Genomic DNA, 57,671 nt, shown 5'->3' on the forward strand with positions numbered 1-57,671 from the left:
GCGTTCAAGCAATCCTGGCTGCACGAAGAACTGTACAAGGCGCGCAACTTCAAGCAGTGGATGAGCAAGGGCCTGTATCTGGGCACGCTGATGGTTGGCTTTGAGCAGAAAGTGCTCGGTGGCAAGGTGCCCTGGACGCTGCATCACCAGCATCGCGATCACGAGATGCTCAAGCCCGCCTCGCAATGCAAGCCGATCGTGTATCCCAAACCTGATGGCAAGCTCACATTCGACCGGCTTTCTTCGGTGTTCATTTCGAACACGAATCACGAAGAAAACCAGCCCGCGCATTTGACGCTCAAGGATGCGAACGTGCCGGTCGGCATCAACCTGACGACCTACGCGGGACCGGAGGCACGCTTCTGCCCCGCAGGCGTCTATGAATTCGTGAAAGACGATTCCAATGCAGACAGGTTGCAGATCAACGCGCAGAACTGCGTGCACTGCAAGACCTGCGATATCAAGGACCCGACGCAGAACATCGTCTGGGTCACGCCGGAAGGCGGCGGCGGTCCCAACTATCCGAACATGTAATGCCTGCCGCGCGAGTGCGTGGCCCATCGAACTAGGAGTGCAAAATGAGTAAGGAAGTCGTAGTCGTCGGCGGTGTACGGACTGCAATCGGCAAGTTCGGCGGCAGCCTGAAGGACGTGCCGCCCACCGAACTGGGCGCGCTCGTATTGCGCGAACTGCTCGCGCGCAGCGAGGTCAAGCCCGAGGACGTGGGCCATGTGGTGTTCGGCAATGTGATCGCCACGGAGCCGAAGGATCTGTATCTCTCGCGCGTCGCGGCCATCAACGCGGGCATTCCTGATTCGACGCCCGCTTTCAACGTCAACCGTCTGTGCGGCTCGGGCCTGCAGGCGATCGTCTCGGCGGCGCAGACCATTTTGCTGGGCGACGCCGATGTGGCGATCGGCGCAGGCGCGGAAAACATGAGCCGCGCGCCGTATATCACGCCCGACGCGCGTTTCGGCGCGCGCATGGGCGACGTGCGCCTCGTTGACATGATGCTCGGTGCGCTCAACGATCCGTTCCATACGGTGCCGATGGGCGTGACCGCCGAAAACGTCGCGCGCAAGTTCGACATCTCGCGCGAGCGCCAGGACGCGCTGGCGCTCGAATCGCATCGCCGCGCGGCACACGCGATTGCCGAAGGCCGCTTCGCGAGCCAGATCGTGCCGGTCACGCGCAAGGTGAAGGGCCGCGAAGTCGTTTTCGATACCGACGAGCATCTGCGCACCGATGCGACGCTGGAAGACTTCTCGAAGCTCAAGCCGGTGTTCGCGAAGGAAAACGGCACGGTTACGGCGGGCAATGCCTCCGGTATCAACGACGCCGCAGCCGCCGTGCTGCTGATGTCGCGCGAAGCCGCCGAACAGCGCGGTCTCGCGCCGATGGCGCGTCTCGTGGCCTACGCGCACGCGGGCGTCGATCCGCTGCACATGGGCATCGGCCCGGTGCCCGCCACGCGCCTCGCGCTGCAACGCGCGGGTCTGCGTGTCGAAGACCTCGACGTGATCGAATCGAATGAAGCCTTCGCGGCGCAGGCTTGCGCGGTGACGCAGGAGCTGGGCCTCGATCCGGCCAAGGTGAACCCGAATGGCTCGGGCATTTCGCTGGGCCATCCGATCGGCGCGACGGGCGCGCTCATCACGGTGAAGGCGCTGCACGAACTGCAACGCGTGGGCGGCCGCTATGCGCTGGTGACGATGTGCATCGGCGGCGGTCAAGGTATTGCAGCGATTTTCGAGAATCTGCGCTAAGTCCCCTTGGCGCGCGGCAAGCGACTGGAGAAATACATGTACCACGAGGCGAATCAAGCAACCGACGCGAGCGATGTCAATGAGGACGCGGCGTCGGCCTATGCCTATCCTCTCCTGATCAAGCGTCTTCTGCGCACGCCGATGGCGCATGCGCGCGAGCAGGAGATTGTCTATCGCGGCAAGGTCCGCATCCGCTATGCGCAGTTGCAGGAGCGTATTGCGCGGCTCGCGAACGGCCTGCAAGGTCTGGGTGTGAAGCACGGCACCACGGTCGCGGTGATGGACTGGGACAGCCATCGCTATCTGGAATGTTATTTCGCCATCCCGATGATGGGCGCGGTGCTGCAAACCGTGAACATCCGTCTTTCGCAGGCCGAAATCGCCTATACGATCGATCATGCGCGCGCGGAAGTCGTGCTCGTCCACGCGGATTTCCTGCCGGTGCTGGAGGCGATCCGCGAGAAGCTGCCGCGCGTGCATACGTTCGTGCTGATCGACGATGAAGGCAATGCGACGCTGCCGCCGGGTATCGAATTCGCCAACGAATACGAGCGTTTGCTCGCATCCAGCGGTACGCAGTTCGATTTCCCTGATTTCGACGAAAACACGCGCGCCACGACGTTCTATACGACCGGTACGACCGGTTTGCCGAAGGGCGTGTATTTTTCGCATCGGCAACTCGTGCTGCACACCATCACGGTGATGGCCGCGCTGACGAGTCCGGAGACCGGTCAGCGTGTGCATCGCGGCGATGTCTACATGCCGCTCACGCCGATGTTCCATGTGCACGCGTGGGGCATGCCGTACATCGCGACGCTGATGGGCCTGAAGCAGGTGTATCCGGGCCGCTACGTGCCGGATCGCATCGTCGAGTTGATTCGCGACGAAGGCGTGACTTACTCGCATTGTGTGGGCACGATCCTGCACATGATGCTGAGCTGCCCGCAGGCGAAGACGGCCGACTTCAGCAAGTGGAAGGTGGTGATCGGCGGCGGCGCGCTGCCGCATGGTCTCGCGCGCGCGGCGCTCGAACGCGGCATCGATATCTTCACGGGTTACGGCATGTCCGAGACCTGCCCGGTGCTCACGCTTGCGCAATTGATGCCGTCGCGCGAGCCGCGCACACTGGACGAGGAAGTGAGCCTGCGTTGCCGCACGGGCCTGCCGATTCCGCTCGTCGATCTGCGTATCGTCGATGCCGAGATGCGCGACGTGCCGCATGACGGCGTCGCGAGCGGCGAAGTCGTCGTGCGTGCGCCCTGGCTCACGCAAGGCTATCTGCACAATCCCGAGGCTTCGAAAGTGCTGTGGGAAGGCGGTTATCTGCACACGCAGGACGTGGCGCGCATCGGTCCGGACGGCTATCTGCAGATCACGGACCGCATCAAGGACGTGATCAAATCGGGCGGCGAATGGGTCTCCTCGCTGGATATCGAAAGCCTGATCTCGCAGCATCCCGCCGTGGCCGAAGTGGCGGTCATCGGCATCAAGAGCGATAAGTGGGGCGAGCGGCCGGCAGCCGTCGTCGTGCTGCACGCCGAGCGCGACGCGCCCGTGAGCGCAGAAGACATTCGCGCGCATGTGATGCAATTTGTCGAGACCGGTAAGATCTCGAAGTACGCGGTGCCGGAAGTCGTCAAGTTCGTCGACGCGATCGAGAAAACCAGCGTGGGCAAGCTGAATAAAAAATGGCTGCGAGAGAATTTCGATTGACGCAGTAGCGCAATTCTTGTGCCGCAGTGGTAGGGCCACGACACGGCGGCGCGGGAAGCAGCAGCGATCATTCAGGCGCGGTTCGGCGCGCTTTTTTTACGTGATCTAGTGTCTGCCGCCGGCACAAATTTCCATCGACACCTCTTGTCTATCGGTCGATTTGACGTTATATTTTTTATAACAATAGAACCTGAGAGAGTGCCGAAGCGACGCGGCGCGCCTGTGAATCACAAAGGCGCGCCGCGGTCGCCGGATTGTCGCATGGCTTCGTCCGACACCTGGCTGGTCCGATACCCCCTGTTTCGCGAGGCGCTATTCCACGGCGCCATGCCCCTCGGCGCGCTGCCGCCCCAGGCGCACGCGGTCGTGGCGAAGCGCGTGTTTGCGGGAGGCGGCGCAAGAGACATCGCGGGCAATGTGGCGCTGCACGCCGTCAGCGACGTGTGCGTAGCGTTCGTGGAATTGCCGATGTCGCTCGTCGATCAGGCGGTGCGCAGTCATTGCGTACTGGATGGCGGTGACGATGCTTCCTTGAACGCGGCAATCGGCGAAGCCCGCCTGCATTATCCGCGCGTCGCTCGGCCGCCGTGTCTGCTGATGCCGGGGCAGGGTGTGTTTCTCGATAGCTGGATGCGTTTTCTCGTCTATCGCGCGCGAGGGGATATCACCGTGCCCGTGCTGGCTGTCGACTGGTTTACGCTCTATGAGCGCATAGCCCGGATGCTCGAAGGCGAGAATGGCGCGAATCCGTATCTGCACGCATTGGATGACCGTTGGCCGTCGCGCGCGCCCGGCCTGATCGAATAAAAAATTAGAAGAAAGCCTCCGGGATCGTGGTGCTACATCCCGCCGTGCAAAAGCCGCTGTGCGTTTATCGGCGCGGTAGAATCCCTCGCGTTCCCATGCGCGTGATGTGTGTGGGCAAGACTGGCAGTCGACGATATGCGAAGCCCTTACCATGACGCGCCCTGCTGATATCTACTTCCGTTTTCTGCAACTGGCGGACGCGCTGCGCGGTCTGCCCGCGCTGCCTGCACTCGATCCGCTCGAACAGCGCATCCTCGAATTGGTGGCGCGCGTCGGCCAGGCGCAGGAGCGTTTGTCCGTGCGCGACATCATGGGCAAGAGCGAACTGGGTTCGCCGGCCACGCTGCATGCGCGGCTGACGTCGATGCGCGAGAAGGGCTGGGTCCGCCTCGGCGACACCGAGGACGCACGGCGCAAGCAGGTCGAACTTACCCCGGCCGCGCTGCGCCACTTCGACAAACTCTCCGAGGCTTTGCTGCGCGCCGCCAAGGATCAGTGACGGTTTCTTTCACGCGCCGCGTTTCGGGCTTCTTCTTCGATTGCCATGATTCACAAGGTTCTGGTCAGTGCGTGTCTGCCTGGCAGCCCCGCGCGGTACAGGTGCGCCCTGGGTAAAACAAAGATGAATCGCCCCGCGAATCGTGGCGGCTGGCTTTCGGCGGGCGGGGCATCGCCGAGGGATTCTATCAACCGATGATGATTGAACCAGGCCACCCGCTCCAGCGTTGCCGGTTCAACGCATGTCGCAAGCCGTGGCGAGGCGGCCTTCCTCGATGCTGACGATGCGGTCGGCCGCGTCGAAATAGCGGTCGTCGTGCGACACCACGATCAGCGTTTTGCCTTGACGTTTGAGATCGGGGAGCATTTCGCGGTAGAAAATGCGCCGGAACGTAGGATCCTGATCGGCTGCCCATTCGTCGAGCACGATGATCGGCCGCGCCTCCAGCCATGCGTGCACGAGCGCGAGCCGCTTGCGTTGCCCCGTCGAAAGATCGGTCGTCGTGAAAGCGCCGTCGCGCACCGCAACCTTATGGGCGATCTGCAGACGCTCCAGATACTTGCGCGCCTGGTCGCCGGGCATGGCCGCGCCCGGCATCAGGGTATCGAAGAGGTGGTAATCGGAGAACACCACGGAATACAACTGGCGGTAGGCGTCGAGCTGCGCATCGCTTACGGCCGCGCCGTCCATGCGCAGTTTGCCGTGATCGGGACGGTACAGGCCCAGCAGAAGCTTGATGAGCGTGGTTTTTCCGCTGCCGTTCTCGCCGACGATAAAAACCGTTTCGCCACGCTGGATCGTAAGGCTTAGTGGACCGAGTTCGAAGCCGTGCTGCGCGCCGGTATCCGCATCGTGTTCGTCGAGCGGCGTGGCGAAACGATAGCGGACATCGTCTAGCTCGATGGTGTTGAAATCCGCGAAAGGCGAAGCGTCGCCGGTGCTTCGCGCGGCTTCGACGAGCGACGGCTCAGGCGTCGAAAAGCGCGCCGAAAGCGCCGCGATGCGCTGCAACGCGACTTGCGCGCGCCCGATCGACGGCAACGCATTCACCAGTTCCTGAATCGGTCCTTTCATGTAGAGCAGCACGAGCACGAAGCCGGTGACGACAGGGCGCTGCGCCTCCGGTGCGTGGGTCTGCACGGCCAGTATCGTGCCGATCACGAGGAAATACAGGAGCGAGCCAAAGGCATTCGCGCTGACGAACACATTGGCGGCGCGCACGCGCAGGCGCGTGATCGTGTCGATGGTGCGGCCCAGTTCGTGCCGGTACACATGGTCGCGACGCGCCGCGTTCAGGCGCAATTCCTTGGCGCCTTCCGTGATCGCGCGGTAGTGCTTTTGCAGGCGGTCTTCGGCATCGCGCGCCGCGCCGAAGCGGCGGATACCCGCCCGCCGCGCGAACGTCTGGGCCGCAGTGCCCAGCGCGATGGCGACCAGCGCGATCAGCAGCAACTTCGGCGAAAGAACGAAGAGGTAGACGAGCGAGCCGGCAATCGTCGCGCAAGCGATGGCGAGGCTCGAAAACAGGAACGAGAAGGCGCTCAATGTATCGATGTCCTGATTCAGCGTCGCAATCAGCCGATGCGGGCGGAACTGTTCGATCTGATTGATCGGTGCGGCGATGATCTTTTCGCTCAACTCGCGTCGCAGCGTCGCGATCACCCGTTGGCCGACGATGTTGTTGCCGATATCCGAAATCACTTCGCCTGCCAGTGCCACGGCGCACAGTGCCGCGAAAGCGAGAGTCAGCGCGGGGAATGCGTCGGCGCCGTCGCGCAGTGCGCGGTTGGTCAGGGCGAGCAGGGCGGCGGTGGCGATGCCGCTGGCGGCGCCCAGCGCCGTCGCGAGCGCTGTGATGGGCCAGAGGCGCCTGAGCAGTCTGAGCAGTTCCGCGAACATGGACTTTCCTGGGAGTTCGAATGAATGATGGGGAGGAGGAGGCGAGGCGCGTTCTAGCGGCGGCGCGCGAGCAGCCACATGAGGTAGGGCGCGGCGATCAGCGTCGCGACGAGACCCGCGGGCAGTTCGCGCGGCATCGGCGCGGCGCGGCCCAGCCAGTCGGCGACGATCATCGTGAGAGCACCCAATGGCGTCGCGATCGACAGTTGCTGCGTGGGCGTGCGCGCGCCAAGGAGACGCGCGAAATGCGGCGCGGTCAGGCCCACGAAGCTCAATGGGCCAACCAGCAAGGTTGCGCACGCCGTGAGCGCGGCAATCAGCATGAGCAATGCGGCGCGCGCGCGTGCCGTATTCAGGCCGAGCGCGCGCGCCGGCGCATCGCCAAGCGGCAGAATGCGCATCCAGCGCGTACAGAGCGGGGTCAGCGCGCCGAGCAGCAGGCAGGCCGCGAGCGCGAGCGCTGCGTCAACGGGCGTCACGGTGTAGGTGGAACCCGCGAGCCATTGCAGCAGTGTCGCCGCGCGTTCGTTGCCGCCCGCGATCGCGACAGCCAGCACCGACTGAAAGAGTGCGCCAATCGCGATACCCGCGAGCAGCACGCGATCCGGCGCGAAACGGGAGCGGCGCGCAAAACCCATGATGGCGATGAGCGCGGCGAGCGCGCCAGCGCTGCTTGCGGCGAAGCGCGCGCCGTGGCCCGCGTCGGCGTGCAGGACGACGAGCGCGATCAGGCCGAGCGCCGCGCCGCCACTCACGCCGAGCACTTCGGGACTGGCCAGCGGATTGCCGGTGAGCCGCTGCATCAGCACGCCGGCAGGCGCGAGCAGTGCGCCTGCCGCGAGTGCGGCGAGCGTGCGCGGCGCACGCCAGATCGCCATGTGCGAGAACTGCGTCCACGTTGCGAAGTACCAGCCGTGCGGGCCGCGCCCGAAGTCGAGCGCCAGCGCCAGCGCCGCGATCGTCAGCGCGCCCAGCAGTACGCCGCGCCGGCGCAGCGTTCGGGCGGATACGGCGTGCAGCGGAGCGCTTGCGCCGGTAGGCGCGGGCAGGTGTGTCGTGCGATGCAGGCGCGCGAGCAGCACCAGCATGAGCGGTGCGCCGAACAGCGCCGTGGCCGCACCAGTGGGCAGCAGGTCGCCCATGAGGCCGGAGAAGCGCTGAACGGTTTGATCCGTGAGCCAGAGCAGTAGCGCTCCGCATAGCGGCGCCGCCACGAGGCGCTCTGTGAGCCTGCGCGCGCCTGCCAGCCGTGCGAGCGCAGGCGCCGCAAGACCCACGAAGCCGATCACGCCGACCGCGCCCGCGACCGTCGCGCTCAAGACCACGGCGAGCGCGAGCGACGCGAGCCGCGCGCCGCGCAGCGAGAGGCCGAGGCTGCGGGCGTTGGCATCGTCGAGGCTGAACAGCGCCATGGGGCGCAGCAGCAGCCAGGCCAGCACGCCGCCGATCAGCAGACGCGGCGTGAGCATCGCCACGTTGTTCCAGTCCTGCTGCACCAGCGAGCCGCCGCCCCAGATGAACAGCGCCCGCAGATACGGCGAATAGAACAACTGCAAGGCCACGCCGATCGAGCCGCAATAGAGCGTGACGATCAGACCGGCGACGGCGACCGTGGCGGGCGCGAGCGCGCTGCGCCACGCGAGTCCGAAAACGGCTACGGCGGCCAGCGCCGCGCCGGCCAGCGCGATCCATTGCGGCGCGGCGGCGCTCGCTGCGGGCAGCGCAGGCGCAGCCAGGGTGGCGATCGTGAGGGCGAGCTGCGCGCCGGCGGAAACGCCGAGCGTCATCGGCTCGGCGAGCGGATTGCGCAGAACCTGCTGGAAGATCGTGCCCGCGAGTCCCAGCAGCGCGCCGCACAACAGGCTCACGACGAGACGCGACAACCAGCTGTCGCGCAGGATGATGAATTGCAGGTCACGTGTGCCGTCGAGCGCGAGCGCGCTGCGCCATTGCGCGGCCGGCACGATGGCGTGCGCGTTGACGGCGCTGAGCGCGAGCGCGGCGAGCACCATGACGGCGAGCGCGACGGCGACGAGCGCGGTCTGCCACGATGCGTTCGTGCGCAACGTCGGCGTAAGAGAACGGGTGAAATTCATGAACTCAAAGGCGAAGAACTGCCGGGTTGCGCTGAAGTTAAAACAGTCGTGAGCGCGGTCGTCAGCACATCGGCAAAGCGGGCCGCCGATGGCAACATGCCGAAGCCCCAGAACGGCGGCAGTGGCGCGACACGGCGCGCGGCGACGGCCGGCAGCGCGTGCCACAGGCGGTTATCGGCGAGAGTGCGCGCCACGCCGGGCGGCAACGGTTCGAAGTAGAGCATCCGGGCGTCGGGTGCGGCGAGCGCCTCCAGACCAGCCACGCCGATGCCCCAGTAATCGGTATTGCCCCGCCACGCGTTGCGCACGCCGAGCGCGTCCATCACGTCCTGGAACAGGCTGCGCGCGCCGTACACGCCGACGTGCCGCGCGTCGAAAAAGCGTGTCACGTAGAGCGGCTGGGCGCGCGCGTCCGGGTGGGCCGCCAGTCGCTCGCGGCTGCCCGCGAGTGTGCGGGCCACTGCGGCGATCAGCGTCTCGGCGGCCTGCGCACAGCCGCATAGCCGCGCGAGGGCGCGCGTCACGTCCACCGAATGCTGGTACGGCGCGCCAGCGTCGGTATAGACCGCGAACGCGCGCACGGGCGCGATGCGTTCGAGCATGTCGCGCTGCGATTCCTGGCTCGAATTGATGAGGATGAGATCGGGCGCGAGCGCCTGGATGAGTTCGAGGCTTGGCGCGAGACGCAGGCCGACATCGGCGACGGCGGGAGGCGCGAGCGGATGCACGACGCTCGCGTTGTAATCAGCCACTTCGGCCGCGCCCACGGGCGTTACGCCGATTGCGAGCAGCGTTTCGGCCAGTCCCCAGTCGAGTACCACAAGGCGCGGCGCGGCGGCTCGCGCGTGCGCCCGCATCGGTATGCCGGCCCAGGCGAGCGGTGCGCTGGCCGCGCCGCGCAGAAAGTCCCGGCGCCGCATCAATGCGCCACGCCGAGCCAGCCGCCGCGCGGATGCGCGACGACGTCCATCGGAATGCCATAGATCGATTCGAGCGTGTCGGGCCGCATGAGCGCCTGCGGCGTGCCGCGCGCGAGCAGGCGGCCGCTGTGCAGGGCGATCAGTTCGTCGCTGAAGCGCGCGGCGAGATTGATGTCGTGCAGCACGATCACGACCGTCAGCCCGCGCGTGTCGGTGAGCGTGCGCAACAGCCGCAGCACGTCGATCTGGTGCGCGATGTCCAGCGCGGAAGTCGGCTCGTCGAGCAGCAGGCAATCCGCGCCTTGCGCAACCAGCATCGCGAGCCAGACGCGTTGACGCTCGCCGCCCGAGAGCCGGTCGGCGAGTTGCGAGGCGAAGCGCGCGGTATCGGTGAGTTCTAGCGCTTCGTCGATCTTCTCGCGGTCGGCCGCGCCCAGCCGCCCGAGCGCGCCGTGCCACGGATAGCGTCCGAGCGCCACCAGTTCGCGCACCGTCATGTCGGTGGCGGCGGGCGGCTGCTGCGGCAAATATGCGATCCGCCGCGCGAACTCGCGCGCGGGCCACGCCGCGAGTTCCTTGCCGAACAGCCGGACGCTGCCGCGCGACGGCGCCTGCTGGCGCGCGAGCAGTTTCACGAGCGTGCTCTTGCCGGAGCCGTTGTGGCCGATCAGCGCGCTCATGCGCTTCGGCTGGAGCGTGAGCGTCAACGGCGCGAGCAGCGTGCGGCCATCTTCGGCGTCGAAGGCGGCGCCTTCGAGCGTGTAGAGAGCGTCTGACGCAGCGGCGTCAGACCGGGCAAGGCGGTCGCGCTGCGGATCGGACAAGGCATTCAATGCGTGGGTCTCCTTCTCTGGCGGCGGTTTTTATGGCGGTTGGCGCGGCGCTTACCAGCGATAGCGCGCGGTCGCGAGCACCTCGGCGCCATCGGCGTAGGTGCAGGTCACGGCGCTGAAGCAGGAGGCGATATAGGTGCGGTTGAACAGGTTCTTCGCGTTCAGCGAGAACAGCCAGTGCAGCCCGGTGTCGTAATGCACGGCGGCATCGATCAGCGTGGCGGACGGCACGCGAATCGAGTTCGACTCGTCGTAGCTTGCGCCGATATAGCGCACGCCGCCGCCGAAGCCCAGACCGCGCAACGGCCCGCCGTGCAGCGTGTAATCGAGCCAGGCCGACGCCACATTGCGCGGAATCCCCCAGACGGTCTTGCCTTGCAGCGAGGTGGTCTGCCCGGAGAGGGTCGTCGCGGTGTCGTTCGACTCGGTGGTGACGTCGTTCAGGTAGGTGTACGAGACGGCCAGATTCAGGTTGTTCGTGAGGCTCGCGTGGCCTTCGAGTTCGACGCCGCGCGCACGCACTTCGCCCGCCTGGGTGGAGAAGCCGCTATGTTCCAGATCCGAGGTCAGCACGTTGCGCTCGGTGAGGTTGAACAGCGACGCCGTGATAAAGCTGTTGTAGCCCGGCGGCTGATACTTCACCCCCACCTCATATTGCTGCGCCGTGGTGGGCCTGGCCATGCCGCCGCCGTAGAGCGTGCCGACCACCGGATCGAACGATTTCGAGAAGCTCGCATAGGGCGCGAAACCGTTGTCGAACAGATAGACAAGGCCGGTGCGCCACGTGAACGCGCGGGCCGACTGCGATTCATGGCTCGCGGTGACGGGGTTGTTGTCGTCGGCGTCGGCCCAGTCCTCGCGCGCGCCAATCAGGAAGCGCCATTTGCCCCACGCCATCTGATCCTGCGCGTACACGCCCAGCTGCTTCTGGCGGATATGGTCGTAGGACGTTTCGGACGGCATCGTGTTGTTGTCGTACACGGGCGCGAACACGTCGAGCGACGGCGCGTCGAAGCCCGAGCCTACATCCTCGCCGTAAATAACGCGCTGGAAGTCGAAGCCGAACAGGATCGTGTGCGCGATAGGCCCGGTGTTCACCTTCGCCTGCGCCTGATTGTCGATCGTGAAGAACTTCGCGCTTTCGCGGTTGTAGAACGTGTAGCGGTTGAGCGTGGTGTTCGACCCCGGCGCGTAAGCATACGGGAACACATTGGTCAAATCGTCCTTTACGTAGGTGTAGCGCGTGTTCTGGCGCACGGTCCAGGTCGAGTCGAAGCGATGCTCGAACTGGTAGCCCACGCTGAACTGGGTGCGCGAATGGCTATCGAACTCGGGGTCGCCCATATTCGTGTGCGACGAGATCTGCCCGGCCGGATTGCCCAGCACGGTGCCGACGGCGGGCACGAAGTTGTAGTAGCCCACATCGGGATCGCGCTGGTATTTCGCCATCACGGTGAGCGTGGTGTTCTCGTCCGGCTTCCAGGTGACGGCGGGCGCGACATACACGCGCTTCTGACGCGTGCCTTCGACTTGCGTGCCGGTGTCGAGGCCCGTGGCCGTGAAGCGATAGGCGAGCTTGCCGTCGGAAGTGATTGCGCCGCCCAGATCGACGCCTGCCTGCATACGATCGTGGCTGCCGGTCGTGAGGAACACTTCGTGGATCGGCTCGGTGGTGGGCTGCTTGCTGACGAGATTGGCTACGCCGCCGGGATTGGCCTGGCCGTAGAGCACGGAAGCCGGGCCGTGCAGGACGTCGATGCGCTCCAGACCATACGGGTCGAAGCTCGGCACCGCGTAACCGAAGCTCGAATCGCTCGGCAGGCGCGCACCATCGAGAAACTGCTCGAGCGTGAAGCCGCGGCTGAGCAGATATGGCGCGCCCTCGGATGAGGCGCCCCGCAATTCGGGCAACACACTCGCGGTGTAGCGCAACGCCTCGGCGACGGTCTGCGCGCCCTGGTCCGTCATCTGGTCACGCGTGACCACGGAAATCGACTGCGGCGTCTCGATCAGCGGCGTGTCCGTCTTGGTGGCCGTGACGGCGCTCACCGGCACGTAGCCGTCGGCGGTGCCGGTCGCGGTGGACTCGCGCTTGCCGCTGACCTTGACCGTGGGCAACTCTTTCGACGATCCCGCGGTCGCGCCGCTATCGGTCGAGGAGGTCTGCGCGTGCGCGGCCAGTGCGCCGCTCAGGAGACAGAACAGAAGCGTGTTGGTCAGCGCGGTCGATGCGCGCACCCCGGTTTTCATGAGTAGTTCCCTTTTGTGATATGAATAATAATGCGAATGATTCGTTTTCAAATATAAGGTGCTGATATTGCTTCTAATCAGGCACTGCGCAGGCTGCTTCTGGCGGCAGCGAAACGCGTTCAGGCCGGGTGGGGAACGGCTGCGGATTAACCGGGCGCGCGGCAAAGCATGACTTTAATCTGATACGCTGTCTCTAGTCAGGCCAATTTTTGCGTTAATCCGGTCGAAATTGTCCTGATAGAAGCGTGAAAGAATATAAAATGAACAGAACAAGACATGCCCGCACCGAAATTACAGACCTTCGGCCCCGCGATGGCCGCCCGCAAGGTGATCCCGCAGTCGCTGGACTACGCGCACGGAGCGCGTGAAATTGCCCATATTCACCACCGCGCGCAACTGGTCTACGCCACGCGGGGCATTGTCCGGATCATGACGCCCGATGGCCTCTGGATTATCACGCCGGCCCATGCGCTGCTGATCGGCTCGCAGGTCGAGCACGAACTTCACATGCTCGGCGAGGTTTCGATGCGCACGCTCTACATCGACCCCACCGCGCTGGCCGCGCCAGAGCCCCGCTGCCGTCCGGTGGCGTGCGGCGAACTGCTGCGCGCGGCGCTTCTCGATCTGTGCGCCGCCGGTACGGACGCGGCAGGTTGCCGCCGCGCCGCTCTGCTGGAGCCGCTGATGCTCGATGTGCTCGACACCGCCGCGCGCGCGGACGATGTCGCGTGCTTGCCGCTACCCGCCGATGCGCGGCTGCGCCACATCTGCACGAGCCTGATCGCCCAGGCGGCGAACAACGAAACGCTGGAGGAGTGGGCCGCGAATGTGGGGGCGAGCGCCCGCACGATCGCGCGGCATTTTCGCGTGGAGACCGGCTTGAGCTTTGGCGAGTGGCGCGAGCAGTTGCGGATATCGGAAGCAAAGTCGCGGCTGGCCATCGGTCACGCGCCGGTGGATATCGCGCGCGAACTCGGTTATGCGGATTCACGCACCTTCGCCGTAATGTTCCGGCGCGCGAGCGGCGTGACGCCGCAGCAGTTTCTGGAGCGCGCGCCCGCTGGCGCTGAATGAGCGCGGCCACGGCCTGGTGGCCCGTGGAGTCTATGCCGGCCGCGTGCTGATAGACGCCGACGGCTTAGAGGTCCGTGCGCTTCGACAGCGCATAGGTCGCGCCGACATCGACGATGTGCTCGGAACCCGCCGAGGCTGTATGGCCGCGGCGGTGAACTTCGGGCTCAGGGCGCCGAACTTCGGCATTCAGGAGCTGATGCCGCATAACGCGCTGACGAACGAGATGTTCCCGCATCAATACCGCTTCGAAAAATGAGGTGTTGTCCGAGGCACTGCAAAAGCGCGGCGTGGAAGGCGGCCCGACGCTGATCTTCGACGCGGTCGGCCATCCATCGATTCTCGAGGAAGCGGTGCGGCTCGCCGCGCCGGCAGGGCGCATTGGTCTGCCTGGCTTTTCGTCAACGCGGTCGGCCATCCCGCAGCAGAAGCTGACCAGGAAGGAACTGACGCTCTGCGCGTCGCGCCTGAATTGCGCGATGTTCCCGACCGTGATCGACAGGCTTGAACGCGGTCTCGTGACGCCCGACTCGATCGTGACGCACAAGGTGGATTTCCGTGAGGTCGGCCGCGCTTTCGATCTGGCCGAGCACAGCCCCAAGGACACCTGCAAGGTGTTGCTGGATTTCGGCGCGGACAACTGACATGGCGGCGTGCTACGGCATCGTCGCGATCGGCGAGACGATGGTTGTGTTTAGCCAGGCGCGCCTTCATTCCTCGCTCGGTCTCGGAAAGGACGACTCGCGAACGTGCGGACGGATGCCACCAGGTGGTCCAGAGCCGACGATCGATTGGCCGAGCGATAGACCATAAGCAAATCGATCAGCGGGGACGCACCGTCCAGGGGGCGGCAGCAGACCAGATCGCTGGTCATGGCTGATACGTAAGCGGGAAGTAATGAGTATCCGAGCCCCATTGCAACGAGGTTCAGGTTAAGCAGAACATTTGAGGCTAACTGCACGACATTGCGACGAACACCATGCGCGGCAAAGTAAGTTTCTACGAGGTCATGGAGTTTCCCGGAAAACCGCGGATCACTCCCGACGAAGTGCTGGTCATTGAGTTTGTCCGGCGCAATTCGGGGTAGTTTTGCCAATGGATGGGCCGAGGGTAAAAGTACCACCAGCGGCTCCGTCAATACTATTTCGCTTGTCAGTTCGGCGGAGTGCACAGGCTCGCGCATGAACGCCACATCTATCTCCTCGGCAAGCAAAGCTGCCTCCTGCTGCAACGTGGGCAGGCTGTGCAGCTGGACGTCCAGCTGTGGGGCGGAGACTTTCAGTTCGGGAAGCAGGAGGGGAAACATCCGGACTTCGGCTGCCGGCACAAAGCCGATAGAAACGATCCATTCCTTTCGTGCAGCAACATTGCGCGTTCTGCTTATGGCTCTACCCGTTTGCGCCAGAATGACTCTGGCTTCGGCCAGAAATACAGCGCCCGCTTCAGTCAATTCGACCGTGCGATTGGATCGGTTCAGGAGCCTTACGCCTAGTTCGTCTTCGAGACTTTTGATTTGCTGGCTGAGAGAAGGCTGCGCCGTGTGAAGCAGGGCGGCTGCTCGCGAAAAGCTCAACTCGTCTGCAACCGTTACGAAGTAGCGCAGATGTCGGAGTTCCATGACAGATATCGATTGTTTATACGTCTTACGCGAGACATTTTAAGTATTGTACAAAGCCGGGAATTAGTCAGAGCATATCGAAAACTAACAATAATAGTCTACCTTGGCGCGCCGGCTTTGTGAAATTTCTGTTGCTCTTTATATTTATTTTTTTCTTCCTGGCGGGGACGCGCACTTACAGGTTTTCCGTTTTTTCGCCTGCGTTTTTGTGGGTTAAGTTGTCTGTACAACAATTGGGTATCGACATGGAGTGGAACTGGTCAACCGGAAATTTTCGGATACCCGAAAATATAACGTGCATGTCCACGAGCAGGCACTTTCGAATGTGATGAATATTAATGAAATAACGGGTGAAATATATGAATTGAATGCGGCGTATATGTTGCTCGCGCGACGTTTGCTTTGCGAAAACAAGTCTGCCGCAATATCAGATATCGGCGTATCAGAACAAGTCGCCGATGTGTTGCTCAATTTGTCACCGCACCAGGCGCTGCGTCTGGCGAGATCCGGACAGTTGTTGTGCTGCCTTCGATTCGATGATTACTCGATTCTCGATATGTTAGACGAAAAGATCAGGGCTGTTTCGATTTGCGACGGACCGGCAACGTAACATCGAAACTTCTGGATTACGGGGGGCGTCATTGGCGGGTTTCAGCCGATAGGACGGGAAAAGCCGTAAAGATTCGTTGTATTGCTAGCGCCAGGGCGAGTACTTTTCTCGAGGCCTGGTCGTTTCACTGCAATACCGCATATCTGTTGATACTGTCTTAGATTATTAAAAATTCGAACCATGACCTACCGCCCTTCAGCAACTTATCCTCGCGAAAGCGCTCGGCACGATGCACTGCACCTCTATGGCGAAGCTTCGCAAGAGAGACTGATTGAACTGGAGGAAGAACTGCAACGTTGCGGCCCCGACATCGTGGACAGGTTCTACCGGGGCCTTTCGACACTGCCGCGTTCGGCTCAATTCCTCGATTCGCTGTCTCCGCGCGAACTTGACAGGCTCAAGGCACAACAGCTGCGCAACCTGCTGATGCTCGCGGCTCCCGGGCTGACATCTGAGCACCATCGTGCAACGGCGTTGGCGGTCGGAAGGGTTCACTCGATTGTCGGGCTCCCTGCTGATGAGGTGATTCTCGCGCAGGAGATCCTGCATATCACCGTCCGCGAGTATGTCAATGGCGTTGCTCACGTCGAAGCGCTCGCGCTGCTGAGTCAGAGGTTGATTCGTGATCTTGCCTGGCAGATCGAATCATATTTGCGGCTCAAGGCATTGCGTTATATGACGCTCCAGAAAATCACGCAACTCGCGTGGGGGGCGAACAGTTATACCGACTTGATCTTCGAGGTAGCGCAGACGCTGAGCGCACATGAAGAAATCGCCGGCTGCTCATTTGGCCGGCCCGACCCGCAGGGAGAGTTTCGCTTCGAGTCCATCTCCGGGGTGACGACAGAAGCTTACTTCTCGGCATTGGAGCGTTCCACGGGTAGTACGATCAACGCGATGGACATCGGCCCTGCCGGTCGCGCGTGGCGCACCGCACAGATCGAACGGTGCGTGAACTTCGCAACCGATCCCCGCATGATCTCGTGGCGTCCCGCCGCACTGGACGCCGGATTCCGAAGCTGCGTTGCGATCCCTCTGGCGAAGCCCGGTGGCCGGCCGGTATCGGTACTGCTATTGCACAGTGCGCTTCCGGGTGGCTTCACTTCGGACGATCAGATAAATTTCATTGAGCAATTGCAGACGCTGTTGGTGTTCGCGACTGCTCGCATGGAGGGCCAGGACCGCATAACGAGCACCGTCCAATACGAAACCCGCCGGCGCTGGTCCGAGCTACTGCGCTCGGACGCTCTGGAAATGCACTATCAACCCGTCGTAGATCTACGAACGGGTTACGTGGCGAAGGTCGAGGCGCTCGCGCGGCTTCGCGATGGTGAGCGGCTGCTGGCGCCCGGGGTATTCTTTCCGGCGCTCTCTTCGGACGACTTCCTGGAGTTGTACGCGTGCGGACTGCGGCAAGCTCTTGCGCACCGCAACAGCTGGCTGAATGCAGGCTTTGATCTTGGTGTGTCGGTGAACCTGCCTTCGAGCGCGTTCGACGATAGCCGCTATTTCGATATCACGCAGCGGACGTTGAGCGACTACGATTGTCCCCCGCCTATGCTGACCCTTGAGGTGCTCGAGACCGACGAGATTGCGCCGGGAGCAGGTTTGTTCAATGCGCTTGGACGCTTCAAGGCGCTTGGCATCCACCTGGCCGAAGACGATCTCGGCTCTGGCCATAGCAGTCTGACGCGTTTGCGGGAATTGCCATTCGACATCGTCAAGATCGACCGCAGCATCGTAAGTCTGGCTGATGACAACGCCTCGGATGTTTTGCGCTTCGTCTATCAACTCACGCGGCTCGGGCATTCGCTCAGCAAACAGGTGATCGTCGAAGGGGTCGAGAGCGAGGATCTGCTTGAGGCGATCTGTATGCTTGGCGTGGATGCGGTACAGGGCTATGTCTTCGCGCGGCCGATGCCGGCGAGAGACCTCGAACGGTGGATTGAGCAGTACCGGCCGTTTAGCTTTGATGGGTCTCGAGATTCACGCAGCCCGCTCGTCGTACTTGCACAGCTATTGTTATGGGAGGAACGTCTTTATCTACATCTCGGTGAGAAATCGACGCGTAGCCGTGCACAGAAAGAAGCAACCGTGCTTCGGCCTTTCATGGACCCGATCGAAATGATGCCGCCAGGATTGCCCTCGTGGTCGGCCGAAGCTGTTGCCCAGAAGACGCTCGTAGATGCTGCACTCGAACACGGAATGATCAGCGCCGAATATGGTCTGGTACGTCAGGATCTGGTCAGGATGCTGACTGGCCACTAGTATCCCGTCCGGAAATAATTCTGCCGGCCGTGTCGACAACGTGAAGCTTCGACGTTGCAATCCATTACGCCCGCATTCAAATGAAGGATTCCAGATTAATGGCTGCTCGTCAAAAGTTTGCACTTCCTGCCATCCTTGTTTCCTGGCGTGGCACGGGTGTGGCCTGATCGCGTCGATGCTGAACTGCCTTGTCGGCGCTGCAACAGGTGCATACCTATTGCCATGTAGAGCGCCTGACATGCTTTAGCCTGCCTCCCGAGCGGTTACTGGTCTGCTTCGTCTGGACTGTTTCATGAGATACATTGCGCGGTCGGCGTCCTCAAGCATGTGCCCTACCGTCGGGTGACGAGACGCATCGTAGGTAACCGTTCCCGTGCTGAAATCGATCGGATAAGGATTCCTGTTCCGCGCACGATTCTGGGCAAGCGTCTCGCGTATCCGCTGCCATATTGCGGCAATCCATATATCGTCGGTGTCGACAAAGATTGCCGCAAACTCGTCACCGCCGAGACGGCCGATCACGTCAGTATTGCGGACGGCTCCGCGCAGCGTAGTCACGAATTCGACCAACGCGCGGTCGCCCTCGGCATGCCCGAAGCTGTCGTTGATGGCTTTGAAGTTGTCGAGATCGAAGTACGTCAGGACTGCCGGTTTGTGGGATCGTTTGCAGATATTCAACGCGTGTTGTGCGATGCGTTCGAACGCGCGTCGGTTCGGGATTCTCGTCAGTTCGTCTGTTGTGGCAAGTTCAAACGCGACCAGTTCCCGGATGACGATCTGCCCGATGTCGCGCAAACTACGCTGGTCCTCTTCGCTGAATGTCCGAGGTCGCGTATCCATCAGACATATCGAACCGAGGGTGATGCCTCCAGGCATCGTTAGCGGGCATCCGGCGTAAAAGCGAATTCGCGGCCCGTCCGTCACGAGCGGATTGTCATGAAAGCGTGCGTCGACGGTCGTGTCGGGGACGATGAACAGATTCTCTTCAAGAATCGTGTGACCACAGAACGATACGTCGCGTGTCGTCTGCGTGAAGCTTAGCCCGTCCACCGACTTGAACCATTGGCGGTCCGTATCGACAAGGCTGACAAGTGCGACCGGTACGTTGAATAAGCGTCTTGCTAGACGGGTAAGCCGATCGAAGCGTTCTTCAGGGGGCGTATCGAGAATTTCCAGCGTCTGCAGTGCAGCAATTCGTTCCGCTTCGTTCAGTGGGATTCTCGGGGCGGTCACGCAGGCTCTCCACAGTCGCGCATCCGACGCTCGCTCCCTTGAAAGGTGATTCGTTCCATATTTGTCAGGTCCTTCAGGGCATGTATTGACGGATAAGCAGTTGCAACGCTCGATGAGTGGGGTTTATTGAACTCGAGCTTCGTATTTTCTTCAGACAGCAGCTCAGATTCAGACCGGCCCCGGCTGGAAATATGGGCATGTTCATCGTGGGCGTCGGATATTGCAATGACATATCCCGGCCGCTTGCGCAACCTTAGCCTTCACGACTCGAGATCCTTCCTGGATGAGTCGGTCCGGTTCAGCAGGCTGAGCATGTCATACATCGCCTGGCGCAATTGGCGGGACGCCATTACCAGACAGGCCGGAAGTAGCGTCAACCGGCAGCGAGGGAATTGCCGCGTGCGTTGGCTCGACGGAACAGATTCATCGGCGCATTCCTTGGGAGGCGGGGAATCCGCCCGGACGACGGGAGCGACGATAGACAACACGGAAAACCACTGAGGTGCCTGCAGTGACTCAAACCGACCGGCCTCTATGACTTCCATTACGACTCGTCTATGTCAAAACTGTTGCGTCCGCAGTGAACGACGGCAGCGAATATCGCGTCATGTTCGGGGTAGTTCGCGGCTTTTTACAATACTTAAAACGTCTAGAACAATATGTACGAACAATAGATACATTCCATAGGGAACCTGCGCAAATTTGTCAGGATGGAAAAATAGTCACATTCCTGACTCACAATGCTCCCGCTTCAGGAATCACCGTGCGAACCTCATGCTCGAGGTCAGGAAGGTAGATGTAAACACGGGTTCCGATCCTCAAGAATTCGCCCCGACTGCCGATAGCACACATGCTAAGGCGACGACATCAGTTTTCCATGAAGTTGTGTGAGCAACTAATTAAGTTGTGTACGCAACTAGTATGAATGCGAGCTTTCACCGGGAGAGCAGGGTTGCGGGATTGACTCGTGCCGGTTTTTTAGATGATTTGTTTTTGCTTTGCGATATTCCAGATCTTGCGATCCTTGGTGTCGGATGCGTGGAAGACAGATGTAAGCATCGATGCCTGTTCCCAGGAACTCACGCTGATCGGTGGCAGCAATTAGGTGGTGCTTATGGGTGTCGCTCGGCAGTTGAAGATTGCATTAGTCGAGAGGCTGGCCGTCTCCCGCCTATGGTGCGAACGAGATTGACTTTTACGATTAAACAGCAAGTTGGATCATTCAGCGACCATTCGCACAAACGGGATTTTTATGACGATCAGAGTAAAGCTTCAGATCTTGATGTTGGTGACCTTAATGGCGATCGGTGGCGGGATAGCCGCAACGATCGTGGGTTTCAATGCGGTGAGTGATGCCAACGCAGAAAAGGACCGGCGTGCGACCGAAATCCGTGGGTTGACGGAAATCAAGGGCAGCATGTTGTCGACTGTCGAACTCGATCCGACCAGCGACGATACGAAAAAGCTCTTCGCGGACGCCGAGCAGAATATCGGCAAATGGGATGGCATCACCTCGCCCTTGTTCAAGGACGAACCTCAGGCGCAGGAAATTGCTCCACTCAAGAATCAGTGGCTGGCCTACGACCAAAAATCGCACGACATATTGGATCTGGCCAGGCACGACCCGAAATCCGCAAATGATCAGGTAGCGGCGGTTTACCACGCCAACTTTGTGCCTTTGCTGGCAGGCATGGAGTCTGCCACCGATGATATAGCCAAGGCAGAGGAGGAAAGTGCGAAGCATGCTGCGAATGTCACTCACATCTCCATAACCGTGGTGGCGGTTGTCCTCATTTTGGTAATGGTGCTTGTGGTCGGCTGGATCTTCATCCTGTCTCGTTCGATCGTGCGAGCGCTCGGCGGTATTCAGGGCACGTTGCAGGCAGCGAGCGAGACGCTTGACCTGGGGCTGCGCGTGCGTCTCCAGAGCAAGGACGAGATAGGCCAGACGGGTGCGGCATTCAATCATCTGATGGATCGGGTTTCCAGTGTGATGACGACGGTACACGACGCGGTGGCGTCGGTGGACCTTGCGTCACGGGAAATCGCCACGGGCAATATCGACCTTTCCTCTCGAACCGAGGAGCAGGCGGCGTCACTGGAAGAAACCGCAGCCAGTATGGAGGAATTGACGGGTACCGTAAGGCAGAACGCTGAGAACGCGAATCAGGCGACGTCGCTGGCATCGAATGCCTCGGATACCGCGCGACGCGGCAATGACGTGGTGACGCAAGTAGTGGACACGATGCACAAGATCAGCGGGAGCTCGGCGAAGATCGCTGACATTACCGGCATGATCGAAGGGATCGCGTTTCAGACCAACATCCTTGCGCTGAATGCGGCGGTCGAGGCCGCGCGGGCGGGAGAGCAGGGGCGCGGTTTCGCGGTGGTTGCGGGCGAGGTGCGATCGCTGGCGCAGCGTGCGTCGGCGGCGGCAAAGGAGATCAAGGAATTGATCGAGGAATCGGTTACGACCTCTGCGCAGGGCAGCGAACTGGTGGCGCGCGCGGGGAGCACAATGGGAGAGGTCATCAAGGCCGTAACGCGCGTGACCGACATCATGGCGGAGATCGCCGCGGCATCGGGGGAACAGAGCAAGGGTATCGATCAGGTAGGTCAGGCGGTGTCGCAGATGGACCAGATGACGCAGCAGAATGCGGCGCTGGTAGAGCAGGCCGCGGCGGCCGCGCAGTCGATGCAGGATCAGGCCAGCAGGCTCAGGGCGGCGGTCGATGAATTCAAGCTGCCGGGCAGCCGGCATGGGGCCGCGCGTCCGACCGTTGTAGCGCCTGCTGCCGTTGCGGCGGGCGCCCCGGTGAGCGCAGTGGCCCTCCAGCCGAAAAAGCCCGTGATCATGCCCAAGGCTGCATCCAATGCCGCACGGGCCTTGAAGCGGCCGACCCGGCAACCAGCCGTGGAGAACACGGAGCTGGCGGCAGCGACACCCAGCGACGAGTGGACGACCTTCTGAGCCCGGCTGGTTCCCCGCAAAGAGCCTGTTGAGACAGACCGCCGACTGAGCGCTCCCCATGCCGTGTCGCGCCGCCAGCACAGCCTTGCCCTGTAAACGCCAGTGAGCAGGAACGTCTGATCTTCACGCCCGGCACAAAGGACTACGGCGTCGACATCCCTGCATAACGGCGGCCCGCTTGATGGCGAAAAGCCGAGGGAATCCCACTTTCACTCTGCGGCAGCCTGCTCGCGCATGCGACGGGCTTCGTCGCGCAGGAACTGCTGATAATCGTCCAGATCGCCGTCGAAGGGCTCGACGCCGCCCTTGGTGACGAGCCAGAACTCGTCACATACGGCGCGCAGCAGGGCCCGATCGTGACTGACCAGCATCACAGTGCCTTCGAATTCGTTGAGCGCCATGGCTAGCGCCTCGCGGGTGGCCAGGTCGAGGTGATTGGTCGGCTCGTCGAGCAGCAGCAGGTTGGGGCGCTGCCATACGATCATGCACAACACGAGCCGCGCCTTTTCACCGCCGCTCATCGTGCTAACGGCCTGATGGACTGTATCGCCACTGAAGTTGAACGTACCGAGGAAGGTGCGAAGCGATTGTTCGGTGCCGCTCTGACCGGGGGCGCGCATGTGCGCCGGCGTGTCCCTGGCCAGACGGATCATGTGTTCCATCGGCGTGTCCAGCGGGCGCAGCACGTCGAGTTCCTGCTGGGCGAAGTAGCCGATATTCAGGCCTTTGCCCTCGCTGATTTCGCCGGCAATCGGCGCCAGCGCGTGCGCCACCGTCTTCACCAGCGTGGATTTGCCCTGGCCGTTGGCACCGAGAATGCCGATGCGCTGCCCGGCCAGTACCGAACGGTTGATGCCGCGCACGATGACCGTGGGCGGTGTGCCCGGCGGTGCGCCGGTGGGCGTGGGATAGCCGAAGCTCGCGTCCAGCATCGACAACAGCGGGTTCGGGACGTTGAGGGGCTCTTTGAACTCGAAGTTGAACTCCGCATCCGCAAGCACCGGCGCGATCTTCTCCATGCGTTCGAGTGCCTTGACCCGGCTTTGCGCCTGCTTCGCCTTCGAGGCCTTGGCCTTGAAACGGTCGATGAACTTCTGCAGGTGAGCGATCTTGTCCGCTTGCCTCGCCATCGCGGCCTGCTGCAACAAAAGCTGCTCGGCGCGCATGTCTTCGAACTTGCTGTAGTTGCCGCCGTAGCGCACGAGTTTGGCGTTGTCGACGTGCACCGTCACCTGCGTCACCGCGTCGAGGAATTCGCGGTCATGGCTGATCACGACCAGCGTGCCTTGATAGCGCTTGAGCCACGCTTCCAGCCAGACCAGCGCGTCCAGGTCCAGGTGATTGGTCGGCTCGTCGAGCAGCAGCAGGTCGGACGGGCACATCAGCGCGCGCGCCAGTTGCAGTCGCATGCGCCAGCCGCCGGAGAAACTGTTGACGGGCTGATCCAGTTGCGCGGCCGTAAAGCCGAGTCCCAGGATCAGCGCCTGGGCACGTGCGGGAGCATCGTGCGCGCCGGCGTCGTGCAGGGCCATATAGGCGTGCGCCATGCGCATGCCGTCGTCGCTGGCTTCGGCGGCGGCGACTTCGGCCTGCGCGGCGAGCAGCACGGTGTCGCCCTCGACTACGAAATCGGTCGCGCCCTGCCCGGTCTCCGGCATGTCCTGCGCGACCTGGCCCATTTTCCATCCAGGGGGAATCGAGAACTCGCCGCTATCTTCGTGCAGCTTGCCGTTAAGAAGGCCGAAGAAGGACGACTTGCCGGCGCCGTTGCGGCCGACCAGACCAATCTTTTCGCCGGGGGCGAAGGTGACGGACGCGCGATCGAGCACGACATTGACGCCGCGGCGCAGGGTGACATTACGGACGGAAATCATAAGGAGGTACTTCGGAGAGGACAGGCATGATAGCCGACGGGACGGGCGGCGCGGTCTCTTTTCTGAGCTGCGTGCGCTGCGTGCGTTCAGCCGGGGCCACCGGTCACTACGCAAGGGGCTGTTTGAATTCCGGAATCCCGGTGGAGACAGGGAACGGATCGCTATCCGCGCGGAGCGGGAATCGTCGCGATCATTTTGAAGCCAGATACCGTTGAGGTGATTCGCCGGTAATTTGTCTGAACATGGCGATAAATGCGCTTGCTGTGCTGTAGCCGAAATCCCGTGCGATTCGTTGCACCGGTTCGCCGAGCGCAAGCCGTGTTATCGACTCTGCCACTCGCATCTGTTGCCGCCACACGCCAAACGACAGGCCGGTTTCCGATTTGAATTTTCGTTCGAGTGTGCGGCCGCTCGCTCCAAAGTGTTCTCCCCAGAACGCCAGCGTCAGTGTGCTCCCCGGATCGTTCATCATGTGCTCGCATATCTGGGCGAGACGTTCGTCACCGGGTAGCGGTACGCCAGCCTCGGGGAGCGCCGGCAGCCCGGCAAGCACATTGAGCAGGAGCGGCGCGGCGAGGGCCGCGCGACTGTCAGGTGCGTATGTTTCGCCTCCTTCGCTGAGCGTTAGCGCCAGTTCTCGCACGAGCGGCGTGGCGGCGATGACTGCCGGCGCGGTCCATTGCCAGGGAACAGCCTCGGGTTCGACCCAGACACTGCACAGTTCGGATTCGCCGACGGAATGCAGTTCGTGATCGACATTGGATGGCAGCCACGCTGCGCGTGAGGGCGGCAACGTCCATGTGCGGGAGGGGGTGAGCACACGCACGACCCCACGCGCTGCAAAGACGAGTTGCCCGTGTTGATGCTGGTGCCAGGCTTCACGTTCGCCATGACGATATTCGATAGCGATCCCAATCGCCGTGCGGGCGAGCGGCTGACGCTGCCGTGGGTAATGCTGGAATAGGGAGCCTTTCATCCTGTTGCTCGAAACAAGCCAGTCATCAAAACTGCAATGCAGTCCATATATCGCTTTTTTGACAGAATTTGTCGGAAATTCGTTATCGGCTGTCGCCCTTTCGAGCTTTCAACCCGCTAAGCTTCGTGTCTGTCGAAGCCCTATACGCACCGCAATAATATTGTAAATGCTTCTCATTTTCTCGTTGCCGTCTGCGCCATGGTTGATTGATTCAACGGGAAACGCCAACTTTCTGGGGATTCATTCGCAGGTGTGCCCGGCGGTTTCGATGCCGCCCGATTGCTGACGATCGTCAACGATGGTCTGCATGGGATGAATGGATTTCCACCGCCTGAAATCACGATGTTTCAGCTTTTGTGTGCATTGCCGCTTGCGGCAAATGCGATAGCCATCGCGCCTGGCTGCGTCGCGTATCTGTCTTCACGGTGATGAATTCACGATGGTCCCAGACAAAATTCCACGCGTTCCAGGACGCAAAATACTCGTTGTCCTGCCGCTTGTCCTGCTGGCGTTTCTCCTCTGGTGGACGCTGCTGCGTACGCGCACGATCGTCGATACGACGCCGGTGGGACGCGGCGATATCGAGCTGAGCGTGAGCGCGCTCGGCACGTTGCAGCCGCAGAGTTACGTCGACGTGGGCGCGCAGGCGTCGGGAGAAATCCGTCGTATTGCCGTGCAACCGGGCAGCGTGGTCCGCAAGGGCGATCTGCTCGTCGAGATCGATCCGTCGGTACAGCAGGCCAAGGTCGATGCCGATCATGCCGTGCTCGACAGCTTGCGCGCGCAACTGGACGGTGGGGAAGCGAGCGCCGTACTCGCGCGTCAGCAGGACGAGCGTCAGCGCCGCATGGACGCCGAAGGTGCGACGCGCGCCGAGGACAGGCAGATGGCGCAGGCCACGCTGCGTTCCGCACAGGCGCATGTGGTGGATTTGCGCGCACAGATCGCCGGGGCGTCGTCGACCCTCAAGGGGGACCAGGCGCAACTAGGCTACACGCGTATCTACGCGCCGATGGCGGGCACCGTCATTACGCTCGATGCGCGCGAAGGGCAGACGCTTAACGCGACCTATCAGACGCCGAAAATCCTGCGCGTCGCCGATCTATCGACCATGACGGTGTGGACCGAGGTGTCGGAAGCCGACGTGCGGCGCGTGCATCCCGGCATGCCGGTCTATTTCACGACGCTCGGCGACGACCGGCGCTGGACCGGCACAGTGCGCCAGGTCTTGCCCGCGCCGCCGAATGCGCCGGCCGACGCCTCGTCGCCAACGGAAGTGCAGAAGGGCGCGGGCACCGGCGGCGCGGGCAAGGTCGTGCTCTACACCGTGCTCTTCGACGTGCGCAACGCCGATCACGCGCTGATGCCGCAGATGAGCGCGCAGGTGTTTTTCGTGGAGGCGTCGGCGCATGGCGTCGTGCTCGCGCCGCTCGCCGCGCTGCAAGCCGTTGCGGGCAAGACCGATGTGTATACAGCGCAGGTCCGCACGCCGGGCGGCGACATCGTCGCGCGCGAGGTCCGCACGGGCGTGCACGACCGGTTGCGCGCGCAGGTGCTGGCCGGCCTTCAGCCGGGCGAGCTGCTCGTGACCGGCATCCGCCGCGAACGCGCGGCGGCGGGGAGGTTCCAGTGGTAACGACTGAGCCGGCAGCCGACGCCGCGCGGGTCCCGCTAATCGAACTGATCGGCATCCGCCGCGTCTATGGTGGCAAAAGCGGCGACAAAAGCGGTAGCGACGACAGCCCCGCCACCGAGGCACTGCGCGGCATTTCGCTGTCGATCGCGGCCGGCGAGTTCGTCGCGATCATGGGCCAGTCGGGGTCGGGAAAGTCCACGCTGATGCACATCCTCGGTTGCCTCGACCGGCCGAGCTCCGGCACCTACCGGTTTGCGGGCCGCGATATTGCCGGGTTTTCCGCCGACGCGCTTGCCTGGCTGCGGCGCGAAGCGTTCGGCTTTGTGTTCCAGGGCTATCACCTGATCCGCACGCTCGACGCGCAGCACAACGTGGAAGTGCCCGCCGTGTACGCGGGCACGCCGCTCCCGGAGCGCGAGGAGCGCGCCCGGGCGCTGCTCGAACGCCTGGGACTCGCGGGCCGCTTCGGGCATCGGCCGGGGCAATTGTCGGGCGGTCAGCAGCAACGCGTGTCGATCGCGCGCGCCCTGATGAACGGCGGCCACATCGTACTCGCCGACGAGCCGACCGGCGCGCTCGACAGCCGAAGCGGCGCGGAAGTCATGGCTCTGCTGAAAGAACTCGCCGATGCGGGCCACACGGTCATTCTCATCACGCACGACCGGGCCGTGGCCGGGCAGGCGCGGCGCATCATCGAAATCCGCGACGGACAGGTCATCGCCGATTCGGGCGCGTCGGCGTGCGCGGCCGCGCCGCAGCTCGAACCGCAAGCGTTCGCGGCGCGCATGAGTGAAGGCGTCGCGCACACGGCAAGCCTCTGGACCGATGTGCGCGAGGCGCTGGCGTCGGCGTGGCGCACGCTCGGCGTGAACCGCTTCCGCACTTTGCTTACGCTGCTCGGCATCGTGATCGGCGTGGCCTCGGTGATCGTGATGCTCGCGGTCGGCACGGGCACGCAGGCGAAAGTCGCGCAGAAGATGGCGCTGTTTGGCGCGAGCCGGCTCTACGTCGTGCCGGGGTCGGACGAGGCGCGCGGCGTCGGCGGTGTGCTCACGCAGGCCGATGTGCCGATCGTGCAGGCGGTGCCCAATGTCGCCGCGGCCATGCCGTTTCTGCGCGGCCAGGCGACGCTGCGCGCGGGCAACGCCGACGCGGCCGCCTCGATCTGGGCCGTCACGCCCGACGCGCCGCATATCCTGAACTGGCGGCCCGTGCGAGGTCAGTTCTACGACTGGCAGGACGAGCGCCGGCTCTCGACGGTGATGCTGCTCGGCAAGAAGGTGCGCGAGCGCCTCTTCGGCGGCGAGGACGCCGTCGGCAAGTATGTGCTGGTCAACAACGTGCCGTTTCAGGTGATTGGCGAACTGGAGGAAAAGGGCGCGGTCTCGGGCGATGCCGATGACGACGACGTCGTCATGATGCCGTTCTCGACCGGCAGCCGGCGCGTGCTGGGCAAGACGAGCCTGTCATGGATTTCCGTGCTGCTCGACGAGTTGTCGCAAGCCAGTCAAACCGTCGACGCAATCACGGCGCAGTTGCAGGCCGCCCATCACGTACGCGATTTTCAGGTCTACAACGCGGCGGCCGCGATCCAGGCTCAGGAAGACACGCAGCGCACGATGACGCTGATGCTCGGCTTGATCGCGGCAATCTCACTGCTGGTGGGGGGGATCGGTGTGATGAACATCATGCTGATGACGGTGAAGGAGCGCACGCGCGAGATCGGCATACGCATGGCGACGGGCGCGCGGCAGCGCGACATCCAGCGCCAGTTTCTCGCCGAGGCGGTGATGGTGTCGCTGGTGGGCGGCGGTGCAGGCGTGGCCGCGGGGCTGGCGATCGGGGCCGCGCTGATCGCGTGGGACGTGCCGGTGATTTTTTCGGTGCGCTCGATCGTCGGCGCGTTTGCATGCGCGGTGGCGACCGGTCTGATCTTCGGGTTCATGCCGGCGCGTCAGGCTGCGCGGCTCGATCCGGTCATGGCGTTAGGGAGCGAATGAGGTGGCGGCGACTATCCCGGTTTTGACGCGCATGCGTTCAGGCTTCGTGCTGGCCCTGGTCGCACAGCTGACTGCCTGTTCGTTGCCGGTCGTGAAGACCGGGGCCGGCATCGCGCTGCCGGCGCGCTGGCAGTCAGCGTCGAGCGTCGATGCAGCGGGCGTGAACGCCCAGTGGTGGCAGTCGTTCGGCAGCGCGGAGCTTACGGCGCTTGTCGAAGCCGCCCAACAAGACAGCTTCGACGTTGCGGCCGCCGTGGCGCGCGTGCGTCAGGCCGATGCCCTGGTGCGCGTGAGCGGCGCGTCGCTCTTGCCGCAGATCGACGCGGGCGTTTCCGTGGAGCGTACCAGGGAAGTCGGCTATCCAATGTACAACGATTACTCGGGCTACTTCACCGCGAGTTACGAACTGGACTTGTGGGGCGCGAACCGCGCCACGCGCCAGGCGGCCATCGATACGCTCGGCGCGAGACGGGCCGAGCGCGACGCCGTGGCGCTGACGCTCACAGCCGATTTCGCCAATACCTGGCTGCAGGTGCTCGCGTTACGCGAACGTGCGGCCATCGCGAGGCAGGATCTTGCGGCTGGCGAGCGACTGCTGGGGTTCGTCGAAAGCCAGTACCGCGCGGGGGCGGCGACAGTCAGCAATGTGGCCCAGCAGAAGACGCTCGTAGCGCAGCTCACGCAGAGCGTGGCGCAATACGGCCAGCAGGCACAGTACAGCCGCATCGCGCTGGCGACGCTGGCCGGAAAGCCGCCGCAGGGCTTCCAGGTGGCGGGTGACTCGCTCGATGGATTGACGATCCCTGTCATCGGCGCGGGCGTGCCGGCGGACCTGCTCACGCGGCGTCCCGATATCGCCGAGGCGGAGCGCAAACTCGCTGCCGCCGATGCCGACGTGACCGTCGCGCGCGCCGCGATGCTGCCGGCCGTCACGTTGACTGCCGATGCGGGCGCGGGCAACACGCGGCTGGCCAATCTGCTCGAGCATCCCATCTACGATCTCGTAGCGGGATTGAGCGCACCCATCTTCCATGGCGGCGCGCTGGCGGCAAGCCGCGATCTTGCGCTGGCCCAGCGCGAGGAACTGCTGGCGGATTACCGCGCCTCGATCGTGAGTGCGCTAGGCGACGTCGAATCGGCATTGAATGCGATCGACGGCATCATGACCCGACAGCGAGCCCAGGCGGACGTGCTCGATCAGGCGCAGATAGCCTTGCAGCAGGTCGAATCGCGCTACCGGGCAGGCGCGCAAACGCTGCAGACACTGCTCGACGCGCAGCGCACGCTTTACGCCGCGAAGGACGAGGCCTTGCAACTGAAGCTCGCCCGCCTGCAGGCAGCGGTGGCGCTGTACAAGGCGCTGGGAGGCGGGTGGGATGTGAAGCAGGAAAACGGTGTGACGTCCGTTGCACCGGCGACAAGAGCCGCCGCTCAGGCGCAATTCGAACGGGGGCAACCGGGATGGGCAATTTCCAGCACAACGATCGACGGCAACTCCTGACCGGCTGGCCACTGCCCGGGCTAAAGCCCACGCGTGCACGCGGCATCGTCCTCGGATTGTTACGCGGCGCGCTACACGAGGACCGCCACGTCGATGCCGAGACACTCTATCGGACGGCGCTCACGGCTGGAGACATGATATCGCTGGCGTCCATCTACCGGGCACTGGCGGATTTTGAGCAACTGGGGCTAATCCAGGTTCACGCGTTCAGGGGGATGCGCAAGGTGTATGAGCTCGATGTTGGGCAGTCTCGCGATCATCTGGTGAATGTCGATACCGGCGAAATCAGCCATTTGCCGCCCCAATCGCTCGATACGTGTTGTGCGTTGGTCGCGGCGGAGCGCGAGGTCCAGGTAGTACACCGCCATGTGACGCTTTATGTGCGGGACAATCGAGCCGGATAGCCGCGCCAAAGCCTCGACTGGCGGATTTGCCTCACGGCAATCCGCCATCGGCCTGACAGGGGCACATCCGCCTGACGGGCCAATCTACACTAAGAGGATGGCTTCCCGAGATCAGAAGTCGCTGCGCACGGTCAGCATCACATTGCGTTTGTCGCCGAACACGCTGTAGAACTCACCCGGCGGACGAATGTAATAGCCGCGGTTGAAGATATTGTTCAGCTGTAACGACGCTTCGACATGCTTGTTGAAGCGATAGCCGACCTGGGCATTGAAAATCGCGTACGCGCCTTGCTCAACGCCACGCGAGATGCGCGTTTGCGCGAGCATGCCGCCACCCACGTTGAAGCCGCGCAGCAGCCCCTGCGTGAAGCGATAGTTTGTCCAGAGCTTGAACAGATGCCTTGGATCCTCGCCGTCGGTGAGATCGGGCGCATCGTTCTCGTAATGTTCGTCAAGATACGTATAACCGGCGTAGACGTTCCAGTCCGGCATCGGTTGTCCCGTGACTTCCAGTTCGAAGCCCTGATCGCGCGCCTTGCCGGCAGCAAGGTAGTAATACTCGTGCTCCGGGTCGCTTACGGCGCGATTGTTGTCGTTGATGCGGAACAGCGCCGCGTTCGCGTTGAGTTTGCCGCCAAGGAAGCTGCCCTTTACGCCGACTTCATACTGCTCGCCGGAGCGCGGCGGCAGACCCTCCCCGCTGTATGTCGTGTCCGTCTGCGCATCGAGAAAACGCGCATAGCTCGCGTAAGCCGTGATGGACGGCACCACATCCCAGACAAGCGCCGCCGACGGCAGGAAGCGATGATTGATCTGGGCGTTCGTCGTCCAGCCAGTCACATCGGGCAAGGTGGATTGCGTGCGATCCTGGAGAAAGGCCTCGCGACCGCCCAGCACGAGTGCGAGGGGTTTGGCGAGATGGATGCGCGCCTGGGCATAGATACCGTATTGCACCGTGCGTTCGTTGGTGCCGTAAGTAAACGGCACGTCGACGGCGGGCACGGCGTTCGGGTCGTAGAGGCTGAACTGGCCGCCGTCGTAAGGTCCATCGACGCTCACGAAACCCGACTGCGCCGTCGAAGACATCACCGAATAGTTGGCGCCGACGGTCAGCGTATGGTTCTGGCCGAATAGCTCGATCGGACCCGAGACGTGCGTATCCGCGCCGAACCAGTCATAGGTGTTGCGCTGGCGTTGGTCGCCATAATAGGACAGTCCGTCGGCCGTCGCGCCCGGCCCCGAATAGGCGTAGTACGACTTCAACAGTTCGTGCCGGTAGAACAGCGTGGTGGATGCTTTCCAGCCGTTTTCGAAGCGATGTTCGAGATTGCCGTTGAACTCCTGGATCGACGTGTACGAGTAGTTCCAGCTCGGGCTGAAGTTCTGCGAGTATGAACTCGGCACACGCCCGAGCAGTGCGGTCTGATCGTCATTGAGGACGCCGCCCGCACCGTAATCGAGGCCTGAGGTCGGCGAGACCTGATAGCCGCCGGAGAGCGACAGCGTGGTGCGTGGCGTGATGTCCCAGTCGATTGCGCCATAGGCGAGCACTTCCTTGTCACGCGTGTGATCGACCGACTGGAGTCCGTCACTACCCACCAGCACGGCACGGCCGCGCACCGTGCCATCCTTGTTGAGCGGGCCGGTCACGTCGACCATCTGGCGCACACTGCCAAACGAATCAACCTGCGTTTCCGTCGCGACATGGAACTCGTCCTGCGGCCGTTTGCGCACGAGATTCGCCACGCCGCCCGGCTCGCCAATGCCGTCGAGCGCTCCAGCCGCTCCGCGCAGCACTTCGACGCGGTCGTACATCGCCATGTCGAACTGCGTCTGGTATTGCAGGCCGCTTACGAGCGAAACGCCATCGAATTCAATGCCAATCTGCGAGCCGCGTGAGCGGAAATACGCGGTGCCATCGCCGTAGTTGACCGAGGTTACGCCGGTGACGTAGCGCAGCGCATCCTGGATCGTGCTGATGTTCTGGTCGTTCATCTGCTCGCGAGTCAGAACCGATACCGACGCCGGCACTTCCTTGATCGGTACCGCGACCTTGCCAGCGATCGTTACCTGCCTGGCGGCGTAGGTGCCGCTACCCTCGGTGGTGGCGTCGTCGCCAGCGTTGCCGGCGACCGTCACGGCGGGCAATATTTCGCCGCTTTGTCCCGCATCCTGCGCACGCGCGTACGGCGCAACGAGCACGCCCAACAGGGCAAACGCGATCGGCGTCATTTTCGGCGTGACCATCGTTGTTAGTCGTGGCGTCAGCCGCCTCCACGCCTCAACACGCATGCGGCGCGTACCCATCTGGTCTTTTCTCGTTCTCATAGACAATCATCCCACTGTTTAAATAGCCGAACGGCATCGACCCGCCTGAGGCGGGTAAAGAAAAATCCGGGGAACAATTTCGTTATGAGCGGGTTACTGGCAGGGCCCCGCATTGCCCTGAACGACGTCGCCCGCCGGGACGGCCGACGACGTCGAGATGGTGGCGCGCGCAACGTTTTCCGGTCACTCGCCGGCTGCATCGATCACGTCGCGACGACGCCATGCGCAGCTATGAGCGCATATGCCCGCGTCGAAGCATCAACGCGACCAGCCACAGGCCGCCGATCAACGTCGCAACGAGGCCGGCGGCGACGTCCTGAGGAAAGGCAATCTGCCGGCCGAGCCAATCGGAGACGACCATAAGCAATGCACCGACGGCGGCCGCGAGATAGACCTGCGCAAGTGGCTTTCGGGCGCCGGACAGCCGTGCGATATGCGGCGCGATCAGGCCCACGAACGACAGCGGCCCGACGATCAGCGTCGCGGCCGCTGTCGCCAGGGACGCCAGCAGCAGCAAAGCGAAGCGCGCGAGAGCGACCGGCACACCCAGACTCGCCGAGATCGATTCGCCGACGCCGAGTACGGTCAGCCAGCGCGTTGTCAGCGGCACGAGGGCCAGCATGAGCAGCGCGAGAGCGGCCATGCTCCACGCGACGGCAGGGGCGACGTAGTAAGTCGAACCAACGAGTAGATCGATCAGGATGCCCGCACGCGGATCGCCGCTCGCCATCGTGGCGCCTACCACGGCCTGAAACAGCGAGCTGATCGACAGGCCCACCAGCAGCAATCGCTCTGGCGCGAACTGCGCGCGCCGCCCGAAGCCGAGCAGCGCCAGCAGCGTCACAAGCGCCCCGCCGATGCAACCGCCGAAGAGCGCGCCTGCTGATGCGGCACTGCCGGCGAACAGCACGATCACGATGCCGAACATCCCGCCGGAACCGACGCCGAGCAGATCGGGACTCGCCATCGGGCTCGCGCTCATGCGCTGAAGCAGCGCGCCCGCTGATGCCAGCAAGGCGCCCGCAGCCAGTGCGGCGGCAAGGTGCGGGATGCGCCAGAACGCCAGTGCCTCGATGCGCGCGGGGCTGGCGACCGCCCAGCCGTGCGGTCCTTGAGAGATGACGCAGGACAAGACGCACGCGACGACGAGGCCCGCTCCCCATCCTGACCCGAGACGAAGCGGCGAACGCTCGCGCCCCGGCGCCGAAAGCGGCGGCGTGGTCTGACGCGCCGGGGCGGCCGGGCGCAGACGGGGCAGCAGGGCGATCAGCAAAGGCACGCCGACGATCGACGTCAAGGTGCCCGTTGGAATCAGGTTCGCGGAGAACATGTCCGTTTGTGAGGCGAAACGCACGAGTTCGTCGGTCAGCCAGAGAACCGCGGCGCCCGCCGCCGGCGCCCATAGAAGGCGCTGGCGCAAGCGCCTTGCACCGGCCAGGCGCGCGAGCAGCGGAGCCGCCAGGCCAATAAAGCCGATCACGCCGACCTGTGCAACCACGAACGCCGTCAGCGCCACCGCCACAAAGAGGGCCGCCGCACGCATCGCGCCAACTCGCATGCCGAGGCTGCGCGCGCTTGCGTCGCCCGCATCGAAAAGCTTTAGTGGCCGGTAAAGCAGGGCCGCCGCGAGCGCGCTCGCGGCGAGACGCCATACCAGTTGCTGCGCGGTTTGCCAGCCTGTCTGGTCGAGTGCGCCGCCGCCCCAGATCTGAAGACCGCGCAGCAGATCGAAGTGCAATACCGCGATCGCCAGGCTGATCGCACCACAATAGAGATTCACGATCATGCCGGCGAGGATCACGCTGATGGGCGTCATCCCCTGCGCCCAGGCCAGCGCGAACACAACGAGCATGGCGAGGCCGCCGCCAGCCAGTGCGAGCGACTCGCGGCCCACGCCCAGCCAGCCTGGCCACCAGACGCTGGCGACACTCAGCGCGAGATACGCGCCGGGAAAGATGCCGAGTGTCATTGGCTCGGCGAGCGGATTGCGCAGAACCTGCTGGGTGAGCACGCCGGCCAATCCGAGCGCGGCGCCGCACATCAGTGTGACCGCTATGCGCGGCAGCAGGCACTCATGCACCAGCACGTCACGCATGTCGTCGAGGTTCGGTGCGAACAGGGCGCGCCAGAACGGCGCGCCGGCGAGCGCGCCATGCAGGTCGAGTGCGGCCAGGCACGCGGCAAGCGCTAACAGGCTGCCAACCAGCCAGCCGATCGGTACGAAGCGACGCGGCCTGATGGTAGCGTTGGCGCGGCTCGGCATTGCGTCATCCAAGACCGTCTCCTCCCGCATCGATTGCGGCGAGCGCGGCGACCGCTCCTTCAGCGAAACGTTGCATCGATACGAGGCCGCCATAAGGCGCAATGACCGGTAGCACGGCCACGCGGCGCGAGCGTGCCGCGGGCAGTGCGCGCCACAGCGGGCTTGCCGTGAGCGAGACGCGTACGGCGGGGTCCAGCGGGCCGACGAGCAACAGGTCGGCATGCGAAACGTCGAGCAGTCGCTGGAGCGGCACGGTAGCGGTTCCCATCGCATTCGCGGCCCAGCGCGCCATGGGTGCGCCGGGCGGGTTCGCGGCGTTGATGACGCCCAGTCGCCCCAACACTTCGTCGAACAGACTGCCCGCAGCATAGACGCGCACATGCCGTTCATCGACCACATCGGCGACGATGACGCTGCGAGGCGGCGCACTGTCCGCGAGATGGCCGGAGCGCGAATGCAGGCTGGCGGCGGTGTCGGCGATCGCGTTGTTCGTCGAGGCGATGAGCGCAGTAGCCCGCGCCGGCACGCCGAGCGCGCGCGCCATCGTCGCCGTTTCGTCGCACAGACCCGCGTAAGGGCGCGGTGCGCTCATGTACGCGCCGAGCGTGAGGGTCGGCGCGATCCGTTGCAACGGCGTCTGCAGACTGGCATGGCCGGGTGTCACGATCAACAGATCAGGTTTTAGCGCGAGCAGGACGTCGAAGTTCGGCTGATAGAGCAGGCCGACATCCGCGACACCGCGAGGCAGCGGCGGCACGGCGACGGTATTGCGATACCAGTCGGGCAGAGGAATGCCGACGGGCGCGACACCCAGCGCCAGCAGCGTTTCGGTGAGCTCCCAGTTCAGCACGACGACGCGTCGCGGCGCGCCGCTGTCCGCCGCCCAGCCACTCAAAGGGCGCACCGAAAAACCTAGCATCAGTGCGGCCGCCGTGCGCAGGCCACGCCGACGTTGCGCATCGGGTGCGCGTGCGGCGCGCCGGGGAAGTGCCTCGCTCATGCGGGGAACCCCAGCCGCCGGCCGCTCGTCGTATCGATACTCACGCGCATCGGCACACCGTAAATGGCTTCGAGGGCAGTCGAGTCGATGATCTCGTCGGCATGCGCACTGAGCAGCAGACGCCCCTCGCGCAGCGCCACGATGCGATCGCAGAACCGCGCAGCCATGTTGATGTCGTGCAGCACGACGACGGCCGTCATGTTCCGCGTCTTGCAAAGCGTGCGAACCAGTTCGAGCACGGTGAGCTGATGTGCAATGTCGAGCGCCGAGGTGGGCTCGTCGAGCAGCATGCATTGGCAATCCTGCGCGACCAGCATGGCTAGCCACGCCCGCTGACGCTCGCCGCCGGACAGGCTGTCGACCAGTCGTGTCGCGTAATGGGCCACATCGGCGTCGCGCATGGCGTTTTCGACGTGCGCCTTGTCGGTTGCGGTGAACCGGCCCAGCGCGCCATGCCATGGGTAGCGGCCGAGTGCGACCAGTTCCCGCACGGTCATGCCGTCGGTTGCAGGCGTCTGTTGGGGCAGGTAAGCAATTTCGCGCGCCAGATCGCGCGAATGCCAGTCAGCGAGCTTGCGGCTATTCCAGGCCACGGCGCCCGTGGTGGGCAACATCTGCCGCGCGAGAAGTTTCACGAGCGTCGATTTGCCCGATCCGTTATGGCCAACCAGCCCGGTTACGCTCGCGCGCTCAATGGCCAGATCCAGGGGATGCAACAGCGTGCGTCCGCCTGCCGCGAAACTGACGTTCGCGAGCGTAAATGCGTCGGCGCTCGTCGCTGCCGATTGGCTCGCACCGGCCGCGGGCTGTGTCATGTAGGAACGCTGGTTCATGCCGCTGTCGCCATGGTCCATTCCGTGCCACGATGGCCGGCGCTGAGTCGACCGCTATCAAGCTTGATGATCCGGTCCGCGAGCGGAAAATAGCGGTCGTCGTGTGTGATCACGAGTACCGTCTTGCCGCGCGCTTTCAATTGCGGGAGCAGGGTTCGATAAAACACTTCCTTGAATTCGGGGTCCTGATCGGCGGCCCATTCGTCGAAGACATAGAACGGCCGGTCTTCCAGCACCGCCACAAGCAGGGCGAGCCGCTTGCGCTGCCCTTGCGAGAGCGCGAGCGTGGAAAATGCACCGTTCTCGATTCGCACCTTGTGATCGAGTTGCAACGCAACCAGCAGCGCGCGTGCGTTTTCCTCGCTCTGCGCCGGCAAGCCCAGCAGGGAGTCGAACAGATGGAAGTCGCTGAATACCACGGAGAAGCGCTGTCGATAAGCTGCGCGATCGCTTGCCGTCACAGGCGCTCCGTCAACCAGGATACGTCCGCTTTCCGGCGCATAGAGTCCAACCAGCAGCTTTGCAAAGGTGGTCTTGCCGCTGCCGTTGCCGCCGACGAGAAACACGAGCTCACCTGCATCGAGCGTCAGGTCGAGCGGCCCGAGCGTGAAAAAGCCGTCGTCGTGATCTCGCATGTAGCGGTGCTCGACGTGCTCGAATGCGATGGATGCGAATGATACGTGCGCGGCGGCAGGCGGCGCGGATTGCTCCGGCGGCAGCGCCGTCTCGAGGCGGGCGACACGCTCGAACGCGATGCGCGCCGAGCCGATCGACGGCAACGCCGCGAGCAACCCTTCCACCGGCATGATGAGATAAAGAAACACGAGCGCGTAGCCGGACATCACATGCGCATCGGCATGGAATGCATGGGCGAGCACGAAGATCGTCAGGCCGACGAAGGCGAACAGCAGCAGATTGCCCCAGCTAGCCGCGACAGCGTGCAACACGTAACCGCGCGTGCGCTGCCGTCGAACAGCCTCTACGTGGGGCGCGATGTCGCGGTCGACGAACGCGTCGGAGCGCGCGCGATGCAGTTTCAGTTCCTTGGCGCCGTCAAATAGCGCGCGAAACTGGCTCAGCAGGCTGTCTTCCCGTTCGCGCGAGGCGCGCAAGTGTGTCAACGCGCGTGTACTGACCAGGTGTGTGCCCCACGAACCCACGCCCAGCACGATAAAAGCGAACACGAGGATCGGCGAGGACAGCATGCCCAGGTAAATGAGGCAACCCGCAATGACGGCGCCCTGCATGACGATCGAGGGCAGGCTGATAAAGAAAATCACAATGCTGTCGAGATCCTGGGTCAGCGCCCCAATCGCACGTGAAGCGCCGCAATGTTCAAGATCGCCATACGACGCAGCCGTGATACGCCGGATTGCCTGCATGCGCAGGCGCGCCTTGGCGCGCTGGCCGAGATACATGAACAGCGTCTGCGAGCCTACGCGCGTCGCGAGTACGAACAGAGCGAGCCACGCGAATCGCAGGCCGAGCGCAAGCAGTTCCTCCGCGCTTGCACGCAGGGCCTGGTTGATGAGGGCAACCAGTGCGGCATTCGCCAGCCCGCTCGACAGACTGATGAGAAGCGCAATGGGCAGCAGCCATCGCGAACTGCGTATCAACGGGGCGATCAAGGACATGACGCGCAAAGAAGTTGGAGGTAGAGCAGCAAAGAGTTCGACATGCCCTTCATGAAAGGGCTGTACGGCTGGCGATAAACAATCTCATTTCATACAAATGAGACTCATTATTGATTCGAGCGAAGGATTGGCAAACGCTCAAGACAGGAGGGGAGATTAACGGTTTACACTCCCGGAAGGATGACATCGAGTATCGAATTTTTGACAAGTTGTGGCAAATTCTCGATATCATTCGAGGCGACTTTCGCTCCTCTGGCTGCCAAACTTCGATGAAAGAATTCCTGCTCAAACGCTATCCGCTCGCGCCCACGCCGCTCAGCCGCGACGTCAGCGCGTCGCTGATCAACTACCGGCATGGAGAACGGGTGATCTGGCACCAGCACCGCCACGGACAACTCGTCTTCGCCGCCGAAGGGGTGATACGCGTACTAACACCGGCTCGCACCTGGACGTTGCCGCAGTCGCGTGCGGTGTGGCTGCCCTCCAATGTGGACCATGAACTCCATGCGGTCGGAGACACAGTGTTATGCAGCGTCTATCTTGAACCACGTGTTTTTCCGTGGACGTGGCAGGAGCCGGCGGTCATTGCCGTATCGGCACTGGTGCGCGAGCTGGCGCTTTTGCTCGGTGCCGTGGGTGACACTTATTCCGCCAATAGCGAAGCGGCTCTGAGCGTCCCCTTGCTGCTGAAAGTCCTTTCCCAGACGACAGCGCTCGCCGAGCCTGGTGTGCCTTTGCCGCGCGACGCCCGCCTGCTCAAGATCTGTGAGCACATGATGAACGACCCTGGCAGCGAGCTGACGCTCGACTTCTGGGGCGAACAATTCGGTGCGAGTGGACGGACGCTCGCGCGCAGGCTGTACGCGGAGACCGGGCTGACCTTTGTGGCGTGGCGTCAGCAGATGCGGGTGGCCGAGGCCATCACGCGTCTTACGCTAGGCCATTCGGTTGCTCAGGTCGCCAAGGATCTCGGCTATCGCAGCGCCAGCGCGTTTATCGTGATGTTTCGTCAGATCACGGGCGGGCCGCCGCAACGTTATCTGGCAGTGCGAAAAGAATCGTGACCTGGGCGGCGAGCGAGACTGGGCTCCTCGCCCTCGCTGTCTCCCGCGCCTTAAGTATTGGCGGCGGGTTATGAGCCATTCAGATTCTTGAGATAACGCTGCGGTGTCTCGCCGAGTGTCTTGCGAAACATGGAGATAAATGCGCTCGTGCTTTGATAACCCAGCTCGATCGCAATCGTCGAAACCGGCACGTCGAGTGCAAGTTTGGCCATCGCTTCGACAAGCCGAAGCTGCTGTCGCCACTGGCCAAAGCTCAATCCCGTTTCTTCCCTGAACAGGCGCGCCAACGTTCGCACACTCGCGCCGACCCGTGCGCTCCAGTTCTCGATCGTGTCATTGTTCTGAGGATAGGAGAGCAAATGTTCGCAGATGGTCGCCAGGCGGCGATCCTGTGGCAACGGCAATGTTCCGCTCGTCAACGAAGGCGCCTGCGCAAGCTCGAGAAGCAACAACGAAACAGCATGCGCCGAGCGCGGATCGCCTTCGTCGATATTGCCGCTCAACGCATTGACCAGCGCGTCGAGCAATTGACCGATGCGCAGGACGCGGCACTGCGACTGTCTCATCACCGTTGGACTCGCCTGTGGTGCGATCCAGGCACTACGCACGATCACTTCGCCGATCGCATGCAACTCGTGAGGCACGGTCGGCGGCAACCAGATGCCGTGAAAGGGCGGCAGTGTCCACATGCCGGTGGGCGTCAGCACCCGCAACACACCACGCGACACATAAACGAGCTGGGCTTCCTCATGCGCGTGCCAGACCTCACGAAAGCCGTTTTCGTATTCCCATGCGCTTGCGGTCACGGCTGCAGCCGCAAGCGGCTCGACAGTGTAGCGCCGTCGCCAGACCGGGTTCACGTTCGCTATTTCGGCTGAATTCATCGAATTTGGGCAAAAAAATGACCTGTTTGCGATGTAATTTGGCAATACAGATCAAATAGGGCAACGATATCCTTGCTGCATATCGGCGCGCATGGAACGATTCCGTATCCATGTGTTAATGATTCTCATTCTCTCACGTTCCGGGCGAGCGGCGAGGGTGTCGAGAACCAGATTCCAGCGCCGCCACGACCACTTTGAAACCAGACGAGCAACACGGGGATGCATAAAACACAATCTGATCGGGTACGGACGGCGGTTTGTTCTGGCGGGATTTTTTCAGCTCGACGTAGTTTCCCGCTTTCGATGATCGCGGCGGCTTGCATGCTGGCCTGCGCCGCGCATGCACAGGATTCGGGCAGCACGGACGGGATGACGTCTGGCGGCGCCGCCGATCGGCACGCACTGGCGGCGGCTCGCGAGCCGTCGCTGCCGGCTGTCAAGGTATCGGGCGAACGCGAAACGGAAACGGCCACCAGCCCGGTGCCGGGCTACGTCGCCAGTCGCAGCGCGACGGGCACCAAGACCGATACGCCGATCATCGAAACGCCGCAGTCGATTTCGGTGATTACCGCCGACCAGATCCAGGCGCAGGGCGCGCAGACGGTCGGGCAGGCGCTGCGCTACACGCCGGGCGTGATCGGCGAGCAGTATGGCGGACTGGATACCACGGTCGATTACTACATGGTGCGGGGCTTTCCCAACCAGTTCCCGTTCGTGGACGGCCTGTCCACCGAGACCTATTTCACGCTGCTCGCACCGGCGGTCGATCCCTACGCGCTGGAACGCATCGACGTGCTGCGCGGGCCGTCCTCGGTGCTCTATGGACAGAACATCCCGGGCGGCATGATCAACCTCGTCACCAAGCGCCCGACGGAAGAGCCGTTGCACGAAGTGTCGATGGACGTCGGCAACTATGGCACGGTGGGCGCGCGTTTCGATCTGGGCGGCCCGCTGACGAAGGATGGCACGGTGCTGTACCGGCTGACGGGCGAAGCCGGCACGGCCGGTTCGCAGGTGGATTATCAGACCGACAAGCGCTTTTTCATCGCGCCGGCGCTAACGTGGAAGCCGTCGGCCGACACGACGCTGACCTTGCTGTCGCAATTCAGCTATCGCAACAGCAGCGATCCCACGGTCGATCTGCCGGCCGTCGGCACGCTCTATCCGGGACCGAACGGCGCGCGCATCCGCACGAGCCTGTTCGACGGCGAACCGAACTTCAACCAGACGAGGCGCAGCGAGGAAGACATCGGTTACGAGTTCGAGCATCGTTTCAACGACTGGCTGACGGTGCGTCAGAACCTGCGCTACACGCACGTCAATCTCGACAAGGACGTGGTGGGCGATGCGGGTCTGGAAGACGATCAGGTGACGATGGATCGCTATGCGTTCGACGCGAAAGCCAGCGCGGACATCTTTACCGTCGATAACCAGGCGCAATTCAAGTTCGCGACCGGCGCGCTGCAGCACACGGCGCTGGTGGGCGTCGACTACGTGCATTCGATCGACCGCTGGGCGGAAAACGATGCGACCGATGTGCCGTCGCTCAATCTCTACGCGCCGGTCTACGGCGCTCCGATCAGCTTCGGGGGCGTGGATTACAGCGTCGAACATCACCTCGACCAGGTGGGCGTGTACGCGCAGGATCAGGTTCGCCTCGGCAAGCTGGTTGCAACATTCGGCGTGCGTCAGGATTGGGCCGATACCGACGAGTTCGACCGCATCGCCGGTGCAACGGATCAGAGCAACAGCGAACAGCGCTTCACTTACCGGGCGGGTCTCGTCTATCTGTTCGACAGCGGCTTCGCGCCCTACGTAAGCTACGCAACGTCGTTCCAGCCGGGCCTCGGCACGACCTTCGACGGCAGTGCGCTGAAGCCGACAACGGGGCAGAGCGTGGAAGTCGGCGTCAAATATCAGCCGCACGGCCAGAAAAGCTTTGCGATGCTGTCGCTCTTCAACATCCTGCAGCGGAACGTGACGGAGCCGGACTACTCGCATCCTGACGGGAATTACGTGGTGCAGACGGGCGCGCAGCGGGTCAAGGGCATCGAGCTTTCCGGCGTTGCCGATCTGGGCGCGGGCATGAACCTGACGGCGGCGTACACCTATATGGACGGCACGATTTCGGCGAGCGACCAGGGCTACGCGGGCAACGCCGCGCCGAACGTGCCGCACAACATGGCGAGTCTGTGGTTCGACAAGACGTTCCAGCAGGGCTGGTATCGCGGCTTTGGCGTGGGCGCGGGCGTGCGTTACCTCGGCGCGCAATACGGCGACGAGGCGAACGACGTGAAAATGCCGTCGGTGACGCTGTTCGATGCGGCGATCCACTACGACATCGCGCACTGGCGTTTCTCGGTGAACGCGCAAAACCTGTTCGATCGCGTCTATGTGAATTGCCAGAGCACGAACTATTGCGCGTATGGCTTGCGGCGCAGCGTGATTGGCCGCGCGACGTATCAGTGGTGATGCCTCTCGTCTGATCAACATGAACCGGACGATGCCGGAGCGCCGCGGATGTGGCGGCTTCGGCATCGACACATCCAATATGTCCCTCATCTTTTATCTGATCCGCCATTCGCGCAATACGCTGCTGGTTGCGATCGCAACCAGCATTATCAGCGGCTTGAGCAGCGCCGGATTGGTCGCGCTTATCAATCAGGCGCTCGGCGTGCCGATGCAGCGGCTTGCCGAACTCGGCCTGCGGTTTCTGGGCCTGAGCGTGCTCGTGCTGATCACGCGCGCGATATCCTCGACGCTTTTCATGCGCCTTGGCCAGTCCGCCAAGGCCACGCTGCGCATGGACATCATTCGCCGCATTGGCGATGCGCCCTATCAGCAGCTTGAAAAGCAGGGCGGCGCGCGGGCGCTGTCGATTCTCACCGACGATCTCGACACCATCGTCGTATTCTTTGTGAGCTTGCCGAACCTCGCCATGCAAGGCGCGGTGATTACGGGCTGCCTGATTTATCTGGGCTATCTGTCGTGGCAGATCCTGTTGTTCGCGGTGGCGACGGTGTTGATCGGCTCGCTGGGGTTTCATCTGGTGAACAGTCGCGCGGAATTCCATCTACGCAGTTCGCGCCGGCGCGAAGACGAGCTTGTCAAACACTTTCGCGCGCTTTTCGATGGGGCGAAAGAACTGAAGCTGCATCGCCGCCGCAAATCCGCTTTTATCGACGGAACGCTCGCCACGAATGTGGAGGCCGTGCGCGTGCAGCGCACGCGCGGCTATGTGCTTTATGCAGCCGCGGCCAGTTGGGGCAGCTTCATTTTCTTCGCGTTCATTGGCTGCGTGCTGTTCGTGCTCACGCAATTTTTCCCGGTGTCGAATCATGTGATGTCGGGCTATGCGGTGATTTTTCTCTACATGATCATGCCGATCGAAGGACTGCTTTCGGCGTTGCCCACCATCAGTTCGGCGAAGGTGGCGATCGAGCGTATCGACGCCATGCATGCGGAGCTTCGGCCGGAACAAACGCTGGCCGCGAATGACGCGGTGTCGTTCGAGCGCATCGTGCTGGGGCGCGTGACGCATCGTTATTATCGCGAGAAAGAGGATGGCGTATTTACGCTCGGCCCGATCGATCTTTCGTTCGCGGCGGGTGAAATCGTCTTTCTGATTGGCGGCAATGGCAGCGGTAAAACCACGCTCGCCAAACTGATCACCGGACTTTACGCGCCCGATAGCGGTCGCGTGCTGCTCGACGGTCAAACCGTGGACGAACGCGCGCGCGAAGCCTACCGGCAGCATTTTTCCGTCGTGTTCAGCGACTTCTTTCTCTTCGATTCGCTGCTAGGCATGAAGCTCGACGGACTAGACCGCGAAGCGAAAGCGCTGCTCGAAGCGCTGCATCTCGATCACAAGGTCAAGATCGAAAACGGGGTGTTTTCCACGACGGAGCTTTCCCAGGGACAGAGAAAGCGTCTCGCATTGCTGGTCGCGTATCTGGAAGACCGGCCTTTTTATCTCTTCGACGAATGGGCCGCCGATCAGGATCCCTTGTTCAAGGAAACGTTTTATCGAAGCTTGCTGCCTGAATTGAAGAAAAAGGGCAAAGCGGTGCTCGTCATCTCACATGACGATCGCTATTTTTATCTCGCCGATCGTTACGTGAAGCTCGAATATGGCCAGCTCGTCGAGCAGGGCGCGGGCGCGGATCTGAGTCCCTCGCATGTCCAGTCATCGTCATGACGCGGGCAGGCGTGCCTGCCTGAAGACCGTGAGCGCGCTGGGCATCGCTTCGTTTGCGCCCGCGCTGATGCCGCGTGGAGCGAAAGCGGCCGCGCCCGCTCGCGTGGTTTCCTTGAGCTGGGCCGGGGCGCAGGCGCTGATTTCGCTCGGCGTGGCGCCTGTTGCCGTTGCCGATCGTGTGGACTATCCGCTTGCCGGTACGCAGCCGCCATTGCCGGCGGACACGAGCGAAGTGGGTGCGCACGATGAGCCGAATCTGGAGCGGGTTCAGCAGCTTCTGCCGGAACTGATTGTCATCGACGCGAATCAACAGGCGCTCGATGCACGTCTGCAACGCATCGCGCCCACGTTCACCCTCGATATTTACAACCCGCAGCGCGGCCAACCCTACACGCTGGCGGCGCAGGAAACGCTGCGGCTGGGCGCGCGGATCGGACGCGGCGATGCCGCCCGACGCTATTTGCAGCACGCCGACGACGAGCTTGCGACGTGCGCGAAGACGATTGCCGCGCGGGAAATGCGGCTACCCGTGCTCGTCGTCGATCTCTACGACGACGGGCGGCATCTTTATCTCTATGGCGGGAACAGCCTGATACAGGACGTCATGGACCGGCTTGGCGTGCGTAATGCGTGGCAAGGTTCGACCGGGTCGGGCTATCTGCTGCAAGGCATCGAAGCGCTGGCTGCGTTTGGCGACGCGCAGATGTTTTACATCAGCCACGGCGTGCGCGACCAGATCGCGCTGCACAATCTCAGCCGCAGCGTGTTGTGGCAGCACTTGCCGTTCGTGAAGGCGAACCGCTTCCGCCCGCTGCCGGGTTTCTTCGCTTATGGGGCGACGGCGAGCGCGGTCCAGTTCGCGCGGGAGCTTACGGCAGGGCTCGTTGCGATGCAGTCCCAGACAGGCTCAACCGATGGATGAGTCGATTGAAATGCAAAGGATGCCGAAGGTTTTTTCGATGTCCCCGTTCTGGCTGACTGGCGCGCTCGCGATGATCGCGCTTGCCTTGTCGCTGCATCGGCTTGATCTGTTGCTGCCGATGCGCCTCTGGCGGCACGCGCTGCTCGCACCCGACAGCGGCGACATGCGCCAGTTGGTCTTTTATGCGAGCGATCTGCCGCGTCTCGTCGTCTGTCTGCTGGCGGGCGCGCAACTGTCGCTGGCGGGCGCGATATTTCAGCAAGTGCTGCGCAACCCGCTCGCCGAACCGACCACGCTCGGCGTTTCCGCTGGCGCGTCGCTCGCGCTGTCGCTGACGATGCTGTACGCGCCATCGCTGCTGTTCGGCGGCCAGGAGTGGGTCGCGCTTGGCGGCGCGTCGCTGGGCATGTTGATCGTGGTGGCGCTCGCCTGGAACAGTCGGCTGTCGCCCGTCGCGCTCATTCTGGCGGGATTGATCCTGAACTTCTATTGCGGCTCGATCGATGCGGTGCTGACGCTGTTCCATCACGACGATCTGCAGTCGATCTTCATCTGGGGCGCGGGCTCGCTCAATCAAAATAACTGGGATGCGCCTCGCGCGCTGCTTCCGCGCCTGCTTGCAGGCTTGCTGCTCGCTGCGTTGCTGGCCCGATCGCTCGCGATGATGTCGCTCGCCGACGATAGCGCGAAGGCGCTGGGCGTTTCCCTGCGCCTCGTGCGCGTCGGAGCGCTGGCCCTGGCGGTCGGTCTTGCGGCGTCGGTCGTGGCGTCGGTCGGCGTGATCGGTTTTCTGGGTGTGCTCGCGCCCACCATCGTCCGGCTCGCGGGGGCGCGCCGTTTCCGTGACCGGCTCGTGTGGGCGCCGCTCTTCGGCGCCGTGCTGCTGTGGCTGACCGATGAAATCGTGCAGGGATTCACCGGCGCCTGGGCCGAAGTGCCGACTGGCGCGGCGATGTCGATGCTGGGCGCGCCGTTCCTGTTCTGGCTACTGCCGCGTTTGCACGCGCTGCCCGATACGGTTGAGTTGTCGGCGGTTCATCGTCGTGCGGCGCGCCCGCGCGTGGTCATCTGGCTTGCGCTGGGTGTTGGCGCGCTGATAGGGGCGGTCGCGCTGGGATTGGGCACGGGAGTGTCGGCGGCGGGATGGGCCGGATGGCCGGGCGCTCATGCGGGCGCGTTGCTGCATTGGCGTTGGCCGCATGTCTGCGCCGCGCTCGTCGCGGGGACGCTGTTGAGCCTCGCGGGGGTGGTTCTCCAGCGCTCGACCGGCAACGCGATGGCGAGTCCGGAAGTGCTCGGCATCTCCGCGGGCGCATCGCTCGGTCTGATCGCGCTGGTGTTTGTCGCCCGGAACGCGGGGCATCTGTTGCAGAGCGCCGCCGCCGGAGCGGGCGCATTCGCGACGCTGCTCGTCATGCTGATGCTCGGCCGCCGTCACGGCTTCGCGCCCGCGCGCATGTTACTCACCGGCGTCACGCTCGGCACCGCGTTCAGCGCGCTCGTCACGGTGCTGCTCGCGGGCGGCGATCCGCGCATGAGCAGCCTGCTTGGCTGGATGGCGGGGTCGACCTATGACGTGACGGGAAGAGAAGCCGCCACTGCGTGCCTCTTGCTGATCGGACTCGGCATCGTCGCGGCGACGCTGATACGTTGGCTGGAGATCTTGCCGCTCGGCGAAGCTGTGGCGACGAGCCTCGGCATGAATACGCGGATTGTTCGCCTTGCCTTGCTGCTGCTCGCCGCCGTCATGACCGGCATCGCGACGCTGCTGGTCGGCCCGTTCAGCTTTATCGGGCTGATGGCGCCTCATCTCGCGCGTATGCTCGGATTTGGCCGGGCTGCGGCGCAACTTGCCGTTGCCGCCGTCCTTGGCGCACTGATCATGGTGGGGGCCGACTGGATCGGCCGCAATGCGATGTTTCCGTTCCAGATTCCTGTTGGCCTCGTGGCGACTTTGCTCGGCGGCCTCTATTTTATGGGGCTGATGTTACGGGGCGATGCTGCGCAATGATCGGCTGTCCGCTTTTCTGCTCGCCCGACGTTTCTCCGACGCGGCAAGGCGAGAAAAGGCAAACGATTTCGTTGATCAAATAATGCGGGATGAGTTATAAATGATAATAATTCTCATCCGCGTTTCTGCGCGACGTCTATTGAAAAGGCCATCCGATGTCCGCCGCCGACTATCCGGTGCAGCCCACGCTGCACAAGCTCTATCACGATCACCATCACTGGCTGTTCGACTGGCTTCGTCGGCGCCTGGGTCACGCGGCCGATGCGGCCGATCTGGCGCACGACACGTTTGTTCGCCTGATGATGCGGGCCACGGCGCCCGAGGTGCGCTCCGTTGCCGAAGCGCGTGCGTATCTGCGCACCACGGCGCAAAACCTGTGCATCAATCTCTGGCGCCGTCAGGAAATCGAGCGCGCCTGGATGGAGACGCTCGCCGCCTGGCCTGAACCGACCTTTCCCTCGGCCGAACGCCAGGCCATCGTGCTCGAAGCGCTCGCGGAAATCAGCGCGATGCTTTGCGCGCTGCCGGAGAAAGCGGCGCAGGCTTTCCTGCTGGCCGTGGCGTTCCAGATGACCGACGACGAAGTCGGCGCATGCCTTGGCATATCCGGTCGGATGGTGCGGAAATACGTTGCGAAGGCGATGCTCAACTGCCTGCAATTACAGGCTTGCGACACCGCCGAGGCCTTGCGCAACGATCTTGAAGCGTAGGGCACCTCGCACCGGGAAGCCCTGTCAGGACCGACACCGTATCCATCATGAGCGCACGACCTTCTCACGCAATCCTGCAGGCTGCCGCCGAGTGGTACGCAGTGCTGCGCATGGGCGACGCCACCCACGAAGAAAAGGCGCACTGGCAAACCTGGCTCGACGCATCGAGCGAGCATCGCACGGCATGGCACTACGTCGAGCGGATCAGCCAGTCTTTCGCTGTGTTGCAGGACATGCCCGATCCCGTGAGTGCGAGCGAATGGCTCGTCGAAGCAAACAGCCGGCTGCAGCGTCGCCGCCGCGCGCTGCTCGGCATTGCCGGACTGATTGGCCTGGGCGGCCTCACGGGTCTGACATGGCGCCTGTCGCCCGATGCGCTGCTGGCGTGGACCGCCGATTACCGGACCGGCACCGGCGAGCTGCGCGACGTGTACCTGCCGGACGGCACGCGTGTCTGGCTCAACACCGCCACGGCTTTCAACCTTGCGTTCGGCACGACGACCCGCGAGGTCAAGCTGTTGCGCGGCGAAATCTTCGTCGAGACCGCTCACGATCCGATGCGTCCTTTCGTCGTCGCCACGTCTGAAGGCCGCTTGCGCGCGCTGGGAACGCGTTTCAACGTGCTGCAAGGCGAGGGCGCAACCTTGCTGAGCGTCTACGCTGGCGCGGTCGAGGTCACGCTGCGCGGCAGCGACCAGCGCACGGTGGTACCCGCCGGGCAGGAGATCCGCTTCACCCGCGACCGTATTTTGTGGACCCGGCACGCCGATCCGGCGCGCGAAGCCTGGACGCGCGGCGTGCTGATCGCGCGCGACATCACCCTTGGTGAATTCGTCGAACAACTCCAGCGTTATCGGTCCGGCCATCTCGGTGTGGCCGACGAGGTCGCAGGCTTGCGGGTATATGGCAGCTTTCCCCTGCGCGACACCGATCGGGCGATCGCCATGCTTGCCACGGTGCTATCCGTGCGGGCGCACGAAACCTTGCCATGGTGGATCACTATCGTTGGCAGTCGATAGCCGCGTGCGTATCGCGCGCTCGCAAAGAAATTTTTATAAAAAGCGGTTCCGGATTTTGTGCTCTCGATGGTTTTACAGAGTGAGAGATCCAGGTTGTTCCAGCCGCTCGATGATCGCCAGCACTTACGGCACTGGCACGCGTCCCTTTTGCGCATCACGGGCGGCTCCATGGACACCTGAATGGGCGATCACCGCCGATCTCGCCTTTCAAGCCACAGGAGCCATTGATGCCAAACCGGTCTGCCATTCCGGATTCCCGACCCGTCGTCCCCAGCCCCCGCCGAATCTATGCGCGACGGCCACTCGACCTCGTCATGCAAATGCTGTTGGCCAGCGGGGCATTCGCCGTGGCGGCGTGGGTGCCCGCCGTGTATGCGCAAAGTGTCTCGGCACCGGCTGCTCCCGCCACGCAGCGCTACGATATTGCGGCCGGGCCACTCAGCCAGGTCCTGACGACGTTCTCCGCGCAGGCGGGTATCTACGTGGTCGGAGCGACGGATCTTGCCAGGGGAAAAACCAGCCCGGGGCTACACGGCGCCTATTCCGTGGACGGCGCGTGGCGCGCCCTGCTGGCCGGGACAAACTTCATTGCGATCCCGCAGCCTGATGGGAGCTGGTCGCTCGAAGCGAAGCCCGACAACGTCGTCGATGGCACGTTGCCCGCGATCACGGTCTCTGCCGGTGCGAATGCGGTGCAGGCGGCGAACGCGATCAATCCGCCAACGACGGTCGGGTCGAAGGAAGTGTTGTCGGCACGGGAAATTGCACAAACGGTGAGCGTGGTCACGCAGCAGCAGATCCAGGCGCTTTCGATACGCACCGTCGACGATGCGATGAAGTATGCGCCGGGCGTCACGACAGAAGTCAATCAGCCGGGCTTTAGCAGCTACTACAGCCGCGGATTTCCGATCAGCACGATCCAGTTCGATGGCGTGCCGACCGGAGTGGCAACAAGCGGCATCTCGGGGCCGACCGAGGGGGTGGCCGCTTACGACCGCGTCGAGGTGCTGTATGGGCCGTCCGGGATTTTGAATGGCTTCGGCGGCGAGGGCGGCATCCTGAATCTGGTCCGCAAGCGTGCGCCGAGCCAGTTCGAGGCGTCGGCCCAAATCTCCGCAGGCACTTATACCAACGGCGACGTTCAGGCGGACGTCGGCGGGCCGATTAACGCGGCGGGTACGCTGCGTGGCCGCTTTGTCGTGGACGAGCAGTATCAGCATGAGATGCAGGACTCGACCTGGCAGCGCAATCAGCAGTTCTACGGAACGCTCGAAGCAGATGTGACGCCCACCACGCAGGTGCGTGCCGGTGTGAGCTATACCGACATTTACGGCAAGATCATGTACGGACTGCCAAACAACATCGACTATACGAATCTGAACGTATCGCGGTCCACCTATCTCGGGCCGGACTGGAACTGGTTCTCGAACCAGCGCGCCAACGCATTTGCGGACGTTCAGCAGAAACTGGCAGGAGGGTGGACGGCAAAGCTCTCCTACAACTTCATGCGCACGACCACTGATGTGCTGACGGGCGCGATCATCACCAACGATCCCGCGACGAACCTGAGCAACCGCTACAGCCTGAACACGGCCGACACCAACACGCAGAATGCGATCGACCTCTATGCGACCGGGCCGTTCACCTTGTTTGGACGTACACACCATCTGACGGTTGGCGCGAGCTATCTGCATACGAACGACGTCACCAACCAGTACCTCATCAATCCCGATAGCGGGCTGGACTTCGAGGGGGGCATCACTGCGCCGCTCTACGACAATTCGGCTTATTCGAATGCGTTCGCGGGTGGTCCGCAAAACGACGTGACGACGGTGTCCACGCAGTACGGCATTTACGGCAACGCCCGCTTCAGCCTGGCCGATCCGCTCACGTTGGTGGTAGGCGGGCGCGTGACGTGGTGGAACGGCGAGTCGTTGCCGAGCACGAACCCGAACAACAACTTTTTTGGCAACGTCACGACGCACGATCACGTGTCTGCGAAATTCAGCCCGACGGTGGGCCTGATCTACGATGTCAATGATGATCACACGCTCTATGCCAGCTATGCCTCGATTTTTCAGCCGCAGGCGGGAGATGAAACTGTCTCGGGCCAGGTGATCGAGCCGCTCGATGGCTATCAGTTCGAAATCGGCGAGAAAGGTGAGTACCTGGGCGGCCGGCTCACCACGAACGTCGCGTTGTTCCATATCCGCGAGAAGAATCGTGCGATGAGCGATCCGCTCAATCCGGGCTTCTATGTCGCGCAGGGGCAGGCGCAGTCCCAGGGCGTGGGCCTGCGGGCAATGGGGCGACTGACGTCGAACTGGAAGGTCGGGGCGGGCTACACCTATACAAACTGGCGCAATTACGACGACAGCTTCACTGCTCACCAGGGCTTCTCCGTGGTGACGCCTAAGCATCTGTTCAAGTTCTGGACCAGCTATAACCTGCCCGACCAGTTCCACCGCTGGACGGTGGGTGGCGCGCTTTACGTGCAGAGCGGTACGTCCTACACGGACAAAAGCGGGTTCCTGTCGAACAATACGACCTCGGGAGGGACATTGAATGCTGGCGGCTACGCGACGGTGGACGCGAACATCGGCTACCAGATCAACAAGCACCTCAGCGCATCACTGCTGGTGACAAATCTGTTCAATCGCAAGTACATCTCTTCGCTGACGACGGGCGGTCCCGGTACGTATTACGGTGATCCCGCCAAGGTGTTGTTCACGCTGCGCGCGGCAATGTAGCCGCTGGAGTGCCATCGTTATCACGGACGAGGCTCGCACTGCGGGAGGTATGTCCGAGAGGGCAGAAGTATCCGCGTGTGGTGCGCCAAGACAGGAGGTCGGGGATGTAAAGGGAGAAGCTGACCCAATGAGGGATCAGTTTCTCCCGGCGAGTTCCAGCGAATCGATGAAGACATGCATTGGCGTCTTTCCGCCGCGCCATCGTTCTTGATGGTCGCGCTCATTGTTGTATCAGACTAAAGAGCGCTCAAGGCATCACTTCGTGTTTTATAAATAAACATTATAAAAGTAATGTCTAAATATTGGCTGATTTTGGTAGAAAGTTGACGGTTTACGTTGTAATATTAACGTTCCGATTGCATTGAAATAGCCCATGTCTGACGCCGCTCCCGACGAAGTCCGTATTACCGCCGAAATCGAACGCCTTAAAGTCGAATTTCCCAAGACGCGCGAGTTGTACCGGGAAGTGTGTGCGCTCCTTTTCTTCCGCTTTGGGGTGACGCCCACCGCGAACCGCCTCTATCAGCTAGTTCGGCGCGGCAGCATGGGCACGCCGACGGCGGTTCTCTCCGAGTTCTGGACCGAGTTGCGCGAAAAAAGCCGCGTGCGTATCGAACACGCCGATCTGCCGGAAGAGTTGCAAGGCGCGGCCGGCGAGCTGGTCGCCGCCTTGTGGACGCGTGCGGCGGCGGCGGCGCAGGCGGCGCTCGAAGCGTTGCGTGTCGAAGTCGAAGGCGTGCGTCACGAAGCGGAAGCCCGTGTCACGAGCTTGCAGAGTGATCTCGCGCGTACGGAAACGGCGCTGGAGCAACGGACCACGGCGCTGCTCGCCGCGCAGGTGCGCATTCACGAGCTGGAACAGGTCCAGGCGGCAGGCGAGGCCACGCGCGCCGCGCTCGAAGGGCAGATCGCGCGTTTGCAGCAAGATGGCAAAGAGCGTGACGCCGCGCTCGTCCAGGCGCGCGCCGACTTCGCCGTCGAACTCGACAAACTGCGCGCGGGCGCCGAACTCGCGCAAACCCGCCTGCAAGCCGCGGAAAAACGCGCGCTGCTCGAAATCGAACGCGAGCGCGCCACCAACGCGCGTCTGCAAAAGGATCTGGAGACCGCGACGAAACGCGCCGCCCGCGCCGAAGAAAGCGCGCGCACCGAAACGCAGGCGCTGCAAGGCCAGTTGGGCGACCTGCGGCACCAGGCCGGCATACTGGAGGGGCGTCTGGACGCGCTGCGCATGGCCCACGATACACAAACGCAGGAACTGGAGGCGCTACGTAGCAAGGCGAATGCAATTGCGCCCGCGAATCCCGCTCCTGGCGCGCGACGTACACCAAGGCGCGCGGCACGATCGACGGATGGCTCGGCAACGCCGATGCGTGTTATGCGCAAAAAGTCCGCGAAATCCTGACCCATCCGCAGCGGATCGTGGCCCTATATCTTCGCTGTATCCTGGGTCTACCGTTGGAGCCAGCGCTTCGCTAACGTAATCGGCTTTTCACACCCTGAAACAGGAGAAGCCGAGGATGTCCGAGAGCGATAACCACCACAGCAACGACAGCAACGAAAACAGCAACGAGACCGCTTCAGCCGATTCGACCGCCACCGAGGGCGCACCGTCTGCGCGCACGCGCGTGCGCCGCATCGCGCAGCGCGCCAGTTACGATCACGCCACACTGCACGCGATTCTCGACGCGGCCTATGTTTGCCATGTCGCGTTCGCCGACGACCATGGTGTCCATTGCATTCCTACTGCGTGCTGGCGCGAGGGCGACCATCTCTACATCCACGGCTCCAACGGCAGCCGTATGCTCAAGCTCGCCGCCGAAGGCGCGCAGATCTGCGTGACCGTCACGCACCTTGACGGCCTCGTGCTCGCGCGCTCGGCGTTCAATCACTCGATGAACTATCGCTCGGCGATGATCTATGGCGCCTTCGAAGTCGTCGGGGAGGCGCACAAGGCCGCTGCGCTCGACGCCTTCATGGAGCACATCGCGCCGGGCCGCGTCCACGAAGCACGCGGCGGCAACCGCAACGAATTGGCCGCGACCACGATGCTGCGCCTGGCGCTCGACGAGGCGGTTGCGAAAGTGCGCGCGCACGGTGTCTCGGACGACGAGGAAGATCTCGATCGCCCCGTCTGGGCGGGCGTGTTGCCAATGGCGCTCAGACCGCTTGCGCCGGAGCGTGACGGCGACCTGCCCCCGGGCGGCGAACCGGCATATGTGCGCGACTGGGCGAGCCGGGCGACCGGCGCACAGCGGTGAATCGATGATTCCGGTAACGACGGAACGCGCTATGCCATTGGTGCCGTCGTGCTCCATTCATCGATTCGTGTGACCGGCCCGATTCAGCGGATTCGCCGTGCTTCTCCTCAGCTCAGCAGATATTCTCTCGCCAGCGTTCTTGCCCGATGCAGCCGGCTTTTGGCTGCGGCCGACGTGATCCCAAGCTGTTCGGCGATCTCGCCGATGGTGAGTTCCGCGAAGTCGCGCAGCAACAAGATGTTGCGATAGTCAGCGGGCAGGGATTCGATGGCGTCCACCAGTTCGCGTCGCAGGGAGTCGCCGTCATGGGTGGCAAGCCAGCGCTCGACGGTGGCTTCGTCGTAAGGATCGAAGTTCAGCGCTTTACGGCCGAGCCGTCGACATTCGCGGCGCACGATCGCGAAAAGCCAGCCTGAGAATGCCGCAATCGCGCGCACGGACGCGTGCTTGCGCGCGACGACCATTAGCGCTTCCTGGACGGCATCGTCGACGTCGGAGATGAAGCAGTTGCGTTGCGCGTAGCGGCGCGCATCGGGTTGGCACTGCCGCAACAGTGCGTCAAGCGCGGCCGGGTCACCGGTACGCGCTGCCTCGACTACGGCCAGCCGTTCGTCGTTGGTTGCCATGCCGGCCTTCCCGGATCAGTTTTTGGCCGTCTGCGCTGCACGCGCGTTTTTTGCCAGCTTTCGACCAACGAGCGCGCAGGCCGGACAAAAGCCCACCAGACCGGAAATGACAATGCCGGCTGCCGCGAGCGCCACGATCACGCCAGGCGCGCCCTTCAGGAAAATCAATGCTAGCACGATGACAGTCGCACCCAGAATGACGCGAACGATGCGTTCCCAGCCTGGAACATTTTTTACATAGAACATGGCTCACCCTCTAAATGGAATCGAGAGACGACCTCTCGCCCACCAAGAGGCGCTTGCGCATCGAGTTGGTTCGCTCCCCATTAAATATTTTTCGGCTGGCGTAATGAACGAAGCGGGAACGAAGCGCCGCCGGAAACCTCATCTTGCATTCGTGAAATTATCGTGATAATTTTCATGAAAATTAGACAATGAAATTTCACGGATGCCGCTATGTTCGTCGAATCGACCCAGCATGTGGAGAGCTACTACGCCCGCACCCTGCCTGCCGCCGCGCCCGCGCGTCCGGCTTTGGAAGAGGACTGCGACGCGGATGTCCTGATTGTCGGCGCTGGTTTCAGCGGTCTGCATACCGCGCTGCGTCTCGCGCTGGCCGGCAAGCGCGTCGCGGTCATGGAGGCGAGCCGGGTAGCGTGGGCCGCGTCGGGGCGCAACGGCGGCCAGGCGTTGCTCGGCTGGTCGTGCGATATGGGGCCGCTCGAACATTCGCTGGGCATCGAGCGTGCCCGCGAACTGTGGGACAGCATGCGCTGGGCCGCGCGCGAAGTGCGCGAGCTGCCGACGCGACATGGCTTCGATATCGACTACCGGCCAGGCAGTCTCTGGGCCGCCGTGAAGCGCGGCCGCGTCGGCTTGCTCGACGCGGCGCGCGACGAGGCTGCGCAGAAGTGGGGGTACGACGCGCTGCGCGTGATTCCGCAACAGGACATGCCCGACTGGATCGGCAGCCCGCGCTATCGCGCCGCGCTCTATGATCCGGAGGCCGGGCACCTGAATCCGCTCAAGCTCGCGCTGGGCATCGCCGCCGCCATCGAACGCGCGGGCGGTCGCATCTTCGAGCAGACCCGCGTTCTCAAGTGGCGCGAGACGCCGTCCGGTTTCGTCGCGAACACGCCGAACGGATCGATCCGCGCCGATACGCTCGTGCTCGCCTGCAACGCCTATATCGACCGCCTCGACAGCGAACTCGCGCGCCGCGTGCTGCCGGTCGGCACGTATCAGGTGGCCACGGCGCCGCTCGATCCGGCGCTCGCAAGCGAACTCCTGCCGCGCAATAGTTGCGTGATCGACAATCAGTTCGTCCCCGACTACTTCCGTTTGAGTCCCGATCACCGGCTGCTGTTCGGCGGCGCATGTACGTATCTGGGCGGCATCCCGAAGGACATCCGCGCGGCTGTTCGCCCGAGTCTGGAGCGCGCGTTTCCAAAGCTGCGCGGCATCGCGCTCGATCACGCGTGGGGCGGCCATATCGACATCAGCATCCGGCGCACGCCCGACGTGGGCCACGCGCGCGGACGCTACTGGCTGCAGGGCTTTTCCGGTCATGGCGTGCTGCCGACGCTGGCCGCCGCGCGTGCGGTGTCCGACGCGATCCTCGGCGACACGCGCTTGCTCTCGCACTACGAGGCCATCCATAATCCGCGTTTTCCGGGCGGCGATGTGCTGGCCGCGCCGCTCGAAGCGCTCGGCAAGCTCTGGTATCGCCTGCGCGACGTCGTCTGATGGGAGTGAAACCGGCATGGACAGGCAGGAAGAGATCGAAGGGCTCGCGATCCTGATTCGCGATCTGCGCAAGCACAAGAAAGTGACGTTGTCAGAACTGGCGCAGCGCATCGGGCGTTCGGTGGGGTTTCTCTCGCAGGTCGAGCGCGGGCTGTCGCGGCCCACGGTGGCCGATCTCACCGCGATCGGCGAGGCGCTGCAGACCCCCACGACGTACTTCTACAGCGTGAGCAAGCCGCGCGCGCTGCCGTGGGTCACGCGGCCCGGCGAGCGGCGCACGCTCTATTACGGCGGCGGCATTACGGACGTGCTGGTGTCGCCGAGCATGTCGTCGGGCTTTTCGATGCTCGAAAGCCTGCTGGAACCGGGCGCGACGAGCGGCGAGCGTCCCGTCGACGATAGCGACGAGCAGGGCGGTTTCGTACTCGAAGGTGAACTCACGATCTGGCTCGACAGTGACGGCGAGCCCGTCACGCT

General features: G+C 63.1%; 42 protein-coding genes and 3 pseudogenes (1 of these 45 running past the window's edge). 27 read left to right on the top strand and 18 right to left on the bottom strand.

What is annotated here, in order from left to right; all coding sequences use genetic code 11:
• From B0G62_RS27490 to B0G62_RS27510, 5 genes are all read left to right on the top strand, one after another.
• Positions 1 to 534 (top strand): 4Fe-4S dicluster domain-containing protein (locus B0G62_RS27490; RefSeq protein WP_181315651.1); only part of this gene is annotated, 534 nt, incomplete at its 5' end.
• A 44-nt stretch (positions 535 to 578) separates the two neighbouring features.
• Positions 579 to 1,766, top strand: coding sequence for a beta-ketothiolase BktB (gene bktB / locus B0G62_RS27495; RefSeq protein ID WP_103707336.1), 1,188 nt, complete (start codon positions 579 to 581; stop codon positions 1,764 to 1,766).
• A 36-nt stretch (positions 1,767 to 1,802) separates the two neighbouring features.
• Entirely contained in the window at positions 1,803 to 3,479 is a 1,677-nt protein-coding gene (locus B0G62_RS27500; protein WP_103707337.1) for a fatty acid--CoA ligase, read from the top strand.
• Between the two features lie 261 nt (positions 3,480 to 3,740).
• Positions 3,741 to 4,286 carry a hypothetical protein gene (locus B0G62_RS27505; RefSeq protein WP_103707338.1) on the top strand — a complete coding sequence of 182 codons (546 nt, stop codon included), beginning with the start codon at positions 3,741 to 3,743 and terminating at the stop codon, positions 4,284 to 4,286.
• Positions 4,287 to 4,437: 151 nt separating this feature from the next.
• On the top strand, positions 4,438 to 4,785 hold the full coding sequence (locus B0G62_RS27510) for a MarR family transcriptional regulator (RefSeq protein WP_103707339.1): 348 nt from the start codon (positions 4,438 to 4,440) through the stop codon (positions 4,783 to 4,785).
• A 50-nt stretch (positions 4,786 to 4,835) separates the two neighbouring features.
• Here B0G62_RS27510 and B0G62_RS32380 read toward each other — a convergent pair.
• The 6 genes and pseudogenes from B0G62_RS32380 to B0G62_RS27535 form a co-directional block, all read right to left on the bottom strand.
• A pseudogene (locus B0G62_RS32380) lies at positions 4,836 to 5,024 on the bottom strand (hypothetical protein); the annotation flags it as partial.
• On the bottom strand, positions 5,020 to 6,684 hold the full coding sequence (locus B0G62_RS27515) for a cyclic peptide export ABC transporter (RefSeq protein ID WP_103707340.1): 1,665 nt from the start codon (positions 6,682 to 6,684) through the stop codon (positions 5,020 to 5,022). The gene B0G62_RS27515 and the pseudogene B0G62_RS32380, both read right to left, overlap by 5 nt.
• Before the next feature lie 53 nt (positions 6,685 to 6,737).
• A complete protein-coding gene (gene fhuB, locus B0G62_RS27520; RefSeq protein WP_103707341.1) occupies positions 6,738 to 8,780 on the bottom strand; it encodes a Fe(3+)-hydroxamate ABC transporter permease FhuB in 2,043 nt (680 codons plus the stop codon).
• The gene (locus B0G62_RS27525) at positions 8,777 to 9,700 is read right to left on the bottom strand and encodes an ABC transporter substrate-binding protein (RefSeq protein ID WP_103707342.1); all 924 of its coding nucleotides are present in this window, start codon (positions 9,698 to 9,700) and stop codon (positions 8,777 to 8,779) included. Before B0G62_RS27525 ends, fhuB (B0G62_RS27520) begins: the two co-directional genes overlap by 4 nt.
• Positions 9,700 to 10,524 carry an ABC transporter ATP-binding protein gene (locus tag B0G62_RS27530; protein WP_103707389.1) on the bottom strand — a complete coding sequence of 275 codons (825 nt, stop codon included), beginning with the start codon at positions 10,522 to 10,524 and terminating at the stop codon, positions 9,700 to 9,702. Before B0G62_RS27530 ends, B0G62_RS27525 begins: the two co-directional genes overlap by 1 nt.
• A 60-nt stretch (positions 10,525 to 10,584) precedes the next feature.
• Entirely contained in the window at positions 10,585 to 12,783 is a 2,199-nt protein-coding gene (locus tag B0G62_RS27535; protein ID WP_103707343.1) for a TonB-dependent siderophore receptor, read from the bottom strand.
• 276 nt (positions 12,784 to 13,059) lie between these two features.
• Here B0G62_RS27535 and B0G62_RS27540 point away from each other — a divergent pair, with 276 nt between their 5' ends.
• The 3 genes and pseudogenes from B0G62_RS27540 to B0G62_RS27550 all read left to right on the top strand — a co-directional run.
• Positions 13,060 to 13,857 (top strand): AraC family transcriptional regulator, encoded by a 798-nt coding sequence (locus B0G62_RS27540; RefSeq protein WP_103707344.1) that lies wholly within the window; start codon positions 13,060 to 13,062, stop codon positions 13,855 to 13,857.
• A gap of 136 nt (positions 13,858 to 13,993) precedes the next feature.
• Positions 13,994 to 14,107 (top strand): annotated as a pseudogene (locus tag B0G62_RS31980) (enolase C-terminal domain-like protein); the annotation flags it as partial.
• 4 nt (positions 14,108 to 14,111) lie between these two features.
• Positions 14,112 to 14,498: pseudogene (locus B0G62_RS27550) on the top strand (zinc-binding dehydrogenase); the annotation flags it as partial.
• A 50-nt stretch (positions 14,499 to 14,548) separates the two neighbouring features.
• Here B0G62_RS27550 and hcaR read toward each other — a convergent pair.
• A complete protein-coding gene (hcaR, locus tag B0G62_RS27555; RefSeq protein ID WP_103707346.1) occupies positions 14,549 to 15,472 on the bottom strand; it encodes a DNA-binding transcriptional regulator HcaR in 924 nt (307 codons plus the stop codon).
• A gap of 250 nt (positions 15,473 to 15,722) precedes the next feature.
• Here hcaR and B0G62_RS27560 point away from each other — a divergent pair, with 250 nt between their 5' ends.
• Positions 15,723 to 16,082: a flagellar transcriptional regulator FlhD gene (locus B0G62_RS27560; RefSeq protein ID WP_181315653.1), complete on the top strand. Its 360-nt coding sequence runs from the start codon at positions 15,723 to 15,725 to the stop codon at positions 16,080 to 16,082.
• 180 nt (positions 16,083 to 16,262) lie between these two features.
• A complete protein-coding gene (locus B0G62_RS27565; RefSeq protein ID WP_103707347.1) occupies positions 16,263 to 18,350 on the top strand; it encodes an EAL domain-containing protein in 2,088 nt (695 codons plus the stop codon).
• Positions 18,351 to 18,593: 243 nt separating this feature from the next.
• Here the strand turns inward: B0G62_RS27565 and B0G62_RS27570 are convergent, their stop codons facing one another.
• Positions 18,594 to 19,583 carry a sensor domain-containing diguanylate cyclase gene (locus tag B0G62_RS27570; protein ID WP_103707348.1) on the bottom strand — a complete coding sequence of 330 codons (990 nt, stop codon included), beginning with the start codon at positions 19,581 to 19,583 and terminating at the stop codon, positions 18,594 to 18,596.
• A gap of 1,252 nt (positions 19,584 to 20,835) precedes the next feature.
• Between B0G62_RS27570 and B0G62_RS32545 the strand changes: the two genes are divergently transcribed.
• Complete coding sequence (locus tag B0G62_RS32545) at positions 20,836 to 22,554, top strand: methyl-accepting chemotaxis protein (RefSeq protein WP_103707350.1); 1,719 nt, start codon at positions 20,836 to 20,838, stop codon at positions 22,552 to 22,554.
• Positions 22,555 to 22,763: 209 nt separating this feature from the next.
• On the opposite strand, the gene B0G62_RS27585 is transcribed toward B0G62_RS32545, so the two are convergent.
• Positions 22,764 to 24,428, bottom strand: coding sequence for an ABC-F family ATP-binding cassette domain-containing protein (locus B0G62_RS27585; protein WP_103707351.1), 1,665 nt, complete (start codon positions 24,426 to 24,428; stop codon positions 22,764 to 22,766).
• 190 nt (positions 24,429 to 24,618) lie between these two features.
• A complete protein-coding gene (locus B0G62_RS27590) occupies positions 24,619 to 25,404 on the bottom strand; it encodes an AraC family transcriptional regulator (protein ID WP_103707352.1) in 786 nt (261 codons plus the stop codon).
• Between the two features lie 439 nt (positions 25,405 to 25,843).
• On the opposite strand from B0G62_RS27590, the gene B0G62_RS27595 reads away from it, so the two are divergent.
• Genes B0G62_RS27595 through B0G62_RS27610 form a run of 4 tightly spaced genes read left to right on the top strand, consistent with a single transcriptional unit; the run spans position 25,844 to position 30,945 of the window.
• Complete coding sequence (locus B0G62_RS27595) at positions 25,844 to 27,040, top strand: efflux RND transporter periplasmic adaptor subunit (protein WP_103707353.1); 1,197 nt, start codon at positions 25,844 to 25,846, stop codon at positions 27,038 to 27,040.
• Entirely contained in the window at positions 27,034 to 29,040 is a 2,007-nt protein-coding gene (locus tag B0G62_RS27600; RefSeq protein ID WP_103707354.1) for a MacB family efflux pump subunit, read from the top strand. The genes B0G62_RS27595 and B0G62_RS27600 overlap by 7 nt, the downstream gene beginning before the upstream one ends.
• A gap of 31 nt (positions 29,041 to 29,071) precedes the next feature.
• The gene (locus B0G62_RS27605; protein ID WP_103707355.1) at positions 29,072 to 30,541 is read left to right on the top strand and encodes an efflux transporter outer membrane subunit; all 1,470 of its coding nucleotides are present in this window, start codon (positions 29,072 to 29,074) and stop codon (positions 30,539 to 30,541) included.
• Positions 30,502 to 30,945, top strand: a complete 444-nt coding sequence (locus B0G62_RS27610; RefSeq protein ID WP_103707356.1) for a Fur family transcriptional regulator — start codon at positions 30,502 to 30,504, stop codon at positions 30,943 to 30,945. The genes B0G62_RS27605 and B0G62_RS27610 overlap by 40 nt, the downstream gene beginning before the upstream one ends.
• A gap of 111 nt (positions 30,946 to 31,056) precedes the next feature.
• Here B0G62_RS27610 and B0G62_RS27615 read toward each other — a convergent pair whose 3' ends face one another.
• The 5 genes from B0G62_RS27615 to B0G62_RS27635 form a co-directional block, all read right to left on the bottom strand.
• On the bottom strand, positions 31,057 to 33,192 hold the full coding sequence (locus B0G62_RS27615) for a TonB-dependent siderophore receptor (RefSeq protein ID WP_244193398.1): 2,136 nt from the start codon (positions 33,190 to 33,192) through the stop codon (positions 31,057 to 31,059).
• A 310-nt stretch (positions 33,193 to 33,502) separates the two neighbouring features.
• On the bottom strand, positions 33,503 to 35,548 hold the full coding sequence (gene fhuB / locus B0G62_RS27620; RefSeq protein WP_244193399.1) for a Fe(3+)-hydroxamate ABC transporter permease FhuB: 2,046 nt from the start codon (positions 35,546 to 35,548) through the stop codon (positions 33,503 to 33,505).
• Positions 35,541 to 36,536 carry an ABC transporter substrate-binding protein gene (locus B0G62_RS27625; RefSeq protein ID WP_103707359.1) on the bottom strand — a complete coding sequence of 332 codons (996 nt, stop codon included), beginning with the start codon at positions 36,534 to 36,536 and terminating at the stop codon, positions 35,541 to 35,543. Before B0G62_RS27625 ends, fhuB (B0G62_RS27620) begins: the two co-directional genes overlap by 8 nt.
• Positions 36,533 to 37,369, bottom strand: a complete 837-nt coding sequence (locus B0G62_RS27630) for an ATP-binding cassette domain-containing protein (protein ID WP_407671250.1) — start codon at positions 37,367 to 37,369, stop codon at positions 36,533 to 36,535. Before B0G62_RS27630 ends, B0G62_RS27625 begins: the two co-directional genes overlap by 4 nt.
• Complete coding sequence (locus B0G62_RS27635; protein ID WP_103707392.1) at positions 37,366 to 39,003, bottom strand: cyclic peptide export ABC transporter; 1,638 nt, start codon at positions 39,001 to 39,003, stop codon at positions 37,366 to 37,368. The genes B0G62_RS27630 and B0G62_RS27635 overlap by 4 nt, the downstream gene beginning before the upstream one ends.
• A gap of 110 nt (positions 39,004 to 39,113) precedes the next feature.
• Here B0G62_RS27635 and B0G62_RS27640 point away from each other — a divergent pair, with 110 nt between their 5' ends.
• Complete coding sequence (locus B0G62_RS27640) at positions 39,114 to 40,067, top strand: AraC family transcriptional regulator (RefSeq protein WP_244193400.1); 954 nt, start codon at positions 39,114 to 39,116, stop codon at positions 40,065 to 40,067.
• Positions 40,068 to 40,135: 68 nt separating this feature from the next.
• On the opposite strand, the gene B0G62_RS27645 is transcribed toward B0G62_RS27640, so the two are convergent.
• Positions 40,136 to 40,927: an AraC family transcriptional regulator gene (locus B0G62_RS27645; RefSeq protein WP_167401353.1), complete on the bottom strand. Its 792-nt coding sequence runs from the start codon at positions 40,925 to 40,927 to the stop codon at positions 40,136 to 40,138.
• Between the two features lie 345 nt (positions 40,928 to 41,272).
• Between B0G62_RS27645 and B0G62_RS27650 the strand changes: the two genes are divergently transcribed.
• From B0G62_RS27650 to B0G62_RS27695, 9 genes are all read left to right on the top strand, one after another.
• The gene (locus B0G62_RS27650) at positions 41,273 to 43,423 is read left to right on the top strand and encodes a TonB-dependent siderophore receptor (protein WP_167401354.1); all 2,151 of its coding nucleotides are present in this window, start codon (positions 41,273 to 41,275) and stop codon (positions 43,421 to 43,423) included.
• Between the two features lie 79 nt (positions 43,424 to 43,502).
• The gene (locus B0G62_RS27655) at positions 43,503 to 45,149 is read left to right on the top strand and encodes a cyclic peptide export ABC transporter (RefSeq protein ID WP_103707393.1); all 1,647 of its coding nucleotides are present in this window, start codon (positions 43,503 to 43,505) and stop codon (positions 45,147 to 45,149) included.
• The gene (locus B0G62_RS27660) at positions 45,130 to 46,071 is read left to right on the top strand and encodes an ABC transporter substrate-binding protein (RefSeq protein WP_103707363.1); all 942 of its coding nucleotides are present in this window, start codon (positions 45,130 to 45,132) and stop codon (positions 46,069 to 46,071) included. Before B0G62_RS27655 ends, B0G62_RS27660 begins: the two co-directional genes overlap by 20 nt.
• A 37-nt stretch (positions 46,072 to 46,108) precedes the next feature.
• Positions 46,109 to 48,082: a Fe(3+)-hydroxamate ABC transporter permease FhuB gene (fhuB, locus tag B0G62_RS27665; protein WP_208624252.1), complete on the top strand. Its 1,974-nt coding sequence runs from the start codon at positions 46,109 to 46,111 to the stop codon at positions 48,080 to 48,082.
• Positions 48,083 to 48,237: 155 nt separating this feature from the next.
• Positions 48,238 to 48,792 (top strand): sigma-70 family RNA polymerase sigma factor, encoded by a 555-nt coding sequence (locus tag B0G62_RS27670; protein WP_103707364.1) that lies wholly within the window; start codon positions 48,238 to 48,240, stop codon positions 48,790 to 48,792.
• A 47-nt stretch (positions 48,793 to 48,839) separates the two neighbouring features.
• Entirely contained in the window at positions 48,840 to 49,811 is a 972-nt protein-coding gene (locus tag B0G62_RS27675; RefSeq protein WP_103707365.1) for a FecR family protein, read from the top strand.
• A 314-nt stretch (positions 49,812 to 50,125) separates the two neighbouring features.
• Positions 50,126 to 52,561 carry a TonB-dependent siderophore receptor gene (locus B0G62_RS27680; RefSeq protein WP_167401355.1) on the top strand — a complete coding sequence of 812 codons (2,436 nt, stop codon included), beginning with the start codon at positions 50,126 to 50,128 and terminating at the stop codon, positions 52,559 to 52,561.
• A 373-nt stretch (positions 52,562 to 52,934) separates the two neighbouring features.
• Complete coding sequence (locus B0G62_RS27690) at positions 52,935 to 53,966, top strand: DNA-binding protein (protein ID WP_103707367.1); 1,032 nt, start codon at positions 52,935 to 52,937, stop codon at positions 53,964 to 53,966.
• Positions 53,967 to 54,081: 115 nt separating this feature from the next.
• On the top strand, positions 54,082 to 54,822 hold the full coding sequence (locus tag B0G62_RS27695; RefSeq protein ID WP_103707368.1) for a pyridoxamine 5'-phosphate oxidase family protein: 741 nt from the start codon (positions 54,082 to 54,084) through the stop codon (positions 54,820 to 54,822).
• Between the two features lie 107 nt (positions 54,823 to 54,929).
• On the opposite strand, the gene B0G62_RS27700 is transcribed toward B0G62_RS27695, so the two are convergent.
• Both B0G62_RS27700 and B0G62_RS27705 read right to left on the bottom strand, forming a co-directional pair.
• Positions 54,930 to 55,448, bottom strand: coding sequence for an RNA polymerase sigma factor (locus B0G62_RS27700; protein ID WP_103707369.1), 519 nt, complete (start codon positions 55,446 to 55,448; stop codon positions 54,930 to 54,932).
• A gap of 15 nt (positions 55,449 to 55,463) precedes the next feature.
• Complete coding sequence (locus B0G62_RS27705) at positions 55,464 to 55,694, bottom strand: YgaP family membrane protein (RefSeq protein WP_103707370.1); 231 nt, start codon at positions 55,692 to 55,694, stop codon at positions 55,464 to 55,466.
• A gap of 210 nt (positions 55,695 to 55,904) precedes the next feature.
• Here B0G62_RS27705 and B0G62_RS27710 point away from each other — a divergent pair, with 210 nt between their 5' ends.
• Complete coding sequence (locus tag B0G62_RS27710; protein WP_103707371.1) at positions 55,905 to 57,194, top strand: NAD(P)/FAD-dependent oxidoreductase; 1,290 nt, start codon at positions 55,905 to 55,907, stop codon at positions 57,192 to 57,194.
• 16 nt (positions 57,195 to 57,210) lie between these two features.
• A protein-coding gene (locus B0G62_RS27715) for a helix-turn-helix domain-containing protein (protein ID WP_103707372.1) crosses the window boundary here: on the top strand, positions 57,211 to 57,671 show its 5' portion. It continues 97 nt past the right edge of the window; only the first 461 of its 558 coding nucleotides appear in the window; the start codon lies at positions 57,211 to 57,213; its stop codon lies beyond the right edge, outside the window.

It is taken from the genome of Paraburkholderia eburnea, from assembly GCF_002917095.1.
Lineage (GTDB): Bacteria > Pseudomonadota > Gammaproteobacteria > Burkholderiales > Burkholderiaceae > Paraburkholderia > Paraburkholderia eburnea.

Coding starts and splice junctions, on each gene's coding strand:
- B0G62_RS27585 (WP_103707351.1), bottom strand. CDS start 24,428: ATGATTTCCGTCCGTAATGTCACCCTGCGCCGCGGCGTCAATGTCGTG.
- B0G62_RS27595 (WP_103707353.1), top strand. CDS start 25,844: ATGGTCCCAGACAAAATTCCACGCGTTCCAGGACGCAAAATACTCGTT.
- B0G62_RS27700 (WP_103707369.1), bottom strand. CDS start 55,448: ATGGCAACCAACGACGAACGGCTGGCCGTAGTCGAGGCAGCGCGTACC.
- B0G62_RS27565 (WP_103707347.1), top strand. CDS start 16,263: ATGACCTACCGCCCTTCAGCAACTTATCCTCGCGAAAGCGCTCGGCAC.
- B0G62_RS27540 (WP_103707344.1), top strand. CDS start 13,060: ATGCCCGCACCGAAATTACAGACCTTCGGCCCCGCGATGGCCGCCCGC.
- B0G62_RS27525 (WP_103707342.1), bottom strand. CDS start 9,700: ATGCGGCGCCGGGACTTTCTGCGCGGCGCGGCCAGCGCACCGCTCGCC.
- B0G62_RS27630 (WP_407671250.1), bottom strand. CDS start 37,369: ATGAACCAGCGTTCCTACATGACACAGCCCGCGGCCGGTGCGAGCCAA.
- B0G62_RS27510 (WP_103707339.1), top strand. CDS start 4,438: ATGACGCGCCCTGCTGATATCTACTTCCGTTTTCTGCAACTGGCGGAC.
- B0G62_RS27690 (WP_103707367.1), top strand. CDS start 52,935: ATGTCTGACGCCGCTCCCGACGAAGTCCGTATTACCGCCGAAATCGAA.
- B0G62_RS27505 (WP_103707338.1), top strand. CDS start 3,741: ATGGCTTCGTCCGACACCTGGCTGGTCCGATACCCCCTGTTTCGCGAG.
- B0G62_RS27695 (WP_103707368.1), top strand. CDS start 54,082: ATGTCCGAGAGCGATAACCACCACAGCAACGACAGCAACGAAAACAGC.
- B0G62_RS27615 (WP_244193398.1), bottom strand. CDS start 33,192: ATGGTCACGCCGAAAATGACGCCGATCGCGTTTGCCCTGTTGGGCGTG.
- B0G62_RS27515 (WP_103707340.1), bottom strand. CDS start 6,684: ATGTTCGCGGAACTGCTCAGACTGCTCAGGCGCCTCTGGCCCATCACA.
- B0G62_RS27710 (WP_103707371.1), top strand. CDS start 55,905: ATGTTCGTCGAATCGACCCAGCATGTGGAGAGCTACTACGCCCGCACC.
- B0G62_RS27625 (WP_103707359.1), bottom strand. CDS start 36,536: ATGAGCGAGGCACTTCCCCGGCGCGCCGCACGCGCACCCGATGCGCAA.
- B0G62_RS27655 (WP_103707393.1), top strand. CDS start 43,503: ATGTCCCTCATCTTTTATCTGATCCGCCATTCGCGCAATACGCTGCTG.
- B0G62_RS27650 (WP_167401354.1), top strand. CDS start 41,273: ATGCTGGCCTGCGCCGCGCATGCACAGGATTCGGGCAGCACGGACGGG.
- B0G62_RS27590 (WP_103707352.1), bottom strand. CDS start 25,404: ATGAAAGGCTCCCTATTCCAGCATTACCCACGGCAGCGTCAGCCGCTC.
- B0G62_RS27705 (WP_103707370.1), bottom strand. CDS start 55,694: ATGTTCTATGTAAAAAATGTTCCAGGCTGGGAACGCATCGTTCGCGTC.
- B0G62_RS27500 (WP_103707337.1), top strand. CDS start 1,803: ATGTACCACGAGGCGAATCAAGCAACCGACGCGAGCGATGTCAATGAG.
- B0G62_RS27605 (WP_103707355.1), top strand. CDS start 29,072: ATGCGTTCAGGCTTCGTGCTGGCCCTGGTCGCACAGCTGACTGCCTGT.
- B0G62_RS27535 (WP_103707343.1), bottom strand. CDS start 12,783: ATGAAAACCGGGGTGCGCGCATCGACCGCGCTGACCAACACGCTTCTG.
- B0G62_RS27680 (WP_167401355.1), top strand. CDS start 50,126: ATGCAAATGCTGTTGGCCAGCGGGGCATTCGCCGTGGCGGCGTGGGTG.
- B0G62_RS27675 (WP_103707365.1), top strand. CDS start 48,840: ATGAGCGCACGACCTTCTCACGCAATCCTGCAGGCTGCCGCCGAGTGG.
- bktB (WP_103707336.1), top strand. CDS start 579: ATGAGTAAGGAAGTCGTAGTCGTCGGCGGTGTACGGACTGCAATCGGC.
- B0G62_RS27635 (WP_103707392.1), bottom strand. CDS start 39,003: ATGTCCTTGATCGCCCCGTTGATACGCAGTTCGCGATGGCTGCTGCCC.
- B0G62_RS27670 (WP_103707364.1), top strand. CDS start 48,238: ATGTCCGCCGCCGACTATCCGGTGCAGCCCACGCTGCACAAGCTCTAT.
- fhuB (WP_103707341.1), bottom strand. CDS start 8,780: ATGAATTTCACCCGTTCTCTTACGCCGACGTTGCGCACGAACGCATCG.
- fhuB (WP_208624252.1), top strand. CDS start 46,109: ATGTCCCCGTTCTGGCTGACTGGCGCGCTCGCGATGATCGCGCTTGCC.
- hcaR (WP_103707346.1), bottom strand. CDS start 15,472: ATGGAACTCCGACATCTGCGCTACTTCGTAACGGTTGCAGACGAGTTG.
- B0G62_RS27660 (WP_103707363.1), top strand. CDS start 45,130: ATGTCCAGTCATCGTCATGACGCGGGCAGGCGTGCCTGCCTGAAGACC.
- B0G62_RS27610 (WP_103707356.1), top strand. CDS start 30,502: ATGGGCAATTTCCAGCACAACGATCGACGGCAACTCCTGACCGGCTGG.
- B0G62_RS32545 (WP_103707350.1), top strand. CDS start 20,836: ATGACGATCAGAGTAAAGCTTCAGATCTTGATGTTGGTGACCTTAATG.